Below are 47491 nucleotides of genomic sequence, written 5' to 3'. Positions count from 1 at the left end.
CTATACATATTTATTACAAAATAATTATTTTTCTAATATTTTTCTATAAATATTTACAAAAACTTCTATTAATGGTAAAATTATAAATATTAAATCGTTTTTCACAGGAGGTGACATTAATGGAGATTAATCATAAAAGTATAATTAACAATATTAATAATTCTTATGTTGATACAGTAAATTACTTATTCTTTACTCCTGATTTTTTTGTAGAAAATCATTACATTAAAGATTTGAATGATAATATGGAAAATATCTTAATTAATGAAATACTTGAGGTTGATGACGAAACACTAGTTAAATTTATAATTGGATTATGTAAAGATAAAATGGAAGACTATTTCTCTGCTATTGAAATATTTGAAGATTTACTTAAAGATATAAATTCTATAAAAAATGTATTCATTGCAGGAAATATTTATTCTATGCTTTCAATTCTATATTTAAAATTAAATAATTTTGAATATAGTAAGAAATATTTTGATTTAGCAATTAATTTTTTAGAAAGCAACTTCCAAAATGAATCATTACTTTTTCTTTATATTAATGTATCTATTACAAAATTGAAAATATGTAAATTTGATTCTTCAGTATATATTAATATTAATAATGCCTTTAGACTTTTGTCTGAAGCAGAATATTCTTATTCTTCTCAAGCATATCTAAAGCTTGGCGTTATTTATTTTAAATATCTAAATTTAAATAATATTGCTATAAAGCTTTTTAAAAAAGGCTTATCAATAGCTAAAGAAAATAAAGATGATAAATTAAAAATTTTAATCAATTTCTATATTGCTAAAACTTATAGATCATCCGATAAAACTAATGATAGTTTAGAAATATTGAATTTTATAATAAGAGAGTTTAATGAAATTTTACCATGTCCCTTAAAAATAAAGATATATAATGAGATCATTAAAATTTATATAAACTTAAATAAAAATTCTGAAATCATAGAAGAATTTTTAGAACTTTACAAAAAAGAATTATACAAGATAGAAAGTTTTTACTTTGATGTTTATTTAGCAAAATATAATTTACTACAAGTTAAATTTAAAATATCAAAGGATATTAATCCCTTAACTGATTTATTTTATTACTTAGACAATGCTTCATACATTTATAAAAGTAATCTTTCCAAATTTAGATTTATGGACTTTTGCTATTGGCTGGAAATTTCATATGGTAATGTATTCTTTAAATTAAAAGATTATAAAAATGCTTTATTTCATCATAAGAAATCGCTACTCTATTCTGAAAAGTTTCAGGATAGAAGAACTATTAATTCTTTTAAGCTAATATCTAAAGATTATGAAGCTCTTTCTGATTTTAAGGAATCTCTCATATATTTTAAGAAGTCTAACTATATAATTGAAAGATATGACAAAATCAAAAATCATGATTTGTTTATTAGATTATTTGAGGACTATGAGAATTCCAAAAGCTATCATTCTGTAAAGAATAACTTTTTTTCTAATCTTAGTCATGAACTTAGAACTCCAGTCAACATAATTTATTCTTATGTTCAGCTTATGAGTTCCTTAAAAGATAAGGATTCATATCATATTGAAGATTGCTTTTTTAAATATGAAAGAAGTATAAAACAAAATTGTTTGAGAATGCTAAAGCTCATAAATAATTTAATAGATATAACCAAGATAGATTCTGGATCTGTACAATTGAATACCTCTCCTTTAGATATAGTACCTTTTATAGAAAATTTAACATTATCTGTAATCCCGTACACTAAATATAAAAGCCTTAATATTATTTTTGATACTAACATAGAAAATTTATATATGAAGCTAGATCCTTATGCATTAGAAAGAATATTATTAAATTTATTATCTAATTCTATTAAATTTACTAGGACTAATGGAAATATACTAGTTAAACTTGATAAAACAAATTTTGATTTAAAAATAATTGTGAGAGATGATGGTATTGGAATACCTGATAATTTAAAAGATTTAGTTTTTAACCGCTTTTTTAAAGTAGATACAACTTTATCTAGAAATACAGAAGGAAGTGGAATAGGTTTATCAATAACAAAAGGGTTGGTGGAAATGCAGGGAGGATATATCTATCTTAACAAAGACTATACTGATGGCTGTGAATTTGTAATAACCTTTTCTAATATGTTAGAAGTTAATGATTCAATCGATGTTGATTTTAAGCATTTTATTGATGATGAAAAAATACTAAGAGAACTATCTGATATATATGAATTGTTCTAAATACTAATATTTGAAAATTGTATCAAACAAACTACTTTTTTAGTATATATTTTTATATAAATGTATTTTTTATATCATTTAGCAAATACTACTATTGCATTTTAGATTATTGTCTAAATATATTTTAAGGAGGATTCTAAATGAAAAAGTTTGTTTGTACTGTTTGTGGCTATATACATGAGGGAGATGCTCCACCTGAATTTTGTCCTGTCTGTAAAGTAGGCTCTGAAAAGTTCCAAGAAATTACTGATGAAATGAGATGGGCAGATCAACATAAAATTGGTACTAAAAATGATCTTGAACCAGATATGCTAGATGCATTAAGAGCTAACTTTACCGCTGAGTGCACTGAAGTTGGAATGTATCTAGCTATGTCACGTCAAGCTGACCGTGAAGGTTATCCAGAAATTGCTGAGGCATATAAAAGAATTGCCTATGAAGAAGCTGAACATGCATCTAAATTTGCTGAAATTTTAGGTGAAGTTGTAGTTGCTGATACAAAAGCTAATTTACAAGCAAGAGTCGAAGCTGAATATGGTGCTTGTGACGGTAAAAAGAAACTTGCTGATTTAGCTAAGCAACGTAATCTCGATGCAATTCATGATACTGTACATGAAATGTGCAAGGATGAAGCAAGACATGGTTGCGCTTTTAAAGGCCTGCTAAATAGATATTTTAGTTAATATTTAATTGATAAGGAGAGATTCTAATGCAAAAAATTTATTGTAGTGCAAATAATTGTTCCCATAACAAAGAAAATATTTGTTTTTCTAATCGTATAAATGTTGTTGGAAAGAATTCAGATAGCGAATGTGATACATGTTGTTCATCGTTTTTAGATCGTGCAACTTATGGTAATTTAACTAATAATGCCTATGATGAGGGGGATCCTTGTAGTTGCTTAGTCTGTAAGGTTAATAGTTGTAAATATAATGAAAATCAATTATGTTCACTAAATTCTATAAACATTTCTGGAAATAGCGTTAAGTTATATAGCCAAACCAATTGTGAAAGTTTTTGTAGAGAATAATATAAATAAAAATGATATCCAACAAAGGATATCATTTTTTATTTATTAAGGGGATAAATTATTTATTGCTAAGCCGCGCTAACAACTTATATACATATAATACTATGCTTTTATGTCAGTACTGTTACAAAAAATATAAGAAAGTATTTCTTTTTTCTTAAGACTCTTAATTTTTCTTAAGTTCATTTAACTTCTTTTGAAGATTATACACCCTTATATTTGACTTTAACTTAGCTATAAACAACTCCTCGTCTATCGGCTTAGTGATAAAATCATCTGCTCCACTATCTAATATTTTAGATAATGCTTTATTATTATCTAATGCAGTAACTGCTATTATTGATGAATCTATATTATTTCTTCTTATTTTTCTAATAAGATCTTTTCCAAATTCATTTTTGAGTATAATATCTATTAAGTATATATCATACTTTTTCCCACTTTCTATTAAAGATTTTCCATCTTCATAATAATCTACGTTACATATTTTTCTGTTCTCTAATATTGTTCTTTCTAATTCTATAAAGAAATTATTATCTTCAACAATCGCTATACTTGCTTCCTGAAGATTGTTCATATATTCATCTTCCCTAAATACATTATCTAAATATTTTCTTATTTCATCTTCTAAATCCTTTTTTAAAATATATTCACTTATTCCAAGGTTAATAAGATCTTTTCTTGTATCACTCATATCTTCACTAGTTACAACAAATATAGGAATATCAAACTTGTTATTTACTTCTCTTACAAAGTCCTCAATATTTCCATCCTTTACATATAAAGATGAAATTATAAGACAAATATTTTGCGATTCTAATACTTCTCTTGCTTCATGGAAATCCTTAACATTAATATAATTATGTCCTTTTTCTTCAACGTTTTTCTCTACTAATTTAGAAAAAAAGCTACTTTGTTCAATATGTAATATATTGCACATACTTACCACCCCTTTATTAAATCTAATTTCATTATACAGTATTTCTTCTCTTCTTTTAATTAAATCTTCTAAACTTGTATAAAAAAATTAAACTAAAGAAATTTTTCTTAACAATAACTTACATATGTTTATTTAGTTCACAGTTATTTTCATTTGCTAGGGAACAGGTATCAGGTATCAAGTATAATCAAAAATTAAGATTATATATTTAATAATTATTTTTTCTAAAAGAATCTACCATCCGTTACCTATTACCTCTTACTTGTTACATGTTACCTGGTTACATGTTACCTATTCCCTGTTACTTTATCCAATAAACTATGCCTTGTGCACTACAATCTAGAAATTTTACTTCGCAATTTATTATCCCAAATGTGCTATCCATCTATATACATATAAAAATAATAAAATCATTATACTCCCTAATAATATCCATAAACTTGTAATTATAATTTTTTCTATTTTTTCATTCATAAATACACCTAAAATTTCTATTATCTATTATTGATAATAATCTATAACATTCTTTAAAAATTTAACTGTTTGAATCGGTGCTTTTCCTATAGAAGTTTCTCCTGCTAGCAGTAAACCGCTTACCCCACCTTTTATAAATCGATGAATACTTTCTATTTCTGGTAATGTAGCTAAATGTCCATTTTTCATACTATTTAATAAATGAGTTGCTATAATTACTTTTTTATTTTTTGATTTTATTGTTTCAATAGCTTTTTCTTGTAACTTTATAGCATTTAATATTCCTGACTCTGGTACTAAATCTCCTCTTCCTATAACTATAGAATCTACTACCTTTAAAATATCTTCAATATTATTAATGCCAGTAGGTGTTTCCAGTTTTGCCCAAACTTTACAGTTTGTATCTTTGCTACTACCTTTTATAATTTCTTTTATTATATTTATATCATCTTTTTTTTCTACAAATGATTGACATATAATATCTACATCGTTATTTAATGCCCACAATATGTTCTCTTTATCAACTTCACTTAAACAATTTTTATCATCATAAATACCTGATAAATTACAGCCCTTACCCCCTCTTATAATTCCACCTTTTATAACTCTAGCATTTATTACTCCTTTATCTATTTTAATTATTTCAAAATTCATTGTATTGTCTTTCATAGAAATAGTTTTTATATTACTTTTAATTATTTCATCGGTTTCTATTGTCAATGGAATTAGCTTCATGTCTTTTAATTTTAAAGTATCTATACCTCTATAGAAATCTTCTCCACAAAAGTAAACTTCTTGTCCATTATAAACTTTGTATATATATTTTAAGTCCTTAGATACTCTTATTTTTTTCCCGCATAAATCAACTAGTATATGTATATCTCTTTTTAGTTCTTTAGAATATTTTATTACATATTCAAATTCTTCTTTATTAAAATGAGAACAATTTAGTCTTAATATATCTACTCCATTTTCTATTAGTTCCTTAATAATCCATTTATCTGTAGATTTTGGTCCTATAGTGGCTATTATATGCATAATTTTCTCCTAATTATTGATCATAATTATCTTTACTACAGAAATTCAATTTTTATTACAAAAATTTATTTATAATTATAATGAAAATATGATATAAAATTATTTTTATTTAAGATAATTTTATATCATATTAAATAATCATTATTACTATCACTCCCTATTTGGGATTTCATTTAGTATATCAACGATTCCTTCTATATATAATTGTTCTATTGTCTCTTCAGCTTCTACTGGTATTTTAACATATAAAGCTGGTGCATTTATATTTTTAAGCAAGTATAAATGATCTCCCTGTTTACAAATTATATTTTTTATATTTTCATTTAATAATTTATTTACCATTTCACTGCATTTTTTAGACTTCTCATTGTTATCATAAAATATTTCACATTGTGAAATATCTTTCTTAAATTCTATTCCAACATAAAAATCTATATTTGTTATATTTGCTATAAGGACCTTCTTTAACAAGCTTCTTGCTGTACTTTGACCTTGATACAAGTCAACAATAAAATTACCACTTTCCTTTAATTTTTGTGAAATAGCTTTTAAAATTTCAGTATTATTTATATCTATTCCGTATTTCACTTTGCCTCCAAGGAAAATTATTATTAGTTCATTCTATTCTCTTTTGTATGAATATGTTCTAAAGTCTTTGTTGAAAGAATAAATTTATATATAAGTTATCTTAAGGAGGTTCATAGTGAAAAAATTTTTTATCACCTTAATTTGTATATTTATTATTTTCTCTTTTTCAGGTTGTAATTTTAATAAATCACAGTACATAAGACCTGGTACTAAACCTAACAATAATTATTATACTAATGAAATACAAGAAAGATTGGATCAAAATGATTCTTATACTATTAAGATTTTTGATTTAAATGTATATAAATATTATGATGTTAATGAAGAAGAACATAGTATTTTACCTGAATTTATCGACTCTTTAAACGATGAAAACTATGGTGCTGTAGTAGAAGAAGGGCTTTCTCCTGAATATAAGTTATTACTAGAATTTTCAGATGTAAAATATATTATAAATGCATACAACGATAAATTAATTTCAATTTATCCTTGGGATGGGGTATATGATGAGGATACTATTTCCATGGAAGGTGTTTCTGACTATTATAATTTATATAAATTTTGTGAATATATAAAAAAAGTTTCTAATGGATTTGAAGGATAAATACAGAACAGTAGGTAAAATTTATATAAAGTAAAACTTTACCTACTGTCATTTTTTCTTAAGCTAACGGTTATTATTTTTTTATTTCTTCAAGCATTTTAAAAACTCTTTTTCTATTCAATGGATGAATTTTATTGGGCGCTATTTCATTTAATGGAGCTAATACAAACTCTCTTTCTTCCATTCTTGGATGTGGAATTGTTATAAAATCATCACTAGTAACTAAATCATCGTAAAAAATAATATCTAAATCTATTACTCTCGGTCCCCATCTAATTACTCTTTCTCTTTTCATGTCTTTTTCAATATTCAATAATAAATACATAAGTTCTCTTGGATTTAATATGGTGTCTACTTCTATAGCTGCATTTTTAAAACTATCTTGATTCTCATATCCCCAAGGTTCTGTTTCTATTATTTTAGAGGCTTTTAACACCTTTATTTCTTTATTACTTTTTATTTTCTCTATAGCAATATTTATATTTTCAGTCTTTTCTCCAATATTACTACCTAACGCAATATATGCGTTATGCCATCCTCTATTTATTTCTACTGCAGCTGTATCTAAATGTCTACCTATTGGTGCCCATGGTTTTTTTAATAATACTTTTATGTTTTTCACTAAATCATAGTTATATAATACATATTCTGCTATCTTTTCTGCTGCGGTTTCTATTAAATCATAACTCTCTTTTTGAAATTCCTTTTCAATATTATGGCAAAGCTCCCCATAATGAACTGACTTTGTTAAATCTCCACTCTTAGATGCTAAACTTAAATCTACATCTAATTCTAAAGATAATATAAACTTTTGTCCAAGAGATTTCTCTTCATTAAATACACCATGATTTGCAAATATCTCAACATCTTTTAAATATAACTTATCCATAGTTTTCCCTCTATTTCATTCTTAATATTTTATCAGTCATAATACATGCTCTTTTGTTTTCAAGTACATCATGTACCCTAACAAATTTACACCCCTTCATTATTCCCATTACAGTAGTTGCTATAGTACCTTCTCTTCTTTCATCTACTGGTAAGTCTAATGCTAAACCAATCATTGATTTTTTTGAAGTTGCAAGTAAAACAGGAAATCCTATATTTACAATTTTCTCTAAGTTATTCATTACAATTAAATTTTCTTCATAGTTTTTAGCAAATCCTATACCTGGATCTAATATAATATTTTCTCTTTTTACTCCAGCATCTAAAGCTATATTTATACTTTCTATTAAATCTTCTATTACATTCTTCATTAAATTTGTATAAGGCTTATTTTCTCTGTTATGCATTAATATACATGGAATATCATATTTTGCTGCTACTTCCGCCATATTTTTATCTTTTTTAAATCCCCATACATCATTTATTATATCTGCACCTGCTTTTATAGCTTCTTCAGCAGTTTTGCTTTTATAAGTATCTATTGATATTAAAACATCTAGTTCACTTTTTATAGCTTTAATTATCGGAACTACTCTTTTTATTTCTTCTCCTTCGGATATATAATTCGCTCCTGGTCTTGTTGATTCTCCCCCTATATCTATTATATCGGCTCCTTCTTCTACCATTTGCTTTGCTCTTTTTACAGCTTGCTCTACTTCATTATATTTTCCACCATCAGAAAAAGAATCTGGTGTTACATTTAATATAGCCATTATATAAGTTCTTTCATCTAAATTTATTTCTTTATTTCCTATCTTCATACGTCTCTCCCCTTTAGCTTATATTTTTATAATCTTATTTTTTTTATTTTCATCCCAATAACAATCATTATAAGATTTGCAGTTAAAACAATTTCTTGAAAGTTTATCACTTTTATATATTATTTTTGAAAGCTCATCATCACTTTCTTTTCTATGCTCTTTTATGCATTTAATAATTAGTTCTTTATCCTTATGAGAAAAATTTGTATCTTCTAATATTTCTGATGCTATTATAGCACTACCCTTATGATGATCTATTCCTTCATTATATTGCATAACTCTTCCTATATCATGTAATAATGCTATTGAATATATTATTTCTTTATTATATCCTAATCCTTTTTCTAATACAGTTATATACGCAATTCTTGCAACATCTAAAAAATGTTCAATGGTATGATTACAAAACTCTCTATTTATTTCTAATTGGTTTAATTCATTTAATAATCTCTTATACTTAGGATGATTTAGAATTTTATTAACATTTCCCAAAATTCTACCCCCTATTTTAATAAACTCATTACTTCTTTTCTTAATTGATAATCCTCTTTAAAACATCCTCTATATGTTGTTGTTACAGTTTTTGTTCCTGTCTTTTTTACACCTCTCATAGTCATACACATATGTTCAGCTTCAATTATTACCATAACGCCTTCTGCATTTAAATATTTCATTATTGCATCAGCAACTTCTGTAGTTAATTTTTCTTGTAATTGTGGTTTTTTTGCATAAACTTCTACACATCTTGCGAGTTTTGAAAGTCCCGCAACCTTTCCTTTTGGTATATAAGCAATGTGTGCTTTACCATAAAAAGGTACAAGATGATGTTCACACATTGAATAAAAAGTGATATCTTTTTCAAGAACTAAATCATTTTCCTCAACAGTAAAAGTTTTTTCTAACTCACCTTTTGCATCTTTTCCTATTCCTGAAAAGATTTCTTCATACATCCTAGCTATCCTATCTGGAGTTTCTAAAAGACCTTCTCTATTTGGATCTTCCCCAATACCTTCTAATATTAATTTTACTCCTTCTAATACTTTTTCTCTATCTATCATTAAATGCCCCTCCTAATTTCCAATTTGTGATTCATATTCTTTTCTTATCTTAATTGTGATTTTATTTTCTGTCAAAATTCTATTTTCAAATTTACTTACTCCCATTATACCCAATAAACTATTAGTTATAAATATTTCATCAGCATTTATGATATCATCTAAACTTACTTCTTTTTCTATTACATCATAATTTTTAATAAGGTGATTTCTTACTACACCTGGAAGTAATCCACTACTAATTTTTGGTGTAAATATTACATTATTCTTCACAGCAAATATATTAGAAAAACTTCCTTCGGAGACATATCCTTTTTCATTCAAAAATATGACCTCATTATATCCTTCTTCCAAAGCCTCTTCTCTTTCTAAAATATTTTCTAAATAATTCATAGACTTTATATATGTCAATTTAGATGTAGAATTTTTTATTGTTTTTGCTACCTTTAATGAGAACCCTCTTAGATAATCTCCGCTCTTATATAATAGTTCTCTAGTTTCTAATAATATATTTTTTTCTGTTACAATTATTTTCAAAACACAATTTTTTATATTAAAATCATTTATTATATTACTAATATATTCAACTTCAATTGCTTCTCCAATTTTAAGAATATTAATACCATTATTAAGCCTTTTTATATGCTCTTCTAAAAACAATGGCTTTTCTTTTACTAGTATGGTTTCAAATACCCCTCTAGCAAAAAAGTATCCACTATCTATAGTTATTTTATCTTTTCCTATTATTACATTTCTCATCATAATACCCTCATTAAGGCTTTTGCTTTATCTAGTGTTTCATTATACTCATCTTCTTCTATAGAATCATAAGTTACTCCTCCACCAACGCCAAAGTAGGCCCTATTGTCCTTTTTAATAATTGTTCTTATAGCTATATTAAAATCAGCATTTCCTCTAAAATCAAAATATCCTATAGATCCTGTATAAAGATTTCTTTTTAATCCTTCTAGTTCTTCTATTATCTCCATAGCTCTAATTTTAGGAGTTCCTGTTATAGATCCCCCAGGGAAACATTCCTTAATACATTTTACTGATGATATATTGTCTTTTAAAATACCCTCTACGGTTGACACTAAATGAAATACTGTTGCATATTTTTCAAGTTCAAATAGTTCAGTTACCTTTACTGAGTAAGGTTTGCATACTTTACTTAAGTCATTTCTTTCAAGATCTACCACCATTAATAACTCTGCTCTATCTTTTTCGCTATTTATAAGTTCTAAACTATTTTTCTTATCTTCTTCTTCATTTTTCCCTCTAGGTCTTGTCCCTTTTATTGGCCTTGTAACTACCTTCCCTTTATTTATTTCAATAAATCTTTCAGGCGAAGAACTTATGACCTGAAAATCTTCAAAATTCATATAAGCAGAAAATGGTGCCTTATTTATAGTTCTTAACTTTTTATATATCTCAAAAGGTTCTTCTTTATTTTCTGTATAAAACCTTTGAGTCATATTAGCAATATAAACATCACCATTTATAATATATTTTTTTAGTTTAGTAATTGCATTTTTATAATTTTCTTTTTCAAAATTAGATTTAAAGTTTTTATTTATAGATTCAAAATCCTGCTCTTTTATTATATTTGCTAACTTTATCTTTTCCTCTAAATAATCTAAGTCTTCATTATAAGCATTATCAATTATTGATGTTATGTATTGTTTTTTATTTTCTAAATCAAACACTATAATATTCTTATAGAAAATAAACTTCATATCACTTATGTTAAAATCCTCTTTACTTGTATCTGGAAGTTCTTCTAATATTCTTCCTGTATCATATGATATATAGCCTATTGCCCCTGAAATAAATGGTATATTGTCATATCCATCATTATCAAGTTTATATTTATTTATAAGATTTTCTAAAACAGTAAAAGGCTCTCCATGAATCTTAACTTTATCGATAAATGACTCTTGTCCTTTCGATTCAAAAATCATAAAAGGATTTATTCCTATAAAAGAGAATTTAGATAAAATTTTATCTTCTTTAGATGAATCAAGTAATATTGTATTTATTTCGTCCTTGAAAATATTATAAACTTCAAGAGGATTGTAATTTGTACTTATTTCTCTAACCCTAATCATCTTTATTCTCCTTAAAGCTCTTCGATATTTGTATAAAATTCTCTATTATCTTATGTCCCTCTTCTGTCATTTCAGCTTCTGGATGAAATTGAACTCCAAAAATAGGATATTTTTTATGTTTTATTCCCATAACTACATTATCTTCGGTGTAACTAGTTACTTCTAAGTCATTACTAATATTTTTATTATCTATTATAAGTGAATGATATCTTGTTACCCTCAATGGATTTTTTACGCCATTAAAAATATCTTTATTTGAATGATTGATATAACTTATTTTTCCATGAACAGGTTCTTTTCCTTTTATTATATTACTAGAAAAATAATGTCCTATGCACTGATGACCTAAACATATTCCAAGTATAGGCTTTACTCCCTTAAATTTATGTAAAATTTCTAGCGATATCCCTGCCTCATTAGGTGTCTTAGGTCCTGGCGAAATTATTATTCCATCTATCTCTAACATTTCTATTTCTTGAATAGTTATCTTATCATTTCTATATATTAAAACTTCTTCTCCTAATTCTTCTATATACCTAACTAAATTAAACACAAAAGAATCATAATTATCTATCATTAAAAGCATAAATATCCTCCATGTTTTATATTAAAAGTAAATCTATTGTGTTAAAATATTTTTAATGAATAGATTATATCATAATAATATATAACTTTAAAATTTTAAGTTACATATTATTAATTTGGAAGGAGAAGATATATGTTTAAATGCGATTTGCATATTCATTCTATTTGCTCTGATGGTAGATTTACTCCTAGAGATATAGTAAAAATGGCAAAGCAAAGGAATTTGGATTATGTTTCATTAACAGATCACGATACATTAACTGGTATAAAAGAAGCTTTAAATGAAGCAGAAGCTCTTAATGTTAAGTTTATTCCCGGAATAGAGCTATCTACAGAATATAATAGAGAATCAATTCATATTTTAGGCTTTTTTAATAAAGATAATTATGATCATCCCGAACTTAATAATATATTAGCCGAATTAAAAGAAAGAAGAATTTCCAGGGCTCATAAGATAGTTGATAATCTAAAAAAATATCATAATATTAAAATTGATATAAATAAGGTTTTATCTAACGGAAAAGATACTATAGCAAGACCTCATATAGCGAAAGCTATAATAGATGCTGGTTATTCTTATGACCATGATTATATTTTTGATAACTTTATAGGTAATAACTGCCCAGCTTATATTCCATCTACTAAACTTTCTACAAAGGAAGGGATCGAATTATTAAAGAAGTATAATGCCTTAGTTTTTTTAGCACATCCTGTATTGGTTAAGAAAACACCAGTTGAAGATTTATTAGATTTAGGATTCGATGGACTTGAAGCTATTTATTATAAAAATAAAGAAGCTGATACAGAGAATTTTTTAAAATTAGCTAAAGACAGAAATTTATTTATTTCAAGTGGATCCGACTGTCATGGTATCCCTAATGATAAAGGCCATGGAAGTGTTGGAGATGTTAATATTACTCAAGAGGATTATATAATCTCAATGTTAAATTGGGTTTTATCTTATGATTAAATCATAAAGGGCTGTTAAATAGACAGCCCAATTAATAATTTTTTATTTTAATTGTATAGTCGCTTCGCATATTTGAAAAATATTATACTTATTATTAATACTGAAATTCCTCCGAATAGAACTACTATATAAGGTTCTATACTTTGAAGTAAAATTCCCGATATTATATACGATATTGGGACTACTACTTTTACTATACTTATTGTTAAACTTATTGATCTTCCTCTATATTCTTCCTCTATATTAGTTTGCATAGTATATGAAAATGGAATATCAACTAAAGATATACATATACCCATAAATATCATTATAATTAAATAGTACATTATATATACATTTATATTATTTATAGTTTTAAATAATATCGGAATAGAAAGTAATATTATATTAACCGACATGACTATTCCTACTGCTGAAAAAATATTGTTTAATTTATATTTAGCCATAATTTTTTTAACTACAAATGCACCTATTATCATTCCTACAGGGATTCCTCCCTGAATTAATCCATAACTTTTAGCTGGAATTTCTAATATATTATTTAATATAATTGGTATTGGAATCGTAACTGAAAAAGATATAAAAAAGTTAAATATTATAAATATAGATAGAATTCTAATAATGTATCTTTTACTTATTAAATATTTAAGTCCTTCTGCTATTTCCTTAAAATAGTTCAATTTCCCAAAAGTAATACTTTCACTATCCATTTCTTCTGATTCATTTTCAGTATTATATTTAAAATCAATTAAAGTATCTAAAATTGCTGAAACTATAAACGAAATAGAATTTATTAATATAAAAGTTTCTATATTAAAAGCAGCAAATGCCACTCCTCCTAATACTGGTCCTAACACAGAAGATATTGAATCTATTATTCTATTTCCTGAATTAATGTTAACTACCTTATCTTTTGAAACAATATTAGGAATGGCTGAATCTATGCTTATATCAAATATAATGTTTATACTTGTAATAACAAAAGTACTTAAATAAATAGTTCCTAGATTTAACCCCTTCCAATTACTGATTAAGTACACTGTAAATAAAAATATTCCATTTAAAGCGTTAGCTATAACTGCTAACTTCTTCTTGTTAAATTTATCTACTATTACTCCTACAAAAGGATTCAATATAATTATTGGCAATATACTTAAAATCAAAGTAGTAGAAAAGCTAATGCTTGACCCAGTTATCTTTAATGTATATAAGCTTATGGCAAAAGTATATATGGCTGTCCCAAATATTGATATCAAATTTGCTAGATAAAATAAAATAGAGTTTCTATCTTCTTTATTCTTTATATATTTCATTTTTATCACCTCTAGAAAATTGTATAATATCTTCTATACAACATATCAACCCTATATTTTGGGATATTTTTATTATATTTTAAAAAAAGGTAGGGTTAACCCTACCTTTTTCCAAAATATAAATATGAATAAACTTCCTCACTATCAGAAAAATAATTTTCATATATACTAGGTTTATTTAAATAATCTGACTTTTGATCTGATATCATAGTAAAATTATATTTATTTAGTTCCTCTTTAATATAATTAATGTTAAAATTCTTTCTATTTTCTCTTTTTATGGGGTTACTTAATATAAATTTTTTAAATAAAATATATGATAAAACAACATATGAATCTTCCTTTAAATATTTCAATATATTTTCAAGTGAAAAATCATTTTTATCAAACCAATAATTGCTACTACCTCCATAGTCTAAAAATATATCAATAGATTTTTTCTTTATTGGTATGTATTTAAAATCTGTACAAATAAACATTATATTCTTTTTAAAACTACTTCTTTCTATTAATGACTTTAAGTAATTATGTTTTTCAATATTATTATCTATAGCAATATACACACTATTATCTAAATTATCATATAAATTTCTTAATAAAAAACCTAATCCAGTTCCTATTTCTAATATTACTTTATTTTTAAAAGAAATTTTACATAGTTCATTACATGTCCAATCTAAGCCTTTTCTTAAATTTAAAATATACCTTTCATCTGTCTCTTTTATATAGTCTTCAATAATGAGATTATATATTTCATCACTATTTTTTACAAAATCATCGTCAATAATTAATATTCCTGATTTTATACTATATTTCATACCACAAGTACACTTTAATTTTCCTTCTAATATTTGATTATTTTTTATATTACCATCTTCTAAGTATAACTCATCCCCACATTTAATACATGATAATAGACTTAAGTTTTTAATATCTATTCCTAAGTTAAAACTTTTTTGTATTTCTGTTGTATTTATATATTTTAATTTGTTTATTAATCTTGATTCTATATCTACTAATTCATTTATTTTTCTATTTACTTCCTTTTGCTTTAAATCAAATATATCATATAAAACATTATTTTTTTCATTAACACTAAGTTTTCCTAATGTTTCGTACACAAAAATGGATTTTATTTCATTCAAAGTAAAACCTAATGCTTTTAATTCTAAAATACTTTCAATTTCTTTTTGGCATTTTTCATTAAATTCATATTGAGCACCATTCTTATAAGGTATAATAAGACCTAAATCTATATAATGTCTAACAGTTTCAATACTTACTTTATTCCTTTTACTAAATTCTCCAATTCTCATATATACTCTCACTTTTCAATATTATGATATATATGTCATGCTTATAATCTAAACAATTAAGAATTATATACCATTGTTCTATATTCATTTAAATAAAATAATAAAATCAAAAACATATATATTAATTAATTTTATATTAATTTACTATATCTTTCAAACTTTTGTAGTATTAAAATTATAAAAATATATGAAAATCACTATATTCATAATAATATTAAAATGGAGCTGCCTTATAACAGCTCCTAAAAATTATGCTTTATATAGGATATTACCTAATTATTTATGACCTTCCACTTGATTATCTATCTCTTTTTCTTTTTTATCATCAACAAACCATTTACATTGAGTAGTAGGATTACTTACTATTCCCAGTGCAACTAATATTGACAATATAGTATTTGTTATTGCTTGATATTCTTCTGGAATTACTTCTATACCTAATGAATTTAAAAGCATTGGTATTAAAGCAAATATGGATACCCATAATCCATAATTTTTGAATCTTGACCAATCAAATTCCATAATATCCCCTCCTTAATTCATAATATATTTTATTCACATAATTAAATTATGTGAATAAAAAAATAAAGTCATATTAAATTAAGACTTATTTAGCTTAATTTAATATGACTTTTGGGATTTAATCTAATTTTGATTCTAAAAAGGCTTTATAGCCTCTCATTGTTTCATATATATCTAATTTACTTGCAACTTCCCATGGAGCATGCATATTTTGTAGTGCTACTCCACAATCAATAACTTCCATATTATATTCAGCTAATATGTAAGCAATTGTTCCACCACCACCTTGATCTACTTTTCCAAGTTCAGCAGTTTGATAAGCAATATCATTTTCATCCATTATATTTCTAAGCCATGCCATAAATTCTGGATTTGCATCATTACAGCCTGACTTTCCTCTTGCACCTGTGTACTTACTAAACACAAGGCCTTTTCCAAAATATGATGAATTTTTCTTTTCCATTACAGATGGATAATTAGGATCATAGGCTGCTGTTACATCGGCTGATAGCATTTTAGAGTTTGATAGAGCCCTTCTTAACTTTAAGCTTGAATATTCTCCAAGTCTATCCATTACTTCTGCTACTGTATTTTCAAAGAATTTTGAATGCATTCCTGTAGCACCATTACTTCCAACTTCTTCTTTATCTACTAGCAATATTACTGATGTATATCTAGTTTTGTCTATATCTAAAAGAGCCATTAATGAAGTGTACGCACAAACTCTATCATCTTGACCATATGCCATTACCATACTTCTATCTAATCCATACTCTCTAGCTCTTCCAGCTGGAACTACTTCTATTTCAGCTGATAAGAAATCAGCTTCTTCAAAATCATATTTTTCTTTTAAAATATTAAGAATATTTGCCTTAACAGCATCTTTTTCACTACCTTCTAAAGGCATATTTCCAACTAATAAATTTAAATCTTCTCCTTCGATTACTACATTAGCTTTCTTTTGAAGTTGATCCGCTGATAAATGTATTAAAAGATCTGATATTCCAACTACTGGATCACTACTATCTTCTCCTATAACTACATCTATTTTAGTACCATCTTTCTTAATCACTACTCCATGCAACGCTAGCGGAAGTGTAACCCATTGATATTTTTTTACGCCTCCATAATAATGTGTTTCCATCATTGCAAGATCTGAATCTTCATATAGTGGATTTTGTTTTAAATCTAATCTTGGAGAATCCACATGTGACCCTATTATTCTCATACCTTTTTCTAGCGGCTCTTCTCCTATAAGAAATAAGGCTAGTGCTTTATCTTTATTATTTATAAACACTTTATCTCCAGGTTTTAATTTTTCTTGATTTTCTATTACTTCTTCTAAATCCCTATACCCAAGAGCCATTGCCATATCTATACTAGTCAACACACACTCTCTTTCTGTTTTACATAATGACATATAGTCTATATAGCCGTTACAGAAATCAAATAATTCTTCCTTTTTATTACCTAAATATTTTTGCCAAGGATTTTTCTTATCTTCTTTATTCATATTACTCCTCCTAAAAACTATTATATTTATTATTATAACTTTTATTTATATGATTTATTATTCTATTATCTTATCCATTCTATTTTCAATTATATCTACTGGAGTTACATCTGACATAAGTGAATGTCTATAATTTGCTGCTGCTGCCTCTATTATTACAGCAATATTTCTACCCGGTCTTACTGGTACTCTCAATCTTTTTACTTTAACTCCTAAAATATCTTGGCGTTCATCATTTAACCCTAATCTATCATAGTCCCCATCATCTTTCCAATGCTCAAAATGCATAAGTAATTGGATATCCTTTTCAGGAAGAATAGAACTTAAGCCGTACAATGATGAAACATCTATTATACCAATTCCTCTAACTTCAAGCATCCCTATTGTTATTCTTGGAGACCTTCCTATAAGTTCTCCATCTATTTCTTTTATATCAACTGCATCATCAGTTACTAATCTATGTCCTCTTTTTATTAACTCTAAAGCAGTCTCACTTTTGCCTATACCACTTTCACCTGTTATTAATATTCCTATTCCATATACATCTACTAAAACTCCATGAAGTCTAGTTTCCGGAGCTAATTGTCCTGCTAAATAAATTGTTATTTTGCTTATAAATTGAGTAGTTACTAACTTAGTTTTTATTATCCATACTTTATTTTTTTTCGCTGCCTTTAATAATTCTTCATGTGGCTCTAAATCCCTAGTTATAATTAAGCAATTTAAATTAAAACTAAAGTACTTATCTATTCTTTTTTTACGGAGTTCTACTGCCATAGCATCTAAGAAACTCCATTCTGCTTTACCTATAACTTGTATTCTTTCAGGAGCAAAATAGTTGTAAAACCCTGCTAATTGTAATCCTGGTCTATTTATATCATTAACAAAAATTTCTACGTTTTTATTTCCTTCTACTAATACTTCCATATCAAAATCTTTAATTAATTTTTCTACTGTAACTGACAAATTTATCACCCTTTAATTTCTTTTTTTTAATTCAACTGTTTCTAATTGAGCTTTGAAGTTACTTTTTACACTATCTATATATCTTCTTCTTAATATTTGTTGTTCTTCTTTTTCTGAATCATCTAATCCTTCTTCTTTACTTTTTTTATAAAGTTCATTAATTCTTTTTATTATATCATCCATTTTCATATCTTTATATTCCATCCTTGGTTCTCCTTTGCTTTGACTAATTTTATTTAACTCTTTATTACATTTTACCTTCTATTTTAATCAATATCAACTTATATAATTTCGACAAATTCTAATATTAATTTTTTTGTTAATCATTTACTTTAAGGTATTATTTTCAATTTATACCATTTATTTTAATATTTTCATTAAATTTACATAATTTTTATAGGTTATTTTGTTGTTATTTGTTTTATAAAACCATTTTACATTTTTACACTTTTTGGTATAATATTGTTATAACAAGATGTATTTTGTAAATAGATGGAGGTGCTACTAAAATGATTAAAAAACGTAGAAAACAAATAATAATTAAAAAAGCTATTCTAAATTTCTTACTAGGATATCTTTCACCAAGCAACAAACTAATAATTTATCTTTCTCAAGATTTGGACAAGCTTATAAGTAAAACACAAAAGAATATATATAGAAAATATATTAAAAAACACTTTGGTAGCAACCCTTTGAAAAAGGTTGCCTAAATAATTTACTAATTATTTATTATGTATTAGAGGTATAAATTACTTTGTTTTATGAATATATAAATATAATTACTTATAATCAATAAAAAATATAAAAACTTTTTATGGCTTTAAAAGTTTTTATATTTTTTTGAATTAAAAAACGCCTCAATATTTGAGGCATTAATACAAATTATATTACTAACATGTTTTTTAACCATATCTTTTTATGTTCAATGGAATCTCTTTTAATTAGCAGATAAATTCTTTAGCTACATCTTCAATAGTTACTCCATTTTCTTCTTTTGTAAATAGCGCCATGAATTGAATAGATTCATAATTTGATATCTCCATTTGAAAAGCCATAACTTCTCCTAAAACATCTAATTCTTCTACTATTTCTTCTATTATATCAACTACTTCATCATTAGCATACTCGTAAAGGTATGGAATAAAATACTCTTTGAACCATTCATTACTTTCTTCTTCATAATCACTTTCTTCATTTGAATAACTTCTAGCTGCACTTAATACATCTTCATCAAAATCTAAAAAGAATTTAACTAGAAATATACCATCTTCAGTTTTTAAATCTTCAATTTCAGATAATCCATTTTCATCTAATATGTTTATAATTTTATTGAAATCCATAATTTAACCTCCAAATTAATATAACAATTTTTTATATTCTTTTTTTACAGCTAAAAATTCTTTATCATCTTCAACCAAATTTAATTCTTCTTTTCCATCTACTTCATCTACTCTAAAAACATATACATCTTCACTTTTCTCATCTATTGGTGCTAAAAGTAAATATTCTGTTTCTTCTAAATAAACTCTAGCAACTGCTTCAAAGTCTATTTTATTACCTTTCTCATCTAAAAAACTCATTATTCTTCTTTCGTCTTCATTAATGTTAAAATCTTTATCTTCCATTCTTTTCTCCTTTATATTAACTAATTATTATTATTTTATATTTAAAAGCAATTTTTTACTACTATTTTTATTTTATCCATTTTTATTTATTAGTCAAACTTTGTAACTTTATATCTATTTTTCTCATATTATAAATTAAAAATATTTTCAGAGGATGAGTTTATGCTAGAAACAATATTATTAGTTTTATCAGTATCTATAGATTCATTTTTAGCAAGTATTGCTTATGGAACTAGCAAAATAAAAATTCCATTTTTATCAGCTCTCATAGTTGATATTATCTCTGCTAGTATGTTAGGATTCTCCTTATTAATAGGAGGATTTCTTCAAAATTATATTTCTTCTAATATTGCAAAAATAATAAGTTTTTTTATACTTTTTTTTCTAGGTATATATAGACTTTTTGAAAGCTTACTCAAATCATATATAAAAAAAAGATCACATAATTTTTCGCCTTTAACCTTTAAAGTATTTGATTTTAAATTTGTTCTCCAAGTATATGCTGATGAAGTCAAAGCAGATTTTGATAAATCTAAAATACTTACTCCTAAAGAGGCCTTTTACCTTGCCTTTGCTCTTTCTTTAGATAGCTTAGCTGTAGGGTTTGGTAGTAGCCTTATTTTTATTAATTATATTCAAGTTTTTATAGTTGCTCTTATTATAGGACTTGTATCAATATTATTAGGGGCATTTATCGGAAGAAAATTCATAGAAAATATAAACCTAAATCTTTCTTGGTTATCAGGAGCAATGTTAATTATCCTTGCTTTTTTAAGAGTATTTTAAAAAGCTTGTAGTTTATAGTTATACTATACTAAAAATACAAGCTTACATATGTTTTATTGAAAGCTAAGAAAAGTAAATTTGGTAAAGCCTCTTTATTTATTAAACTTTTTATAATATCTAAATAAAAAGGAAGCTAAAATAGCTTCCTTTTATATTTTATTTAGTTGTTTCTTTTTTCTTTTTATTAAATACGAAGAATGCTCCAGCACCTACTATAATTAATCCTATTACTAATGGGTAAATTGGATTATTTCCACCTGTTGCTGGTAAAGAACCTCCATTATCGTTTCCATTATTAGAAGCTTTTTCTGCAATTATAAACTTACTAAAATGAGGAGTCTTAAATGTTACTTCATTTCCATTTATAGTTGTTTCCATTTCTTTAAATGTCTTAGTTTCTTCATCATAATAGAATACTGCTAAATTTCCTTTGTTTAATCCTTTTAAGTCCTCATCACTTAATTTTAATGTTATTGTTGCAACTCCGTCTTTAAAGTTATGAACCTTAACTATATTATCTCCATTCTTAATTAATAGGTTAAGTTCAAATACTTTTTTAACACCTTTAATTCCAGCTGTTATAGTTGCATCTTCCTTAACATTCATTTCAAAGATTATACTTGAGCCTTCTTTTAATAATTCTTTATCTATTAAGCTAAATGGTATTAATATAGTATTTTCTCCATTTTTAATTTCTAAAGATCCATTTCCATTTTTTATAGCTTCTATATCTTTTATTTCAAGCTTAATTTCATTTGATGGATTCTTTATAACTATTTGATTTTTTCCGTTAGGATTTTCTATCTTTTCAACTACATTTTCTACAGGATCAGGATTTTCACTATCTGCTTTTACAGTAACTTCACATGTAGCCTTAAAGTCTCCATCCTTTGTTGTTACTGTTATTGTTGCTTTTCCTTCTCCTACTGCTATTACTTTTCCATTTTCATCAACCTTTGCAACTTTTTCATCACTTGAAGTCCAAGTAACTTCTTTATTTGTTGCATCTGATGGTAAAATACTTGCTTTTAATTCTAAGCTTTCATTTATCTTTAATTCTGCTGTTGTCTTGTCTAAACTTACTCCTGTTACTTTTACTTCTTGAACCTCTTTACCAACTACTATTCTACCTTCAACTGAATAATTTACATCCCCAAGTTTTTTAATATAAACTTCTAATGCTTCATCCAATGCTTGGAACTCATTTTCTGTTTTAGCATTCTTAAAGTGTGGATATTCATCTCCTCCAGCTGCCATAAAATCATTTGTAGCAACAAGATATTTTGCATTCATATCTAATGCTTTTCCATCTATAGTTATGCTAAATACTCTATTACCAGCTTCTTTATCCTTATCAAACGCATATTTTATACCTGCTACATGAGTAAATTGTCCTGCAGTTGCTGGATATGATTTAACTCCATGTTCAAGAATATCTTTAATTTGCGCTCCTGTTAAATACTTAGTAACTATAAAGTTTCCAAATGGAAGGACTTTAACAACTTCTCCCTTTGTTATTTCACCTTCATTTATGCTATCACGTATTCCACCACCATTTGTTATGGCAATTTGAGCACCTGTTACATAAAGCATTGCATCAGTAATTAAGTTTCCAAGATTAGTTTCTTTTGTTCTAGCATTTTCTCTTGCTCCGTCTAAAACAACCTTAGAATTTCCTATTACTTTTGATAAAATAACATTTTGTGCCTCATCAATTTCCTTTATTTTTGATGTTACAGTTTCATCTGCCTCTATAGTAGATGCTGTACTCTTTGGAATTAAAGTTGCAACTGTATTTACTAATTTCTTTGTTTCTTTATCTACAATAATTTTTACTTGTCCAAGATTTGCTTCATATTCCCCTGTACTTACTATTATTGTTCCATTATCAGCTTCAAGTCCTGTTGGGTATTTGCTATGACTATGTCCATCTACTATAATATCAATACCTTCAACAGCTTTTGCTATCATTGGAGAAGTTATTTCACTAGAATCATCTGTTCCAATATGAGCTATTGCAATTATTACGTCTGCTCCTTTTGCCTTTAATTCTCCAACTTGTTTTTTAGCACTTTCTATAGGATCATTAAAGTTTATTCCTATAACATTATTAGGATTAGTCTTATATGCTGTTTCTGGAGTTGATAACCCAAAGAATCCTACCTTAACTCCATCAATTTCCTTTATTATATTTGAATTTAATAATGCTTTATCTCCCTTCATAACATTTGAAGAAATTATAGGAAATCCATTACTGCCTTCTGATGCCATATTAGCAAGTTCTAAAAGTCTTTGATATCCATAATTAAAGTCATGGTTACCTGGAGTCATTACATCGTAGCCTGCAAGTTTCATTAAAGTTACAATATCTGCTCCTTTATTCATAGTTGCAAATGGCAAACCATGTAGAGTATCTCCCGCATCTACTAATATAGAGTTTGGTATGCTCTTCTTAATTGCTGATATTGTGTCTATTCCAATAACACTTGAATCACTCTTAACTCTACCATGAGTATCATTAGTATGAAGTATTGTGATTTCAACATCATTACTTGGTAACTTTTCAATTTCAGCTGAATCCCTAACTCTCAATCTATGACTTCCCGCTGGTTCTTCTGATGCCAGTCCTATTGCAGAAACCTTATCTCCTACATTAATTCTAGCTTTCCATTCATCATCTACTCCTGGATTTTTGCTGCTTCTAATATATCCTTCAACATAAACCCTTGCTTCCCCAGTTCCATCATTTACAAATATATCTTGTCCAACAATTCTAGTTACTCTTCCTTCTACTTTTACTAAAAGTCCTTCTTTTACTTCAAGCATACTGTCCTTAGTTGAAAGTTTAGTAGGTTGTACTAAGTTAATATTTTCATCTATAATTTTTAATCCTAAACTTTCATTTTTAAGCGCAACTTGTGCATCACCTAAATATGAGGATACTTTTCCTTGAATTCTTACTTTTTGTCCTAATTTCACTGATGTGGTTGAAACTCCAAATATAGTTAATCCACCTGTTTCATCTTGAACATAAATAACATCAAAGAATGAATTTCCTGGTGCTGCAATATTAGATGCTGCAGTTACATACCCTTCAACTACTACTGCTTCACCAAATCTATCTGGAAGATTGTTATTATCAGCATCTACTCTAACATCAGCAATCTTGCTTACAGGAAGCTCTGGTGCTGAAGCAAGCTCTTTAAGAACTTTTTCAGTTATTTGGTAGTTAGAATAATCTAAACCATCCATTTCAAAGTTTGAGAAGAATGTAGCTCCTGATACTACAACTTTAGCTCCATTGTCTAAAGTTTCAACGGCTAATCCTACAACATCACCTTTTCCTACAATTGTATTATCACCTTGTTTATCAGCATCATTTCCGTAAGTAGTTTCATGTCCTCTTACTAAAACATCAATATTTGATGTATCAGATGGCATTGTAAGTGTTGATCCACTATAAAAACTATATTTCTTAGTAGTGTCTATTCCATTCATCCAACTGCTATTTGTGTTATAATCATCAAAATATAATCTGTAATTTTGACCGCCATTTTCATTATCATCAGTAGCTTGGTCATCATTAAATCTTATTTTAGCTCCTATTGCTTCAAGTACAGAATTCCCTTGTCTTGCATTTCCATACTCATCTTTAGCGTCTCCATAATCAGCCTTAGAAGTTATTGCAATATTTCCTCCATTTTTAACAAATCTAGCTATTGCAGCTAATTCGTCCTCAGTATATTTTTGAGGTGTTAATCCATATGCATCTTTTACCGTACTTTGAGGATCTGACATTATAAGTAGTGATGCTCCCTTTAGTACTTCATCTGTTATAGGTTTAGTATTTATAATTGATTTTATTTTATTTTGAGCCATTAATGCAGTTAATGTAGTAACTTTTCCTGAATAATCTCCGGATACATATTGATTTTGATGTGCACCATCTATAACGACCTTAGAAACTTCATTAGCTCCTAAAACTTCAACATCAATAGCTCCTTTAAATTCCTTAACTGTTCCATTTATAGTAGCTGTCACTTTTACTTGGAATGAATAATCTCCAGCTTTAGTAAATGAATATGGTAATTTAGCTACCACTGTTGAACCTGAATCTACTTTTTCAATAGTTTCAGTTTTTATAGCTTCACTTCCATTATTTACATAATATTCTACTTTAATATCATTTATAGCTGTTGCTTCATTATTATATATAGTAGTTCCTATATTAAATTCTTCACCAGCTATAATTACTTCTGTATCAGAATCTACTGTAGAAATTCCAAAGTTTTCTCTATCTCCTACCCAAATTGCTGATGTTACAGCTATATCTTTATCTGCTTGATCTACTCTTACATAATAATATGAACTATTTGATTTATCTATTGAAAAATTCCATTCTTTAACCGTAGAATTTATATTATCAATAGATTGTATAACCTTGCCTCCATCACCAATTATTGATATCTTCTTTATATTATCCCCATTATCTATATCTTCAACATTTACTTTGAAATCTAATTTATCTGTTTTAGGTAATATAGACCCCATAGTACTTCCATTAACTTCATAAGAAATTCTTAAGTTTTCATCTTCAGTTGCATAAACTCTTCTTTCTTTTATTGCATCATAAACAGAGTCTCTTGAAAGGTCTGAAGCTTCTATAACAGTTCTTGCAGTGTTAGCATTACCCCATTTGCCTTTATGGTTATCTTGGTTATTTGTTGGAGCAACATGCCATCCCTTATCTAAAGCTCTTGTATAATACTCATATGAAGGGAAGTATCCAGAACTTCTAATAGCTCCTTCACCATTTCCGACTTCAATTAGTGTTACTTGTTTATCTATTTCAGCATCATAATATGCAAAGTCACTAAAATCTCCAAATGTTTTTCCAGGGTGATTTAATTGTGATAATGATTGCTTTTGTGTTTTTAAAGTATTATAGTAATTCTTTAAATCCATTTTACTATTTGTTCTTGTTTCAAATCCTGGTGTATTGAAAGTGTTCATATGTCCATATCCACCAGTTGATCCTGACCAAGTCATTTCATATCCATAAATAGCAACAAAATCTCCATCTTTATTGTATTTATCTGCTGCACTTAATCCTTTATTCCAAGCTTGACTCATTGATCCATCAGCTATATTAGCTAATTTATCATTATCAAACCAATTAGAGTGATCTGTTACAGCTAAAAAATCTACTTTTGCAGTATTTTCAGCATATTGATATGCTTCATCTACTGAACCTGTACCATCGGATATATTAGTATGAGAGTGAAGTTGTCCAAAATATAAATTTTTACTTACTTCACCAACTGTAAATTTCCATTCCTTTGAAGTTAAGTTTCCTAATGTGTCCTTAACCTCAACTAAAACCGTATGAGTACCATCATCTAAATCTTCTGATACAGAATATTTTATAGTTTGATTGTCTTTAGATATGTTAGCGGTTACATCATTTCCGTCAAGTAATAATTTAACTGAACTCATATCTACGCCTGATTCATCATTAAATGTTGCGCTAACTTCAGGTTTTCTTAAATTTCCTATATTTTGTCCATTAGATGGTTTTAAATCTGTAACTGTTGGGCCAACTTTATCTATAGCCTTATTTACAGTTACTTTACATTCTGCTTTTATATCAGTTCTTATTTTTGATTTAACTTCTATAGTTGTTTGTCCTTCTTTAATAGCAACGACTTTTCCATCATTATCTACTGTTGCTATTTCTGGATTTAGACTTATATATTCAACACCTTTTTCTGTTGTATTTTCAGGAGTATAGTCAAGTGTTAAGCTTTTATTTTCTCCAACTTCTAAAGATATGCTTTCATCGATTCTTAATCCAGTTAATGCAATTTGTTCTTCAGTGCCATTATTATATACTATAGTAAAGTTATCAATATTAATTCTTTTAGCGGCACCCTGTACAAGAATTTTAAATCTAACATTACCTAATTCATTAATTGTAAATTTTTCTTCTTTTAATTCATTTGATATAGAACTTGGTGATCCAACATCTTCCCAGCTTTCACCCGCATTAGTAGATTTTTGAAGCTTCCAAGTTAGACCCGAATCATTTCCGTAGTATCCATGAGATAAAACTATCTCTTTTACATTGGAAACATCAAAATTCATAGATATAGAGCCTTCACCTCTTATTCTAGCTGCTCTACTACCTATCACCTTATCAGAAGGAGGCTGATTCCCAGACATTGCATTATTAAAATTCCAATAACCAGTTGCTAATTGAACATCTGCTGCCGCATAACTTGACTTACTTAGATTTTCAAAATCTTCTATAAGTATATTGGTGTTAATTTCATCTGCTTTAACTACTAAAGCTGTAAAATTAGTTAAAAAATTGGATATAACCATTGTAAAGGTTAACACAAAACTCAGCAATCTAAGTTTCTTTTTATCGCTCACTTTATTATCTCCCCTTTTTTATTATTTTTATTAAATTTATATTATTGTTTTCTAATTTATATACCTCCTTATTAATTTATAATTTTTTAACCTACTATTCTTTAGAATGAGCTAATACTACATATTCTAGTTAACATTTTATTCTATATAACTTATTTTTAATTTCTACATACATAAAATTTGAATTTTCCTCATCTATTTAAATAGGTGTTTAGCATAATAATCACTTATTATACTTTTATTAAGTCACTCTCAATTGTCAACAAAAACTAAAAGTTTCTTAATATAAATTCCCCCCTTTATTCCTTTCTAATTTAATTTTATCATTTACTCACTCTTCTTCAAGTTAAATGTACTTATATTTGGTAATTATTTTAATACATATATCGACATTGTCCTTAAATTTTATATGTTAACACTTTACATATTATATGTTTTTTTGAAATTATTTTATTATCCAACGTGTTATATTAAAGTTTTTCGTATTATGTTAAGTAAATTATACTTGTTACGTTAAGTAAAATTTTAATCAAATATATTTAATATACTTAATAAAAAATGGATTATATTTTATTTTTAAAATATAATCCATTTTATTTTTAAATTTAATTGTTACTATATTACTTTAAATACTCTTTCTTTTTGTTAAATACAAAGAATATTCCAGCACCTACTATAATTAATCCTATTACTAATGAGTAAATTGGATTATTTCCACCTGTTGCTGGTAAAGAACCTCCATTATCATTTCCATTATTAGAAGCTTTTTCTGCAATTATAAACTTACTAAAGTGAGGAGTCTTAAATGTTACTTCATTTCCATTTATAGTTGTTTCCATTTCTTTAAATGTCTTAGTTTCTTCATCATAATAGAATACTGCTAAATTTCCTTTGTTTAATCCTTTTAAGTCCTCATCACTTAATTTTAATGTTATTGTTGCAACTCCGTCTTTAAAGTTATGAACTTTAACTATATTATCTCCATTCTTAATTAATAGGTTAAGTTCAAATACTTTTTTAACACCTTTAATTCCAGCTGTTATAGTTGCATCTTCCTTAACATTCATTTCAAAGATTATACTTGAGCCTTCTTTTAATAATTCTTTATCTATTAAGCTAAATGGTATTAATATAGTATTCTCTCCATTTTTAATTTCTAAAGATCCATTTCCATTTTTTATAGCTTCTATATCTTTTATTTCAAGCTTAATTTCATTTGATGGATTCTTTATAACTATTTGATTTTTTCCGTTAGGATTTTCTATCTTTTCAACTACATTTTCTACAGGATCAGTATTTCCATTATCTGCTTTTACAGTAACTTCACATGTAGCCTTAAAGTCTCCATCCTTTGTTGTTACTGTTATTGTTGCTTTTCCTTCTCCTACTGCTATTACTTTTCCATTTTCATCAACCTTTGCAACTTTTTCATCACTTGAAGTCCAAGTAACTTCTTTATTTGTTGCGTCTGCTGGTTCAATGCTTGCCTTTAATTCTAAGTTTTCATTTATTTTTAATTCTACAGATATCTTATCTAAGCTTATTCCTGTTGCTCTTATTACTGGCACTTCTTCTGCTGCTACAGTAACCTCACATACCGCCTTAAAGCTTCCATCCTTTGTTGTAACTGTTACTGTTGCTTTTCCTTCTCCTACTGCTGTTACTTTTCCATTTTCATCTACCTTTGCAACTTTTTCATCACTTGTTTCCCAAGTAACATCTTTGTTTGTCGCATCTGCCGGTGAAATACTTGCCTTTAACTCTAGACTTTCATTTATCTTTAATTCTGATGTTGTCTTATCTAAGGTTACTCCTGTCGCCTTCACAGCTTCTGGTTCTGCCGTACAGTTAACCTTCATTGTTATTTCCTTAGTTGCTTGTGAAGCTCTACCATCATCAGTGTACCAAGGTAAATCAATAGTTTCTTGTGTTGGCTTTATACCAAGTTTAAATTCATTAATACCAGATTGTAATTTTATTCCTTCCACATATACATTACCATACTTATCCATAGCGTTAGGATATAATTCATTTATATCTTCACCATTTATTGTAAATTTAACTCCATACGGAACGCTAGCTTTTAAGGTAAATTCTTTATCAGAAGTCTCATATTCAATATCTTCTCCATAAGAAATTCTTGGCATTGAAACCATCATTGGCATATCCACCCAACGTAGTACATAATCATCAACTACCATTGAGTTTCCACCTTGATTCTTAACGGTCAACTTCATATTAGTATCAGTAGAACTATAAGACCAGTTTCCATAATCCTCTGTATCATTTTGAATACGATTATGACTTGTAAATGCTTCTGTAGTCCATGAACCTCTTGTATATTTATATTGAATACTCTTTCCTGCCATCATTTTAAATTTATATTCTACTACATCTCTAGATGTTGCACCACTTGGAACTGTAAGTCTTCCACCTGAAGCATTCCATCCATTTAAATCTCCAGCAATATAAATATCGTCTGTAGCAGGTGTATAATTTGGAATGTGTAATCTTAGTGTTACATCTACCATAACTAATTTTGGAGTAACAGATTTTTCTTCTGAATCAGCTCTATTATAGAACTTATCATAAGCAGCAACTTTATAAGTATAATCTTTATCGTTACTTACTGTAAAATCTACAAATTCTTTAGCAGCTTTATCTACTACAGAAATTTTTACAAATTCATTATTTCCTTCTTTACGATATATTTCAAATCCTTCTACATCTACACCATCTGATGTCCAATCAATTTTTACTCTATTAGATTCCACAACTATATCACTTAATGTAGGTGCATTTGGCGCTGTAGTATCTTCACTATTCATTATAGCTTTCATTGATGCTTCTACTGATTCTACATAATTATCACCAGCATTTGTAGTAGCTTTAGCATAGTACTTATATACACCAGCTTCTGTTGGTTCAAATGATGCATAATAAACCTTTGATCCATCTTCAGCATCTTCTTTATATCTTAGCTTAGTACTATTTGCATTATCCTTTAATGTTCCTTCTTTATAATACATTAACTTAGCTTCAAAGTTTGGAATATCTTTTCCTCTATATTCATTATTATCAGTTAATCCTGGAATATTTACCTTTACAGTTATTTCTTCTGTTTTATTTCCTATTCCAATAGTTAAATCTTTTACTTGCTTAGGTGTGTCAATTGATTCAATAGTATATGATGGAAGTGCAGTTACTGAGTCGCTGAAATCACTTTCTCCTCCATCTTTAACTGCTGTAACATAATAATAATATCTTACACCATCAACAACAGTATTATCTTCAAATCTTGTATTATTTGATGAATCAATCTTTTCAGCCTTTTGTCCTTCAAGATTAGTTCTATAAATATTGTATTTAGCAGCTCCATCAACATCATTCCATGTTAATGTTACTTTTCCTTGTTCTGCATTAGCTTTAAGTCCTTGTACCTTTTCAACATTTACAATATTGTTAGTAGATACCATCATTAATCCTGTTTGAGCTGGAATTGTAATTTGAATTTTTCCATCTTTTACAGTTGATGTTATATTCCCATATAACTTATCTTTTAAACTTAATCCTTCTGGTAAAAATCCTGTTACATCTGCTTCAATAGTTTTTTCTTCAGCTGATTGATTTAATACTAACAATGCTCCCTTTTCAGAATTTCTTCTTGCATAAGCAATTACATTATCACTTGAATATGCAGTTTGAATTTCACCAGTTGCAAATAAATCAAGATTTTCATTTCTTGTTTCTGATGCTTTTTTATAAACATTAAATAACTCTGAATATCTTCCAACTGCTGAATAATCTCCATTATTTTCTGAAACTCTTTCCCATGGGAAACTTCTCCTTGAATCTGGGTCTTTAGTTCCTGTTACGCCTACTTCATCACCATAATAGATAGTTGGAGCACCTGGATATCCCATTTGGAAAATTGCAGTCAATGCTTGAAGCTTTAATGCACTATCTGAAGCTTCTGGAGCAATTTTAGTGTTTTCTTCTTCCCATGTAGGATTGTCTATTTTAGTTATATTTCTAATAGTATCATGAGAATCTACCAAGTTTAGCATAGCTTGCCAAGCTTCCTTTGGATAGTTTTCTCTAATAACTTCTAGTGCATTATTAAAGTTTTCTGCATTACCACTTATTATATAATTTTGAAGAGCAGCTCTAAATTGATAATTCATTACTGAGTCAAATTGGTCTCCTAATAGATAATGAGTTGCAACTCCCCATTCTTCTCCTAATATAACTGGATCATCGATTACATTTCCATTTGCATCTAATTTTCCTGCAGTAGATTTAACAGCTTCTCTAAACTTTTGCCATGTAGCTGTTGATACATCTGGAGCAACGTCTAATCTCCATCCTCTTGCCCCCATCCATATCCATCTTTGAGATGCTGCATATTGAATTTGCTCTTGTGCTTCTTCCTCTGTCATAGCATTTAAATCATATCCAATAACATTTTCTCTATAGTCAACATTATTCCATTCATGATTTCCTGAAATAGCTAATTCATCACCTTCCTGCGGTTCTTTAGCTTCCATTACTGGTAATGAATCATATCCCCACCAGCCTTCATATTTATAATGTTGGTCTTTCTTTTCTAAGCTATTTCCATCTTTGTCCTTTACAATCCATTCATTTTCAACTTTGAACCAGTTTGTAAATTCAAAGTCTTCTGGATAAGAGTAGTTTTTACCTGTTACAGGATTTTTAAGATTTTCAAATTCTTTTATGACTTCTTTTTCTGCTTCATCTTGAGATTTTCCAGTATTTACTTTATCATATACTTTTCTCCAATATTCATAAGCACCAATTTCTGGATACTTTTCATATCTATCAAAGTATATAGAGTCATCACCAACATGGTTAAATACTCCATCTGCTATTAGTTTAATTCCTGTTTCTTCTGATGCCTTTGCAAAAGCTTGATATATTCTATCTGATGCAGCCCTTGTAGCTTCATAATTTAATCCTGAGGTAGAATCTCCTGCTAAGTTGTAAACAGGTTTACCAAACATTGGATCTAAAGATTTATAGTCAGTTGCATCATATTTGTGGTTAGATGCTGCCCATGCTACTGGATTTAAATAAATAACGCTTACACCTATAGATTTTAAATAATCTAACTTTTGTTCTATTCCTTGAATATCTCCACCATAAAACTCATTTGTCCAAATATTATCTGTTTCTGAATTAGGATAATATGGCTTATTTTCTGGAGTACTATGCCTTGGATTTTCTGGATAATCAGTCCACTCACCCCATACTTGTGATTGTGAAGGTTCACCATTAACTCCACCATCAAAATATTGAAGTTTATATGGTTTAATTTCTCCATTTTCTAAAGTATATCCTCTATATCCATCTATTAACTTTGCTCTGTTGTTGTCTTCATTTCCGTCAAAGAATCTATCTGGAAATATTTGATATACTATAGAATTTTTCATCCAATCAGGAGTTTTATAATCCTTAGCATATACTGTTAAATTATAAGGTAATGCTCCTTCTTCTGCAGTAGTGCCACTTCCACCACTTAAATTATCATCACCATATTCAACCTTAGTTTTACCATCAACTAGTATAAATTTATAACCCCATATTCCAATACCTTTAAACTCTGTTTTTGGTATTATTGCTTCATAATAATCTGTTTCTCCTATTGTAGTTGCTTTTCTCATATCATAGCTTTTTGCTATTCCACTTCCATCAATAAGTTCAACTTTTGCAACTTGAACATCATCTTTAGCAACTCCAATTCTTAATGTTAAATCTTCTGTTTCTTCTTTTATTGCACCAAATGGTTTTTTATATGTTATACTTCTTGAATCAAATTTTATTGCTGATTTATTTATAAGTCCATCAAAATTTCCTTCTGTTGGCTTATAGTTATGAGTTAATATCTTATCCCCTTTGTAATTAATTCCAAAGGTAACATCTGCTTGATCTAAAACATTAACTACTAAATTTCCTTCTTGTGAACCATAGTTTTCATTATCCCAACTTGCTCCAAATACCACCTTAGCTTCAAACTTTCCTACTGGTAAATTCCTTTGTAGCTTGTACACACTTCCATCAAAGTTATAATCAACAAACATTTGCTTAGCATTTGCAGGAGCCCAAGTTCCTTCACCAAATACTTCTTGAATGTCCCCAACTAATCTTGGCCATTTATCTGCACTTAATTCTGGAACATATTGAGTTAATCCGTTAACTCCAGCAATATTTATTCTAATCTGATTTAATTCTTCATTAACATAAAAATTAACCTTAGTTTTTTCAGTTAAATTTAAAATAAAATTATCGCCATTGTTACTAAATCCATCCCATGTTCCATTCTTTACAATTTTAAATTGATGTTCACCAGCTGGTAAAACTGTTGAATATTCATAAAAATCGTCAACTAAATGTTTTAATTGAGTTTCTGAATTGTTTGGATTCCATCCTTGGAAAGAACCTGCAACATACCATTTACTTTTTCCTCCAGGTTGATTAACAAGTTCATCTGCAACTACTCCACCCTCTTCTGGAGTTTCTTCAACTAATGCTGGTTTAACATAGTAAGTTTTATTATCATCTTGCTTATAATAAACTTCTAGATTACCATTGCAATCTAAGTATGCTAAGTCTACTATTCTTTCAAAACTATCTTCCTTTTCCCAATTTCCATATTTCCCTTTAGTACCTATTGTCTTTGTAGTACTTTTAATATCAGTATAAGAAATTGTTGTTTCTGCTCCAAATTCATTTTGATTATTAAAAATCCCCTCTACCCCTATAGAACCTCCTATGATCCAGTTCCATAAAGACCATCCTTCGTAATCCTTATTAGGTCTATTATAGTTTACTTTGATACTAATATTATCAAAATCCTTATATAAAGGTTCATATTTTATACTTTTTTCCTTAGGATTGTCCTTATCAATCTTATCAGCTGTAATTACAATTTCAGCTTCTCCTTTAGATAAGTCATATTTAACTTCTCCTGTTGCCTTTGTTTCCCATTCACCTTTTTTTACTATTAGTCCAAGTTCTCCAGATGCAGGTACATCAATTACTGCATATACACCTTTTTCATCCTCATGTGTAAAATCAATTGCTTTACCATCATTACTTGGCCACCAAGTCCAAATATTCCATCCAGAATAGTCACTATCTTCTTTAAAGAATCTAACTTTAACTTTTTGATTCCCAGTAGTTTCTGCTTTAACTACATTATTAGGCACAGGTATTAATGTTAAACAAAATAGTATAAGTGTAAAGATACTTAGCTTAGCTTTGTGTTTTAAAACACTTTTTACCCTCATAAAAATCCTCCTTTTTATATTAAATTATCAAAGATCTCTTCGGAAACGTTTCCATTTTAAAGTTTATACATTTACTTATATAATTCTATTATGGAAATCATTTCTTATTCCAATTGTAATTCATTAATTTAAAACTTTCCATATATTTTGAATTTTTTGTATATTAGTACAAACTATTTTATCTTTGTACACTAAAAATATTTATTGACAACAATTTATCTCATTGCTAAAATAATATAGTTAGTATAGTTTAACTTAAAGTTTACTATTACTAAACTTTTAATGTTTTTTTAGGAGGTTTCATGAGTGAAGCATTTTTGCTAATTAAATATCTATCTATCGGATGGAATTAAATTTATAATTTTGGAGGGATTTTTATGAAAATTGAACAACTTGGAAGACATATTTTAGTGGAATACTACAACTGTGATAAAGAGATTTTAAAGGATAATGCTATTATAGAGGAGCATATGAAAGAAGCTGCTATTGCTTCAAATGCTACAATAGTTACTAGTTGTTTCCACAAATTTAATCCCTGGGGAGTAAGCGGTGCCGTTATAATCCAGGAATCTCATCTTACAATTCATACATGGCCTGAATATGGTTATGCGTCAGTAGATCTATTTACTTGTGGTGATACTGTTAATCCTTGGCTTGCATTTAAATATCTTGAAGATGCACTAAAGGCTGATAGAAGTGAATCTACCGAAGTAGCCAGGGGTCTAGTTGATAAGGTTAAAGCCTTTTCTAATGGGGCATATGATGATATTCAAGTAAAACATAAAATGGAGGGTTAAGATATGGATATGGATATGGAATTATGGTACACTGAAAACCAAACAAAAAATGTAAATTTTTCTATGAAAGTTAAAAACCATTTGTACTCTGAGCAAAGTCCATTTCAAAAGATTGATGTTTTAGATACTTATGAATTTGGAAGAGTTCTTGTAATTGATAACTGGACAATGGTTACTGAAAAAGATGAGTTTATTTATCATGAAATGATTACTCATGTAGCTATGGCTACTAATAATAGTATAAAAAATGTGTTAGTTATTGGTGCTGGTGATGGTGGTACAGTTAGAGAATTGACACGCTATGAAAATATTAAAAATATTGATATGGTTGAAATAGATGAAGCTGTTGTCAAAGCTTCTAGGGAATTTCTACCTTTTACTGCATCTAAATTAGATGATAAAAGAGTTAATTTATTCTTTGAAGATGGAATTAAATTTGTTAAAGGCAAAGAAAACTTATACGATTTAATTATAGTAGATTCTACTGATCCAATAGGACCTGGTGAAGGATTATTTACTACTGAGTTTTATAAAGATTGTTTTTCTGCATTAACTGAAAATGGAATCTTAATAAATCAATGTGAAAGCCCTTATTATCCTCATAATGCAAAAGAAATGAAGAGGTCCTTTAATAAACTAAAGGGAATATTTAACATTTGTGAAGCTTATCAATATCATATGCCTACTTATGCTTCAGGTCATTGGATGTTCTGTTTTGCTTCAAAAAAAATACATCCTTTAAAAGATTTCAATGCTGATAGCTGGAATTCTTTAAATTTATCAACTAAGTATTATAATACTGACTTACATATAGGAGCATTCATGCTTCCGAATTATGTTAAAGAGTTATTGAATGATTAGTTAATATAAAAGCTTGTGTATTCTCCAATACATAAGCTTTTATTATTTATATAATATTATTATATTATTTCACATTAGCCATAATTAAATCTATATTATAATAATATAGAAATGATTATAGAGGATTAATATGTATATAAAATCTACTAACTTGCAAAACAAAGAGCTTTCATTAACTGTCTATAATAATACAGCACTGGTTAGTGAAACAAGAGAAGTTTTAAAGCCTAAAGCTGATTCTAATGCTTATGTCACCATTGAATATCTTGACATAAGTAAGTTTATAAATGAAACATCTGTCATAGTATTAGGTGTGGATGACTTTGCAATGATTTTTAACTATCTTTGCTGTAATACTAAAAATTCTAACTTGGTACCTTGTGATAATTGTGAAAATTTAATTCCTAATTCAATTTTAATTAAAGGCACAGATAAAAAACTAGATAATATTAAATTAAGTTATCTTACTGATAATATAAGATGGTCTAGCAGTTATGTAATAATTCTACAAGAAGAAACTCTGGAAATTCACTGTTGGTTTAATCTTGTAAATAAATCTGGAATAGATTATAACAATACAACATTAAAAGTTATTGCTGGAGATGTTAATTTAGCTTATAAAAACTTATATTTAATTAATACCCCTATTCAGTCTACTACTCTAGAAAGTACGATAGTTGATAGTGGAATTATTGATTACTATATTTATACTATTCCTGGCAAATATTCTTTTCTTAATAATACAATAAAACGTATAAAGAATTTCTTTAGAGGAGGAATTAAATATACTAAACTTTATGATTTTGGATATGACTCTATAAATGCTAACATAGTAATTAAATTTCAAAATACAACTGAAAATAATTTAGGAATTCCACTTCCATCCGGCAGTATAAACTCATATACTAAATATGGTGAAAATTTAGAGTTTGTTGGTGGTAGTTCTATAAAAGGTATTGCAAAAGATAGAGAAGTTTCTTTTGTAATGGGAAAAGCCTTTGATGTTACCTCTCAGAGAAATTTAATTAATTTTCAAAAATACAAAGATTATATGTTTAAGCAAGTTCTTTATATAATAACTAATACAAAAGATGAAGAAATTACTATAAAAATATGTGAACCAATTTTTGCTCCTTGGGAAATAGATTATTCTACTGATAAGTATGATATTGATGCAAATGGTAATCTATGTTTTCAGACAACTATAGGTCCTAACTCTAAAAAAGATATACTTTTTAATTATAAATATGATGTCAAATCTACTTAAAATATAAGGTACTATAGCTTTAATTTTCTATAGTACCTTGTATACATTTATTTCTTTATTTTAAATATATCTATTGAGATATTTAAATTATTTGAACTTTCCATAGCCCTATTTGTATTGAGCATAGTTTCATCTGATTTATTGCTTGCATCAACGATTTTATTAGATATATTAGTTATTCCGTTACTTCCCTCTATTGTTGCTTTAGATACTCCATCCATAATATCTGATATTTCTTTTATTGATATTAATAAATCACTAGAAATTTTATTAAATTCACGTACAATACTGTCTATTAATTCCCCATCATTTCTGTAAGTTTCTGTAACTGTTATCATATTTGAAAATTCTTTTTGTAAATCCTCATCCATAAATTTAATCAAATTATTAGAGCCATTAATAAGACTGTTAACTGCACTTGATATATCGTTTCCTGTTTCTTTTATCTTTATTACAGACTCCTTAGAAGCTTCTGCTAGCTTTCTTATTTCTTCGGCTACAACTGAAAATCCCCTCCCGGCTTCACCAGCTCTTGCAGCTTCTATAGATGCATTTAAAGCTAAAAGATTCGTTTGCTCTGTAATTTCTATTATTATTTCAGATAATTCATAAATCTTGTTAATTACCTTAGTTTTATCTATTGCATCCTTTAATGACACTTTAGAGTTGTATAAAATATTATTTGTATTTTCTAATCCTAAGCTAACAGAACTTTTATTACCTAACGCCCTCTTACTTATTTCACTTGCTATCTCCGCTCCTTCATTTGCCTTACTAGCAATTGATTCTATGGATAATTCAATATTCTTAATTGAATGATCGATTTCCTGTGTTGATGCAGAGGTTTCTTCCATTACTGCTGTTATTTCTTCTGAAGTTGCTGCAATATTTTCCAATGAATCATTTAGATTATTCATATTATCACTTATGCTTATTATAGAAACTTCTGTATTCTTCGATTGTACTTTAACATTTTTTATCAAATTACTTAAAGAATCTTGTATCGTTCCTATATATTTTAAGATAACTCCAAGTTCATCTTTTCTATTTGAAATTTTCTTATCAATTCCTCTTGAAAAATCACCTTTTGAGATTTCTTCCATCTCTTTTACTGCTAATTTTAATGGTTTGATAATATTTTGGGTTATAATAGCAGCAGCTATTATTCCAATAAAAAATACTGCTATAATACTAGTAATTAGTAATGATATTAATTTATCTACAGCTTGTTTATTTTCTGTTTTTATATTTTCAGCTAAGGTGTTCGTATAATTTGAAAGTTTATTTAATTCATATCTAAAACCTTCACCTAAGTTTATTTCTATTTCTTCTAATTTCTTCTTGGCTTCACTTTCATTTCCAGATAAAGCTAAATCAATAACTTTTTTTTGTTCTGCTCTGTATGAGTTTAATTTAGTTTCTAATCCTATTATTGCTTTGCTTGTATTTTCATCAATATATATATTTTTATAATTGCTAAAACTTTCATTAAATTTTTCTTCATTATTCATTATTTTCTCATGTTCTTCTTTTTGATATTCTTTATTCTCACTATTTAGAATCATTTTATAAATACTTGCTTCAATACTTCTTTCTTCATTTATACTATTATTTAGATTTAATACGGATAAAAAGTTCTCATTATACATTTTTTGCATTCTTTCATCAGCCTTATTAATTTGAAATATACCAATTCCACCAATAACAAGCATCATTAATGTCAAGGTAGTAGTTAATATAAATATTTTTACTCTGACCTTTAAATTTTTAATCATATATCCACCTCGCTAACATTTTTGTATTACAATTTAATTATCCAATAATTTATATTTTTAGTCAAAATATAAATTATATATTGTCAAAACTTTATAATAATTGTCAATATACTATATGAAAAAGTTAACATTTATCAATTTGATTTTTATTTATTTTTTACAAATTAATATAATCTTAAATATATTCAATCACCTATACTATTATAAATTTATAATAGTATAAACAAACGGAGGTATAAAAAATAGCTCCGTTTATTTACTGTAAAAATATTATATTTCTATTATACTTCTACTCTCTATGCTTTTAGGTATATCTATAACTCTTTGATTACTTGAGCCTCTATACTTTAAAGATATATTTCTTTTATTTATTTCAAATCTACCATCAACTAATACATCTACAAAAGATAACATAGCCATTCTGTCTTCATTTTTTAATATATCTTCATATAAATATCCAGACCATAACCAAATATCTTTTTTAGTTTCATCTTTTATTCTCTTTAATAAATTATATAAATCCTTATCTTTTATTTGATCCATGGGCTCTCCTCCTAAAATATTAACTCCATTTATATTAGTATTTTTAACATACTCTATAAACTTGTCTTCTATTTCCTTAGTCCATTTATCACCATAATTAAAGTTTTGTAAATCCTTATTAAAGCATCCTTCACAATTATTAGTACATCCACTTACAAATAATGTTGTTCTTACTCCAGGTCCATTACTAACATCAAATTTTCTTATTTTAGCATAATTCATCTATAAAACCTTCTACTAGTATTTTTTTAATATAAGACATTATTTATGTCTTATCTAATATATTTACAAACATAATAAATGTTTGTAAAACTCTTCTATTATAAATGTAAAACTCTATCTCCTATTTCTGCAGTTCTCCCTTTATTCCAAAAATTTGTTCCTATATATCCACAAGTCCTTCTCATAACTTGCATCTCTGATTCATCCCTATTCCCACAGGATGGGCAAACCCATTCTAAGTTTTCATCCAACTTAATTTCTCCTGTATATCCACATTTATAACATATATCTGGCTTTGTATTTATTTCTGCATATTGTATATTGTGATATATAAAATTAATTACTTGCTCAACAGCTTCTAAGTTTTTACTCATATCAGGAACCTCAATATAAGAAATACATCCGCCTAAACTTATGTTATGAAACTGAGATTCAAATTTAAGTTTACTAAATGCATCTATTTCTTCACATACATGTACATGATATGAATTGGTATAATATAACCTATCTGTAACATTTGGTATAATTCCAAATTTACTTTTATCTATTCTACAAAATCTATATATTAGATTTTCTGCTGGAGTACCATATAAACTAAATCCCAATCCAGTTTCTTCTCTCCACTTTTTGCAAGAATCATTCATATGATTCATTACTTCTAATGCAAACTTTTCACCTTCTTCGCTTGTATGGCTTGCACCTAACATAGCTTGAACCATTTCATATATACCAACATATCCTAAAGATAATGTAGAATATCCATTTTTAAGTAGCTTATCTATTTTTTCTCCCTTTTCTAATCTTCCAATTGCTCCATGCTGCCAGTGGATAGGAGAAACATCTGATAATGTTCCAAGAAGCATATCATGTCTTGTTAAAAGTGCTTCTTTGCAAAGTTCTAACCTTTGGTTTAACATATCCCAAAATAATTCCATATCTCCATCTGCTATTATTCCAATCTGTGGGAGATTAAGTGAAACCACTCCTTGGTTAAATCTTCCATACCATTTATACTCATTATCTTCGGTTTTAAATGTACTTAAGTGAGAACGGCAGCCCATTGGTGGAAATGTATTTCCCTCGTAATTTTGTCTCATTATCTTAGCTGATTGATAGTCTGGGACAAGTCTTTTTGCTGTACACTTTGCTGCTAATTTAGTTATATAATCATATTTTCCACCTTCTAGACAATTATGTTCATCTAAAAGATATACTAATTTAGGAAAGGCTTCTCCTATTTCTTGTCCTTTATAATTTTTCATTCCTTCTAACCTTTGTTTTATCATTTCCTCACAAATTAAAGCCATCTCTTCTTCATATTCATTTCCAACTTCAATTTCTAAATAAATGGTAGAAAATGGTGACTGACCATTAGTAGTTTGTAGGGTTGATAATTGATACCTAATAGTCTGTACCCCATCTTTTAATTCCTTATGTTTCATATCTTTAGCTAATTCCCTTGCCAAAGCTTCATCATTACATTTTTCTATAAAAATATTATAATATTTTTCTTCTGTTATTTTTAAAAACTTAGCTAAATGCTTTATTGTTATGCTTTGTCCGCCATATTGATTACTTGCCACTTGCGCCATAATTTGTGTTGTTACAGTACATGCTGTACTAAAAGATTTTGGTGATTCTACAAGTTTGTCATTTATAACTGTTCCATTGTTCAGCATATCTTCTAAATTAATTAAACAACAATTAAAAATATTTGAAAGAGTGTAATCCATATCGTGCCAATGTATCGTCCCCTCATCATGAGCCTGAACTATATGAGTTGGAATAAGTCTTCGTCTTGATATATCCTTTGATACTTCTCCTGCAATTAAATCTCTTTGTGTTGCAGCTATAACTGAATTCTTATTTGAATTTTCTTTTATAACATCTTCATTAGTTTTATTTAGAAGACTTAAAATACTTTCATCTGTTGTATTAGTATTTCTCTTAAATTCTTGAACTGCTCTATATCCCTCATAAGATTTAGCCGTCACAACTTGTCCATAGTGAACAAGCCTATCATATACATAGGATTCTATTTTATGTATTGTTGGAGTATCACTTTGCTTACTAAAATATTTTTCTGCATCATTTGCTATAAGCTTTGCTATATCAGCTAAATAAATTCCACTACCATTTTTCATAGCTTTAGAAATTGCAGCCCTTATTTTTTTCTTATCAAAATTAGCTACATTTCCATCTCGTTTAATAACCTTCATTTAATACATCGACTCTCCTTAAAAGTTTTAAAACTCTATTATTTTTCTTAATAAACTGATTTTTTAATTATACTATAAATTTCTTTTAATTGCATTTTTACAAATTCTCATTTTTTTAAACAATCCTCTCCAAATTACACTTATCTTAATTTACTTTTGTTTTATACCTATAGTTATTATTTTTAAAGCTATGTTAATTTAATCTTTTAATTATTAAAATAACATAGCTTTAATTTTTATATTTTACTATCTATTATATTTATAAGCTCTTCTGTTTCAGCATTTATTGGAACTCCATCATACCAATTACCTTCATTTATATTTGAGGAGTTTCCAAAATACTTACTTTTTAATATAATTTCAGGCCTATATTCAAAATGTAATATATCGAAATGTTCCCATTTCCCACCCCAAATGAATCCATTATCTTCAAATATCTTTACTAGCTCTTTAGGATATTCTTCAATTCTTTTACTTCCCTTTGACTTATCAACCCATTTCCAATAATCTGAGTTATTTCTATTTAAATCTATTGCTATTGCATATGCATGAGGACTAAGCCTTCCTGTATCTTGAATTACCCTATAATTATAGCCTCCACTTATAGGAAAAATAAAATTATTTATTTTATTTTTATTATTTGCTAATTCCTTTGCTTCATTCAATGCTTTTTTTAAGGCTTCACCAGCTCTCGCGTTCTTATTAAAAGTAATATTTCCGCATAAGGTTGAAATACTAGATAGATTTTTCTCAACTTCTTTCCTATTACCTCCATAAAGTCCATTAAGCAAAGAATAACATCTGCTTCTTCCTGGATCAATGCCTTCCAAAACCTTGTCTATACTTTCTAGAGGATATATCTCTTCTAATGTATCTTGAACATCTGAGTTAGATACTTTAGAATCTCTATTTTTTTCTTTTTTATCATCATATAATATTTTGCTATTATTATTTAAAATTAAGTATATGTAATTGTCTTTTGAGATTTCTATTTCTTTTATCTCCTCTTTATATGCTAGCATCAATACTAATAAATCTCTTTTTGTATTATTTATATATGTATCATCTTCTATAATGAATCCATAGGTATTGTAAGCTAATAAATTCAAAGATAATAGAGTTATAAAAAATGTAGTAATTAAAAATTTTTTCATAGATTCACCTACTTTTTATTTTATAGTTTTATTATTCCAAAGTTTTTTTTTGATACTCTAAATTTTTTTTATTTTTCATTTGAGATTTTATGAATTTATTGTTAATATATAGTAAATACTTTTATAAGGGGGCTATATATGAATACAATAGTTACAAAATTTGGGGGAAGTTCTTTAGCTGATGCTAATCAATTTAGGAAGGTTAGAGAAATTATTTTATCTGATGATAGAAGAAAATTTGTAATACCTTCTGCACCAGGAAAAAGAAACTCTAAAGATTTCAAAATTACCGATCTTTTATATCTTTGTCATGCTCACATCGAATCTGGTATTCCATTAGATGATGTATTTAACCTTATATCTAACAGATATAAAGCTATAGTTTGTGAGCTTGAAATATCTCTAGATATAGATAATTATTTACAAAAAATCAAAAATGACATCGAAAATGGAGCGTCCAAAGAATATGCTGCAAGTAGGGGGGAGTATCTAAATGGTATTATTCTTGCAACTTATTTAAATTTTAAATTTATTGATGCTAAAGATGTAATTATATTCAATAAATATGGAAGTTTAGATACTGATGCTACATATAAAGCTTTAAACAGCGTTCTTTCTAAAAGTGAAAAATCTGTTATCCCAGGGTTTTATGGATCAGATTCTAATGCCAATATAGTTACATTTTCAAGAGGCGGATCTGATGTTACTGGTGCATTGATTGCTGCTAGTATAAACGCTGACTTATATGAAAACTGGACTGATGTATCAGGCTTCTTAATGGCTGATCCTAGGATAGTTAAAAATCCAATGCAAATAAAAAAAATCACTTATCGTGAGTTAAGAGAACTTTCTTATATGGGAGCATCTGTTTTGCATGAAGAATCAGTTTTTCCTGTAAGAAATGCGGGAATACCCATTAATATTAAAAATACAAATATGCCACTTGACCCAGGAACTTTAATCGTTAAAGACATGGAACCAGATTATGATAATCCTATAAAAGGAATAGCCGGTAAAAAAGACTTTACTGTAATTTCAATTGAAAAAGCAATGATGAATACAGAACTTGGATTTTGTAGAAAGGTTCTCTCTATTCTAGAGCAAAACTGTATTTCATTTGAAAACATGCCATCTGGTATAGATACTGTATGTGTAGTTATATCTGATTCTCAATTAAAAAATAAAACTGATATTTTAGTTGATGAAATAAGAAGAACTTGTACTCCTGATTCTATAGTTGTTCATCCCAATATGGCACTTATTGCAACAGTTGGTAATGGTATGTCCTCTAATAAAGGAATTGCAGCTAAAATTTTCTCTGCCTTAAGCTCTAACAATATTAATATTAGAATGATTGATCAAGGTTCAAGTGAAATTAATATATTAATCGGTATAGAAAATGATGATTTTGAAAAAGGTATAAACGCTATTTATAATTCATTTAACTAAATATAAGAATATAGGCAATATAATAATTATTATATTGCCTATATTCTTATAACATTATTTTTAATTGGTAGATATTATGTCTATTTCTAATCCATCTTTTTCTGGCGTTATATCAAGCTTTAGCTTTCCTTTAGCTTCCTTTGCCACAATTTTAATTCTATTATTCCCCTTTTTTACTTTATAAACCTCAGTTCCTTCCTGTGATTGTTCTAGAATATTTGTTATATTATTATTTGGATCTATTAAAACCACTTTAAAAGTCCCTAATTCTATATCAGAACTAAAATTTATAGATATCATGGCATCATTTTCAGAAATAATACTCCAAATAGTATCCATTCCAGTAAACTTAAAACAAATATTTGTTTTTCCATTTTCATTTGTTCCATTTTTATATATGTAAGAAAAATTATCATTAGCTGCTGATATTTTAGAATTATTGTTATAGATATTCTTTTTATTATGTCCAAAGCAAAACTTTTCTAGTGATTTATTTAAAGTTATGATTGCTCCTTCTATTATAATTATTGGAATAATAATATAAATCATTTTTCTAAATCTCATTTTTCATCTTCTCCATTTTTAAATTACGTGACACATTATACCATATAATTACATTTTATGTATATATTATAAGAAAAAAAAGTAATAAATTTATTTTATAAACAAAATAAATTTATTACTTTCTAAAATTTTTTATTCTTTTCTTGTAAGTTTCAATATTACATCTTTATGCTCTGGATATAAATTTAAAAGATATGTTCTTTCAAATAACTCAAACTCTTCATACTCAAATGCTGGAGCAACCATACATCCAACTAAAGAAAATCCTTCATTATTCATAGCTGATCCAAATATATAACCCTTAGGTACTAAAACCTGTGGAACTTCTCCATCTTCTATATTTATACCAAGTTGCTTTGTTATAAGATTTCCATCTGGACTTATCATATAGATAGTAAGTGCTTCCCCATCATGATAATACCATAACTCATCAGATTTTAACCTGTGAAAATTCGATACTTCGCCTGTTCTTAAAAGAAAATATATACTACTCCATAGATTTTTATTTTCTTTTACCTTATCTCCTGATAAAAATGACTCTTTAAAGTAACCTCCTTCTACATGTGGTATCATTTCTAGATTTTTTATGTAATATTCTGCGTTTTTCATAATTTATACCTCCCTTTATTTATAAACATTATATACTAAATTTTCTAAATCAAAAACTCTTGAAAGAAAACTTTACCATTATTTAATGACTATACTTTTAGCTCTTACAAAATCTTTAGGTGCTAAGTTTGTGTACTTTTTAAATACTACACAAAAATGTTTATAATCTCCGAATCCAACCATTTCTGCTATTTCATATACTCTAAATCTATCTTTTTCTTTTATCATTATTTCTACAGCTTTTTGTACTCTGTATTTATTAAGCATATCTAAAAATGTATATGTTGTTTCATTTTTGAATTTTCTACTTAAATAACTTGGACTAATTCCAAGTTCTTCTGCTAAACTCTCAATACTTAATTTTTCATTATATCCATCTTTTATCTTGTTTATTGCATATTTTACATAAGTATTTATGTCTTTAGAATCTATATAAATCTTAAGATTAGTAAAATCTATTTCTTCCTTATTGCTTGTACACATTTTCATTCTCTCGTAAAACTTTATTTCATCTATCTTCTTTCTTATTTGTGAAATTAATTTAAACAATTCTTCTTCATCTATAGGTTTTAAAATATAATCACTTACTCCCATAGATATAGCTTTTTTAGCATATTCGAATTCTCCATAACTTGTCAGTATAATGCTCTCAAAACCATTAAGTTTTTTAGCTAAACTAAGCATTTCTAAGCCATCCATTTTAGGCATTCTAATATCTGTAATAACAAGATCTGGTTTATATTCATTTATTAACCTAAGACCATCTTCTCCATCTTCACCTTCTGCAATAACTGTAAATCCCATAGATAACCAATCTATAGTATGTACTAGCCCTTTTCTTATTATCTCTTCATCTTCAACGATAATAAGCTTATACATTTTTCATTCCCCCTTGTATGATGTAGTT

General features: G+C 27.3%; 38 protein-coding genes. 11 read left to right on the top strand and 27 right to left on the bottom strand.

The window, feature by feature from the left end; genetic code table 11:
- Window positions 1-119: 119 nt before the first annotated feature.
- The 3 genes from AAT22_RS18580 (at window position 120) to AAT22_RS10420 (ending at window position 3267) form a co-directional block, all read left to right on the top strand.
- Complete coding sequence (locus AAT22_RS18580; protein ID WP_052953940.1) at window positions 120-2237, top strand: HAMP domain-containing sensor histidine kinase; 2118 nt, start codon at window positions 120-122, stop codon at window positions 2235-2237.
- Between the two features lie 140 nt (window positions 2238-2377).
- Complete coding sequence (locus AAT22_RS10425; RefSeq protein WP_016207221.1) at window positions 2378-2920, top strand: NADH peroxidase; 543 nt, start codon at window positions 2378-2380, stop codon at window positions 2918-2920.
- Between the two features lie 26 nt (window positions 2921-2946).
- Window positions 2947-3267 (top strand): DUF1540 domain-containing protein, encoded by a 321-nt coding sequence (locus AAT22_RS10420; RefSeq protein WP_016207222.1) that lies wholly within the window; start codon window positions 2947-2949, stop codon window positions 3265-3267.
- A gap of 166 nt (window positions 3268-3433) precedes the next feature.
- Here AAT22_RS10420 and AAT22_RS10415 read toward each other — a convergent pair whose 3' ends face one another.
- From AAT22_RS10415 to AAT22_RS10405, 3 genes are all read right to left on the bottom strand, one after another.
- Window positions 3434-4207 carry a response regulator gene (locus tag AAT22_RS10415; RefSeq protein WP_016207223.1) on the bottom strand — a complete coding sequence of 258 codons (774 nt, stop codon included), beginning with the start codon at window positions 4205-4207 and terminating at the stop codon, window positions 3434-3436.
- A 501-nt stretch (window positions 4208-4708) separates the two neighbouring features.
- Window positions 4709-5719 carry a pyruvate kinase gene (locus tag AAT22_RS10410; RefSeq protein WP_047001157.1) on the bottom strand — a complete coding sequence of 337 codons (1011 nt, stop codon included), beginning with the start codon at window positions 5717-5719 and terminating at the stop codon, window positions 4709-4711.
- A gap of 150 nt (window positions 5720-5869) precedes the next feature.
- The gene (locus tag AAT22_RS10405; RefSeq protein WP_047001156.1) at window positions 5870-6307 is read right to left on the bottom strand and encodes an N-acetylmuramoyl-L-alanine amidase; all 438 of its coding nucleotides are present in this window, start codon (window positions 6305-6307) and stop codon (window positions 5870-5872) included.
- Window positions 6308-6422: 115 nt separating this feature from the next.
- Here AAT22_RS10405 and AAT22_RS10400 point away from each other — a divergent pair, with 115 nt between their 5' ends.
- On the top strand, window positions 6423-6911 hold the full coding sequence (locus AAT22_RS10400) for a DUF4883 family protein (protein ID WP_047001155.1): 489 nt from the start codon (window positions 6423-6425) through the stop codon (window positions 6909-6911).
- 73 nt (window positions 6912-6984) lie between these two features.
- Here AAT22_RS10400 and folK read toward each other — a convergent pair whose 3' ends face one another.
- Genes folK through AAT22_RS10365 form a run of 7 tightly spaced genes read right to left on the bottom strand, consistent with a single transcriptional unit; the run spans window position 6985 to window position 12369 of the window.
- Window positions 6985-7800 carry a 2-amino-4-hydroxy-6-hydroxymethyldihydropteridine diphosphokinase gene (folK, locus tag AAT22_RS10395; protein WP_047001154.1) on the bottom strand — a complete coding sequence of 272 codons (816 nt, stop codon included), beginning with the start codon at window positions 7798-7800 and terminating at the stop codon, window positions 6985-6987.
- Between the two features lie 10 nt (window positions 7801-7810).
- Entirely contained in the window at window positions 7811-8620 is an 810-nt protein-coding gene (gene folP / locus AAT22_RS10390; protein WP_047001153.1) for a dihydropteroate synthase, read from the bottom strand.
- Between the two features lie 18 nt (window positions 8621-8638).
- Window positions 8639-9112 carry an HD domain-containing protein gene (locus AAT22_RS10385; protein WP_047001152.1) on the bottom strand — a complete coding sequence of 158 codons (474 nt, stop codon included), beginning with the start codon at window positions 9110-9112 and terminating at the stop codon, window positions 8639-8641.
- A gap of 11 nt (window positions 9113-9123) precedes the next feature.
- Window positions 9124-9678 (bottom strand): GTP cyclohydrolase I FolE, encoded by a 555-nt coding sequence (folE, locus tag AAT22_RS10380; protein ID WP_047001151.1) that lies wholly within the window; start codon window positions 9676-9678, stop codon window positions 9124-9126.
- A gap of 12 nt (window positions 9679-9690) precedes the next feature.
- Entirely contained in the window at window positions 9691-10437 is a 747-nt protein-coding gene (locus AAT22_RS10375) for an aminotransferase class IV (RefSeq protein ID WP_242835092.1), read from the bottom strand.
- Window positions 10434-11783, bottom strand: coding sequence for an aminodeoxychorismate synthase component I (pabB, locus tag AAT22_RS10370; RefSeq protein ID WP_047001150.1), 1350 nt, complete (start codon window positions 11781-11783; stop codon window positions 10434-10436). Before pabB ends, AAT22_RS10375 begins: the two co-directional genes overlap by 4 nt.
- Window positions 11776-12369: an aminodeoxychorismate/anthranilate synthase component II gene (locus tag AAT22_RS10365; protein ID WP_047001149.1), complete on the bottom strand. Its 594-nt coding sequence runs from the start codon at window positions 12367-12369 to the stop codon at window positions 11776-11778. Before AAT22_RS10365 ends, pabB begins: the two co-directional genes overlap by 8 nt.
- Window positions 12370-12501: 132 nt before the next feature.
- Between AAT22_RS10365 and AAT22_RS10360 the strand changes: the two genes are divergently transcribed.
- Window positions 12502-13338 carry a PHP domain-containing protein gene (locus AAT22_RS10360; protein ID WP_047001148.1) on the top strand — a complete coding sequence of 279 codons (837 nt, stop codon included), beginning with the start codon at window positions 12502-12504 and terminating at the stop codon, window positions 13336-13338.
- A gap of 47 nt (window positions 13339-13385) precedes the next feature.
- On the opposite strand, the gene AAT22_RS10355 is transcribed toward AAT22_RS10360, so the two are convergent.
- The 6 genes from AAT22_RS10355 to AAT22_RS10330 all read right to left on the bottom strand — a co-directional run bounded on the left by AAT22_RS10355 (window position 13386) and on the right by AAT22_RS10330 (window position 19172).
- Window positions 13386-14651 (bottom strand): MFS transporter, encoded by a 1266-nt coding sequence (locus AAT22_RS10355; RefSeq protein WP_047001147.1) that lies wholly within the window; start codon window positions 14649-14651, stop codon window positions 13386-13388.
- A gap of 101 nt (window positions 14652-14752) precedes the next feature.
- The gene (locus AAT22_RS10350; protein WP_047001146.1) at window positions 14753-15967 is read right to left on the bottom strand and encodes a methyltransferase domain-containing protein; all 1215 of its coding nucleotides are present in this window, start codon (window positions 15965-15967) and stop codon (window positions 14753-14755) included.
- A gap of 276 nt (window positions 15968-16243) precedes the next feature.
- Entirely contained in the window at window positions 16244-16489 is a 246-nt protein-coding gene (locus AAT22_RS10345) for a phage holin (protein WP_016207240.1), read from the bottom strand.
- A 118-nt stretch (window positions 16490-16607) separates the two neighbouring features.
- Entirely contained in the window at window positions 16608-18002 is a 1395-nt protein-coding gene (locus AAT22_RS10340) for an aminopeptidase (protein WP_047001145.1), read from the bottom strand.
- A gap of 57 nt (window positions 18003-18059) precedes the next feature.
- Entirely contained in the window at window positions 18060-18968 is a 909-nt protein-coding gene (gene hprK, locus AAT22_RS10335; RefSeq protein WP_016207242.1) for an HPr(Ser) kinase/phosphatase, read from the bottom strand.
- Between the two features lie 12 nt (window positions 18969-18980).
- On the bottom strand, window positions 18981-19172 hold the full coding sequence (locus AAT22_RS10330; RefSeq protein ID WP_016207243.1) for a DUF896 domain-containing protein: 192 nt from the start codon (window positions 19170-19172) through the stop codon (window positions 18981-18983).
- A 305-nt stretch (window positions 19173-19477) separates the two neighbouring features.
- Between AAT22_RS10330 and AAT22_RS10325 the strand changes: the two genes are divergently transcribed.
- Window positions 19478-19678 (top strand): hypothetical protein, encoded by a 201-nt coding sequence (locus tag AAT22_RS10325; RefSeq protein ID WP_047001144.1) that lies wholly within the window; start codon window positions 19478-19480, stop codon window positions 19676-19678.
- 231 nt (window positions 19679-19909) lie between these two features.
- Here the strand turns inward: AAT22_RS10325 and AAT22_RS10320 are convergent, their stop codons facing one another.
- A complete protein-coding gene (locus AAT22_RS10320) occupies window positions 19910-20308 on the bottom strand; it encodes a hypothetical protein (protein ID WP_047001143.1) in 399 nt (132 codons plus the stop codon).
- 15 nt (window positions 20309-20323) lie between these two features.
- Window positions 20324-20593 carry a DUF1292 domain-containing protein gene (locus AAT22_RS10315; protein ID WP_047001142.1) on the bottom strand — a complete coding sequence of 90 codons (270 nt, stop codon included), beginning with the start codon at window positions 20591-20593 and terminating at the stop codon, window positions 20324-20326.
- A gap of 162 nt (window positions 20594-20755) precedes the next feature.
- On the opposite strand from AAT22_RS10315, the gene ytaF reads away from it, so the two are divergent.
- Entirely contained in the window at window positions 20756-21379 is a 624-nt protein-coding gene (ytaF, locus tag AAT22_RS10310) for a sporulation membrane protein YtaF (RefSeq protein WP_047001141.1), read from the top strand.
- A 156-nt stretch (window positions 21380-21535) separates the two neighbouring features.
- Here ytaF and AAT22_RS19360 read toward each other — a convergent pair whose 3' ends face one another.
- The gene (locus tag AAT22_RS19360) at window positions 21536-27814 is read right to left on the bottom strand and encodes a 5'-nucleotidase C-terminal domain-containing protein (RefSeq protein WP_084820751.1); all 6279 of its coding nucleotides are present in this window, start codon (window positions 27812-27814) and stop codon (window positions 21536-21538) included.
- Window positions 27815-28434: 620 nt separating this feature from the next.
- Window positions 28435-35124, bottom strand: a complete 6690-nt coding sequence (locus AAT22_RS10295) for an alpha-amylase family glycosyl hydrolase (RefSeq protein WP_047001140.1) — start codon at window positions 35122-35124, stop codon at window positions 28435-28437.
- A 377-nt stretch (window positions 35125-35501) separates the two neighbouring features.
- Between AAT22_RS10295 and speD the strand changes: the two genes are divergently transcribed.
- The 3 genes from speD (at window position 35502) to AAT22_RS10280 (ending at window position 38049) form a co-directional block, all read left to right on the top strand.
- Window positions 35502-35921 carry an adenosylmethionine decarboxylase gene (speD, locus tag AAT22_RS10290; protein ID WP_047001139.1) on the top strand — a complete coding sequence of 140 codons (420 nt, stop codon included), beginning with the start codon at window positions 35502-35504 and terminating at the stop codon, window positions 35919-35921.
- 15 nt (window positions 35922-35936) lie between these two features.
- The gene (gene speE / locus AAT22_RS10285; protein WP_047001158.1) at window positions 35937-36782 is read left to right on the top strand and encodes a polyamine aminopropyltransferase; all 846 of its coding nucleotides are present in this window, start codon (window positions 35937-35939) and stop codon (window positions 36780-36782) included.
- A 130-nt stretch (window positions 36783-36912) separates the two neighbouring features.
- Window positions 36913-38049 carry a hypothetical protein gene (locus tag AAT22_RS10280; RefSeq protein WP_047001138.1) on the top strand — a complete coding sequence of 379 codons (1137 nt, stop codon included), beginning with the start codon at window positions 36913-36915 and terminating at the stop codon, window positions 38047-38049.
- A gap of 47 nt (window positions 38050-38096) precedes the next feature.
- Here the strand turns inward: AAT22_RS10280 and AAT22_RS10275 are convergent, their stop codons facing one another.
- From AAT22_RS10275 to AAT22_RS10260, 4 genes are all read right to left on the bottom strand, one after another.
- On the bottom strand, window positions 38097-39824 hold the full coding sequence (locus AAT22_RS10275; RefSeq protein WP_047001137.1) for a methyl-accepting chemotaxis protein: 1728 nt from the start codon (window positions 39822-39824) through the stop codon (window positions 38097-38099).
- Window positions 39825-40094: 270 nt separating this feature from the next.
- On the bottom strand, window positions 40095-40589 hold the full coding sequence (gene nrdG / locus AAT22_RS10270; RefSeq protein ID WP_047001136.1) for an anaerobic ribonucleoside-triphosphate reductase activating protein: 495 nt from the start codon (window positions 40587-40589) through the stop codon (window positions 40095-40097).
- 98 nt (window positions 40590-40687) lie between these two features.
- Window positions 40688-42808, bottom strand: coding sequence for an anaerobic ribonucleoside-triphosphate reductase (gene nrdD, locus AAT22_RS10265; protein WP_047001135.1), 2121 nt, complete (start codon window positions 42806-42808; stop codon window positions 40688-40690).
- A 236-nt stretch (window positions 42809-43044) separates the two neighbouring features.
- Window positions 43045-43962: a M15 family metallopeptidase gene (locus AAT22_RS10260; RefSeq protein ID WP_047001134.1), complete on the bottom strand. Its 918-nt coding sequence runs from the start codon at window positions 43960-43962 to the stop codon at window positions 43045-43047.
- A gap of 138 nt (window positions 43963-44100) precedes the next feature.
- On the opposite strand from AAT22_RS10260, the gene AAT22_RS10255 reads away from it, so the two are divergent.
- On the top strand, window positions 44101-45411 hold the full coding sequence (locus AAT22_RS10255) for an aspartate kinase (protein WP_016207258.1): 1311 nt from the start codon (window positions 44101-44103) through the stop codon (window positions 45409-45411).
- Window positions 45412-45471: 60 nt separating this feature from the next.
- Here AAT22_RS10255 and AAT22_RS10250 read toward each other — a convergent pair whose 3' ends face one another.
- The 3 genes from AAT22_RS10250 to AAT22_RS10240 form a co-directional block, all read right to left on the bottom strand.
- On the bottom strand, window positions 45472-45975 hold the full coding sequence (locus AAT22_RS10250) for a hypothetical protein (protein WP_047001133.1): 504 nt from the start codon (window positions 45973-45975) through the stop codon (window positions 45472-45474).
- Between the two features lie 132 nt (window positions 45976-46107).
- Window positions 46108-46587, bottom strand: a complete 480-nt coding sequence (locus AAT22_RS10245; RefSeq protein WP_172655014.1) for a cupin domain-containing protein — start codon at window positions 46585-46587, stop codon at window positions 46108-46110.
- A 75-nt stretch (window positions 46588-46662) separates the two neighbouring features.
- Complete coding sequence (locus tag AAT22_RS10240) at window positions 46663-47463, bottom strand: response regulator (protein ID WP_016207261.1); 801 nt, start codon at window positions 47461-47463, stop codon at window positions 46663-46665.
- Window positions 47464-47491 lie beyond the last annotated feature (28 nt).

It is taken from the genome of Clostridium sp. C8, from assembly GCF_001010885.1.
Lineage (GTDB): Bacteria > Bacillota > Clostridia > Clostridiales > Clostridiaceae > Clostridium > Clostridium sartagoforme.
Note: the sequence above shows the minus strand (reverse complement) of the source record. Positions and strands in the feature narration are given on the sequence as shown.

Excerpts from the sequence above, each read along its gene's own strand:
- AAT22_RS18580 (WP_052953940.1), top strand. The coding sequence starts at position 120 with ATGGAGATTAATCATAAAAGTATAATTAACAATATTAATAATTCTTAT.
- AAT22_RS10425 (WP_016207221.1), top strand. The coding sequence starts at position 2,378 with ATGAAAAAGTTTGTTTGTACTGTTTGTGGCTATATACATGAGGGAGAT.
- AAT22_RS10420 (WP_016207222.1), top strand. The coding sequence starts at position 2,947 with ATGCAAAAAATTTATTGTAGTGCAAATAATTGTTCCCATAACAAAGAA.
- AAT22_RS10415 (WP_016207223.1), bottom strand. The coding sequence starts at position 4,207 with ATGTGCAATATATTACATATTGAACAAAGTAGCTTTTTTTCTAAATTA.
- AAT22_RS10410 (WP_047001157.1), bottom strand. The coding sequence starts at position 5,719 with ATGCATATAATAGCCACTATAGGACCAAAATCTACAGATAAATGGATT.
- folK (WP_047001154.1), bottom strand. The coding sequence starts at position 7,800 with ATGGATAAGTTATATTTAAAAGATGTTGAGATATTTGCAAATCATGGT.
- folP (WP_047001153.1), bottom strand. The coding sequence starts at position 8,620 with ATGAAGATAGGAAATAAAGAAATAAATTTAGATGAAAGAACTTATATA.
- folE (WP_047001151.1), bottom strand. The coding sequence starts at position 9,678 with ATGATAGATAGAGAAAAAGTATTAGAAGGAGTAAAATTAATATTAGAA.
- AAT22_RS10375 (WP_242835092.1), bottom strand. The coding sequence starts at position 10,437 with ATGATGAGAAATGTAATAATAGGAAAAGATAAAATAACTATAGATAGT.
- pabB (WP_047001150.1), bottom strand. The coding sequence starts at position 11,783 with ATGATTAGGGTTAGAGAAATAAGTACAAATTACAATCCTCTTGAAGTT.
- AAT22_RS10365 (WP_047001149.1), bottom strand. The coding sequence starts at position 12,369 with ATGCTTTTAATGATAGATAATTATGATTCTTTTGTGTTTAATTTAGTT.
- AAT22_RS10360 (WP_047001148.1), top strand. The coding sequence starts at position 12,502 with ATGTTTAAATGCGATTTGCATATTCATTCTATTTGCTCTGATGGTAGA.
- AAT22_RS10355 (WP_047001147.1), bottom strand. The coding sequence starts at position 14,651 with ATGAAATATATAAAGAATAAAGAAGATAGAAACTCTATTTTATTTTAT.
- AAT22_RS10350 (WP_047001146.1), bottom strand. The coding sequence starts at position 15,967 with ATGAGAATTGGAGAATTTAGTAAAAGGAATAAAGTAAGTATTGAAACT.
- AAT22_RS10345 (WP_016207240.1), bottom strand. The coding sequence starts at position 16,489 with ATGGAATTTGATTGGTCAAGATTCAAAAATTATGGATTATGGGTATCC.
- AAT22_RS10340 (WP_047001145.1), bottom strand. The coding sequence starts at position 18,002 with ATGAATAAAGAAGATAAGAAAAATCCTTGGCAAAAATATTTAGGTAAT.
- AAT22_RS10330 (WP_016207243.1), bottom strand. The coding sequence starts at position 19,172 with ATGGAATATAAAGATATGAAAATGGATGATATAATAAAAAGAATTAAT.
- AAT22_RS10325 (WP_047001144.1), top strand. The coding sequence starts at position 19,478 with ATGATTAAAAAACGTAGAAAACAAATAATAATTAAAAAAGCTATTCTA.
- AAT22_RS10320 (WP_047001143.1), bottom strand. The coding sequence starts at position 20,308 with ATGGATTTCAATAAAATTATAAACATATTAGATGAAAATGGATTATCT.
- AAT22_RS10315 (WP_047001142.1), bottom strand. The coding sequence starts at position 20,593 with ATGGAAGATAAAGATTTTAACATTAATGAAGACGAAAGAAGAATAATG.
- ytaF (WP_047001141.1), top strand. The coding sequence starts at position 20,756 with ATGCTAGAAACAATATTATTAGTTTTATCAGTATCTATAGATTCATTT.
- AAT22_RS10295 (WP_047001140.1), bottom strand. The coding sequence starts at position 35,124 with ATGAGGGTAAAAAGTGTTTTAAAACACAAAGCTAAGCTAAGTATCTTT.
- speD (WP_047001139.1), top strand. The coding sequence starts at position 35,502 with ATGAAAATTGAACAACTTGGAAGACATATTTTAGTGGAATACTACAAC.
- speE (WP_047001158.1), top strand. The coding sequence starts at position 35,937 with ATGGAATTATGGTACACTGAAAACCAAACAAAAAATGTAAATTTTTCT.
- AAT22_RS10280 (WP_047001138.1), top strand. The coding sequence starts at position 36,913 with ATGTATATAAAATCTACTAACTTGCAAAACAAAGAGCTTTCATTAACT.
- AAT22_RS10275 (WP_047001137.1), bottom strand. The coding sequence starts at position 39,824 with ATGATTAAAAATTTAAAGGTCAGAGTAAAAATATTTATATTAACTACT.
- nrdG (WP_047001136.1), bottom strand. The coding sequence starts at position 40,589 with ATGAATTATGCTAAAATAAGAAAATTTGATGTTAGTAATGGACCTGGA.
- nrdD (WP_047001135.1), bottom strand. The coding sequence starts at position 42,808 with ATGAAGGTTATTAAACGAGATGGAAATGTAGCTAATTTTGATAAGAAA.
- AAT22_RS10260 (WP_047001134.1), bottom strand. The coding sequence starts at position 43,962 with ATGAAAAAATTTTTAATTACTACATTTTTTATAACTCTATTATCTTTG.
- AAT22_RS10255 (WP_016207258.1), top strand. The coding sequence starts at position 44,101 with ATGAATACAATAGTTACAAAATTTGGGGGAAGTTCTTTAGCTGATGCT.
- AAT22_RS10250 (WP_047001133.1), bottom strand. The coding sequence starts at position 45,975 with ATGAGATTTAGAAAAATGATTTATATTATTATTCCAATAATTATAATA.
- AAT22_RS10240 (WP_016207261.1), bottom strand. The coding sequence starts at position 47,463 with ATGTATAAGCTTATTATCGTTGAAGATGAAGAGATAATAAGAAAAGGG.